General features: G+C 52.4%; 47 protein-coding genes and 1 tRNA gene. 16 read left to right on the top strand and 32 right to left on the bottom strand.

Features of this window, described 5'->3' with window-relative positions:
* The first annotated feature begins 422 nt into the window (after positions 1 to 422).
* On the top strand, positions 423 to 1,262 hold the full coding sequence (locus SPK40_RS22150; protein WP_248143385.1) for an endonuclease/exonuclease/phosphatase family protein: 840 nt from the start codon (positions 423 to 425) through the stop codon (positions 1,260 to 1,262).
* On the opposite strand, the gene SPK40_RS22145 is transcribed toward SPK40_RS22150, so the two are convergent.
* The 3 genes from SPK40_RS22145 to gloB all read right to left on the bottom strand — a co-directional run bounded on the left by SPK40_RS22145 (position 1,246) and on the right by gloB (position 4,366).
* Positions 1,246 to 1,935, bottom strand: coding sequence for a YIP1 family protein (locus SPK40_RS22145; protein ID WP_248143387.1), 690 nt, complete (start codon positions 1,933 to 1,935; stop codon positions 1,246 to 1,248). The two genes, SPK40_RS22150 and SPK40_RS22145, sit on opposite strands and share 17 nt — an antisense overlap.
* Positions 1,932 to 3,536 carry a LysM peptidoglycan-binding domain-containing protein gene (locus SPK40_RS22140; protein ID WP_330961934.1) on the bottom strand — a complete coding sequence of 535 codons (1,605 nt, stop codon included), beginning with the start codon at positions 3,534 to 3,536 and terminating at the stop codon, positions 1,932 to 1,934. The genes SPK40_RS22145 and SPK40_RS22140 overlap by 4 nt, the downstream gene beginning before the upstream one ends.
* 71 nt (positions 3,537 to 3,607) lie before the next feature.
* The gene (gene gloB / locus SPK40_RS22135) at positions 3,608 to 4,366 is read right to left on the bottom strand and encodes a hydroxyacylglutathione hydrolase (protein ID WP_248143390.1); all 759 of its coding nucleotides are present in this window, start codon (positions 4,364 to 4,366) and stop codon (positions 3,608 to 3,610) included.
* A 39-nt stretch (positions 4,367 to 4,405) separates the two neighbouring features.
* Between gloB and SPK40_RS22130 the strand changes: the two genes are divergently transcribed.
* Positions 4,406 to 5,149 carry a methyltransferase domain-containing protein gene (locus SPK40_RS22130; protein ID WP_330961933.1) on the top strand — a complete coding sequence of 248 codons (744 nt, stop codon included), beginning with the start codon at positions 4,406 to 4,408 and terminating at the stop codon, positions 5,147 to 5,149.
* 11 nt (positions 5,150 to 5,160) lie between these two features.
* On the opposite strand, the gene rnhA is transcribed toward SPK40_RS22130, so the two are convergent.
* Positions 5,161 to 5,628 carry a ribonuclease HI gene (rnhA, locus tag SPK40_RS22125; RefSeq protein WP_248143392.1) on the bottom strand — a complete coding sequence of 156 codons (468 nt, stop codon included), beginning with the start codon at positions 5,626 to 5,628 and terminating at the stop codon, positions 5,161 to 5,163.
* Between the two features lie 53 nt (positions 5,629 to 5,681).
* Between rnhA and dnaQ the strand changes: the two genes are divergently transcribed.
* Entirely contained in the window at positions 5,682 to 6,413 is a 732-nt protein-coding gene (dnaQ, locus tag SPK40_RS22120; protein ID WP_330961932.1) for a DNA polymerase III subunit epsilon, read from the top strand.
* Between the two features lie 7 nt (positions 6,414 to 6,420).
* Positions 6,421 to 7,677, top strand: coding sequence for a TIGR03503 family protein (locus tag SPK40_RS22115; RefSeq protein WP_330961931.1), 1,257 nt, complete (start codon positions 6,421 to 6,423; stop codon positions 7,675 to 7,677).
* 100 nt (positions 7,678 to 7,777) lie between these two features.
* On the opposite strand, the gene fadE is transcribed toward SPK40_RS22115, so the two are convergent.
* On the bottom strand, positions 7,778 to 10,231 hold the full coding sequence (gene fadE / locus SPK40_RS22110; RefSeq protein ID WP_330961930.1) for an acyl-CoA dehydrogenase FadE: 2,454 nt from the start codon (positions 10,229 to 10,231) through the stop codon (positions 7,778 to 7,780).
* A 345-nt stretch (positions 10,232 to 10,576) separates the two neighbouring features.
* Between fadE and lpcA the strand changes: the two genes are divergently transcribed.
* Together lpcA and SPK40_RS22100 are read left to right on the top strand one after the other, a co-directional pair.
* On the top strand, positions 10,577 to 11,161 hold the full coding sequence (lpcA, locus tag SPK40_RS22105; protein ID WP_248143396.1) for a D-sedoheptulose 7-phosphate isomerase: 585 nt from the start codon (positions 10,577 to 10,579) through the stop codon (positions 11,159 to 11,161).
* A gap of 29 nt (positions 11,162 to 11,190) precedes the next feature.
* On the top strand, positions 11,191 to 12,009 hold the full coding sequence (locus SPK40_RS22100) for a class II glutamine amidotransferase (RefSeq protein WP_330961929.1): 819 nt from the start codon (positions 11,191 to 11,193) through the stop codon (positions 12,007 to 12,009).
* A 77-nt stretch (positions 12,010 to 12,086) separates the two neighbouring features.
* Here SPK40_RS22100 and purN read toward each other — a convergent pair whose 3' ends face one another.
* Together purN and purM are read right to left on the bottom strand one after the other, a co-directional pair.
* Complete coding sequence (gene purN, locus SPK40_RS22095) at positions 12,087 to 12,731, bottom strand: phosphoribosylglycinamide formyltransferase (RefSeq protein ID WP_248143399.1); 645 nt, start codon at positions 12,729 to 12,731, stop codon at positions 12,087 to 12,089.
* Positions 12,732 to 12,734: 3 nt separating this feature from the next.
* Positions 12,735 to 13,775, bottom strand: coding sequence for a phosphoribosylformylglycinamidine cyclo-ligase (gene purM, locus SPK40_RS22090; RefSeq protein WP_330961928.1), 1,041 nt, complete (start codon positions 13,773 to 13,775; stop codon positions 12,735 to 12,737).
* A gap of 194 nt (positions 13,776 to 13,969) precedes the next feature.
* Between purM and upp the strand changes: the two genes are divergently transcribed.
* Positions 13,970 to 14,596, top strand: coding sequence for a uracil phosphoribosyltransferase (gene upp / locus SPK40_RS22085; RefSeq protein WP_036753143.1), 627 nt, complete (start codon positions 13,970 to 13,972; stop codon positions 14,594 to 14,596).
* 62 nt (positions 14,597 to 14,658) lie between these two features.
* Here upp and SPK40_RS22080 read toward each other — a convergent pair whose 3' ends face one another.
* Positions 14,659 to 15,909, bottom strand: coding sequence for a uracil-xanthine permease family protein (locus tag SPK40_RS22080; protein WP_330961927.1), 1,251 nt, complete (start codon positions 15,907 to 15,909; stop codon positions 14,659 to 14,661).
* Between the two features lie 36 nt (positions 15,910 to 15,945).
* Here SPK40_RS22080 and SPK40_RS22075 point away from each other — a divergent pair, with 36 nt between their 5' ends.
* On the top strand, positions 15,946 to 16,185 hold the full coding sequence (locus tag SPK40_RS22075) for a hypothetical protein (RefSeq protein ID WP_330961926.1): 240 nt from the start codon (positions 15,946 to 15,948) through the stop codon (positions 16,183 to 16,185).
* Positions 16,186 to 16,306: 121 nt separating this feature from the next.
* The gene (locus SPK40_RS22070; protein WP_330961925.1) at positions 16,307 to 17,488 is read left to right on the top strand and encodes a DUF2066 domain-containing protein; all 1,182 of its coding nucleotides are present in this window, start codon (positions 16,307 to 16,309) and stop codon (positions 17,486 to 17,488) included.
* A gap of 74 nt (positions 17,489 to 17,562) precedes the next feature.
* Here the strand turns inward: SPK40_RS22070 and SPK40_RS22065 are convergent, their stop codons facing one another.
* The 4 genes from SPK40_RS22065 to SPK40_RS22050 all read right to left on the bottom strand — a co-directional run bounded on the left by SPK40_RS22065 (position 17,563) and on the right by SPK40_RS22050 (position 20,555).
* Positions 17,563 to 17,988 (bottom strand): DUF2069 domain-containing protein, encoded by a 426-nt coding sequence (locus tag SPK40_RS22065; RefSeq protein WP_248143408.1) that lies wholly within the window; start codon positions 17,986 to 17,988, stop codon positions 17,563 to 17,565.
* A gap of 39 nt (positions 17,989 to 18,027) precedes the next feature.
* On the bottom strand, positions 18,028 to 18,600 hold the full coding sequence (wrbA, locus tag SPK40_RS22060) for an NAD(P)H:quinone oxidoreductase (protein ID WP_330961924.1): 573 nt from the start codon (positions 18,598 to 18,600) through the stop codon (positions 18,028 to 18,030).
* Complete coding sequence (gene arsC / locus SPK40_RS22055; RefSeq protein WP_330961923.1) at positions 18,600 to 18,950, bottom strand: arsenate reductase (glutaredoxin); 351 nt, start codon at positions 18,948 to 18,950, stop codon at positions 18,600 to 18,602. Before arsC ends, wrbA begins: the two co-directional genes overlap by 1 nt.
* 144 nt (positions 18,951 to 19,094) lie before the next feature.
* Positions 19,095 to 20,555 carry a beta-barrel assembly-enhancing protease gene (locus SPK40_RS22050; protein ID WP_330961922.1) on the bottom strand — a complete coding sequence of 487 codons (1,461 nt, stop codon included), beginning with the start codon at positions 20,553 to 20,555 and terminating at the stop codon, positions 19,095 to 19,097.
* 174 nt (positions 20,556 to 20,729) lie between these two features.
* Between SPK40_RS22050 and SPK40_RS22045 the strand changes: the two genes are divergently transcribed.
* The 3 genes from SPK40_RS22045 to SPK40_RS22035 are packed head-to-tail and all read left to right on the top strand — an operon-like array spanning position 20,730 to position 22,941.
* A complete protein-coding gene (locus SPK40_RS22045; RefSeq protein ID WP_330961921.1) occupies positions 20,730 to 20,957 on the top strand; it encodes a sulfurtransferase TusA family protein in 228 nt (75 codons plus the stop codon).
* Between the two features lie 7 nt (positions 20,958 to 20,964).
* Positions 20,965 to 22,032, top strand: a complete 1,068-nt coding sequence (locus SPK40_RS22040; RefSeq protein WP_248143417.1) for an AI-2E family transporter — start codon at positions 20,965 to 20,967, stop codon at positions 22,030 to 22,032.
* 27 nt (positions 22,033 to 22,059) lie between these two features.
* Positions 22,060 to 22,941: a DMT family transporter gene (locus SPK40_RS22035; protein WP_330961920.1), complete on the top strand. Its 882-nt coding sequence runs from the start codon at positions 22,060 to 22,062 to the stop codon at positions 22,939 to 22,941.
* A gap of 37 nt (positions 22,942 to 22,978) precedes the next feature.
* Here the strand turns inward: SPK40_RS22035 and bcp are convergent, their stop codons facing one another.
* Positions 22,979 to 23,455 (bottom strand): thioredoxin-dependent thiol peroxidase, encoded by a 477-nt coding sequence (bcp, locus tag SPK40_RS22030; RefSeq protein ID WP_330961919.1) that lies wholly within the window; start codon positions 23,453 to 23,455, stop codon positions 22,979 to 22,981.
* A gap of 10 nt (positions 23,456 to 23,465) precedes the next feature.
* The gene (locus SPK40_RS22025; protein WP_248143423.1) at positions 23,466 to 24,014 is read right to left on the bottom strand and encodes a glycine cleavage system protein R; all 549 of its coding nucleotides are present in this window, start codon (positions 24,012 to 24,014) and stop codon (positions 23,466 to 23,468) included.
* Positions 24,015 to 24,303: 289 nt separating this feature from the next.
* On the opposite strand from SPK40_RS22025, the gene dapA reads away from it, so the two are divergent.
* Together dapA and bamC are read left to right on the top strand one after the other, a co-directional pair.
* On the top strand, positions 24,304 to 25,200 hold the full coding sequence (gene dapA, locus SPK40_RS22020) for a 4-hydroxy-tetrahydrodipicolinate synthase (protein ID WP_330961918.1): 897 nt from the start codon (positions 24,304 to 24,306) through the stop codon (positions 25,198 to 25,200).
* 17 nt (positions 25,201 to 25,217) lie between these two features.
* Complete coding sequence (bamC, locus tag SPK40_RS22015) at positions 25,218 to 26,249, top strand: outer membrane protein assembly factor BamC (protein WP_330961917.1); 1,032 nt, start codon at positions 25,218 to 25,220, stop codon at positions 26,247 to 26,249.
* A gap of 154 nt (positions 26,250 to 26,403) precedes the next feature.
* Here the strand turns inward: bamC and lipA are convergent, their stop codons facing one another.
* The 12 genes from lipA to leuS all read right to left on the bottom strand — a co-directional run bounded on the left by lipA (position 26,404) and on the right by leuS (position 39,083).
* Entirely contained in the window at positions 26,404 to 27,375 is a 972-nt protein-coding gene (lipA, locus tag SPK40_RS22010) for a lipoyl synthase (RefSeq protein ID WP_248143427.1), read from the bottom strand.
* Positions 27,376 to 27,377: 2 nt separating this feature from the next.
* A complete protein-coding gene (gene lipB / locus SPK40_RS22005; protein ID WP_248143832.1) occupies positions 27,378 to 28,022 on the bottom strand; it encodes a lipoyl(octanoyl) transferase LipB in 645 nt (214 codons plus the stop codon).
* Between the two features lie 116 nt (positions 28,023 to 28,138).
* Complete coding sequence (gene ybeD / locus SPK40_RS22000) at positions 28,139 to 28,414, bottom strand: DUF493 family protein YbeD (RefSeq protein WP_248143428.1); 276 nt, start codon at positions 28,412 to 28,414, stop codon at positions 28,139 to 28,141.
* A gap of 168 nt (positions 28,415 to 28,582) precedes the next feature.
* Entirely contained in the window at positions 28,583 to 29,758 is a 1,176-nt protein-coding gene (locus SPK40_RS21995) for a serine hydrolase (protein ID WP_248143429.1), read from the bottom strand.
* A gap of 150 nt (positions 29,759 to 29,908) precedes the next feature.
* Positions 29,909 to 30,721: a septal ring lytic transglycosylase RlpA family protein gene (locus tag SPK40_RS21990; protein WP_248143430.1), complete on the bottom strand. Its 813-nt coding sequence runs from the start codon at positions 30,719 to 30,721 to the stop codon at positions 29,909 to 29,911.
* Positions 30,721 to 31,842, bottom strand: a complete 1,122-nt coding sequence (gene mrdB / locus SPK40_RS21985) for a peptidoglycan glycosyltransferase MrdB (RefSeq protein WP_248143431.1) — start codon at positions 31,840 to 31,842, stop codon at positions 30,721 to 30,723. The genes SPK40_RS21990 and mrdB overlap by 1 nt, the downstream gene beginning before the upstream one ends.
* Complete coding sequence (gene mrdA / locus SPK40_RS21980) at positions 31,839 to 33,785, bottom strand: penicillin-binding protein 2 (RefSeq protein ID WP_248143432.1); 1,947 nt, start codon at positions 33,783 to 33,785, stop codon at positions 31,839 to 31,841. Before mrdA ends, mrdB begins: the two co-directional genes overlap by 4 nt.
* Positions 33,786 to 33,791: 6 nt before the next feature.
* Positions 33,792 to 34,262, bottom strand: a complete 471-nt coding sequence (rlmH, locus tag SPK40_RS21975) for a 23S rRNA (pseudouridine(1915)-N(3))-methyltransferase RlmH (protein WP_330961916.1) — start codon at positions 34,260 to 34,262, stop codon at positions 33,792 to 33,794.
* Between the two features lie 7 nt (positions 34,263 to 34,269).
* Positions 34,270 to 34,602 carry a ribosome silencing factor gene (gene rsfS / locus SPK40_RS21970; RefSeq protein ID WP_442957598.1) on the bottom strand — a complete coding sequence of 111 codons (333 nt, stop codon included), beginning with the start codon at positions 34,600 to 34,602 and terminating at the stop codon, positions 34,270 to 34,272.
* A gap of 170 nt (positions 34,603 to 34,772) precedes the next feature.
* Positions 34,773 to 35,798: a DNA polymerase III subunit delta gene (holA, locus tag SPK40_RS21965; protein WP_330961915.1), complete on the bottom strand. Its 1,026-nt coding sequence runs from the start codon at positions 35,796 to 35,798 to the stop codon at positions 34,773 to 34,775.
* Positions 35,795 to 36,424 carry an LPS-assembly lipoprotein LptE gene (locus SPK40_RS21960; RefSeq protein ID WP_371929370.1) on the bottom strand — a complete coding sequence of 210 codons (630 nt, stop codon included), beginning with the start codon at positions 36,422 to 36,424 and terminating at the stop codon, positions 35,795 to 35,797. Before SPK40_RS21960 ends, holA begins: the two co-directional genes overlap by 4 nt.
* Before the next feature lie 82 nt (positions 36,425 to 36,506).
* A complete protein-coding gene (gene leuS / locus SPK40_RS21955; protein ID WP_330961914.1) occupies positions 36,507 to 39,083 on the bottom strand; it encodes a leucine--tRNA ligase in 2,577 nt (858 codons plus the stop codon).
* 172 nt (positions 39,084 to 39,255) lie between these two features.
* Here leuS and SPK40_RS21950 point away from each other — a divergent pair, with 172 nt between their 5' ends.
* Complete coding sequence (locus tag SPK40_RS21950; protein ID WP_248143438.1) at positions 39,256 to 39,738, top strand: zinc ribbon-containing protein; 483 nt, start codon at positions 39,256 to 39,258, stop codon at positions 39,736 to 39,738.
* Between the two features lie 147 nt (positions 39,739 to 39,885).
* Here SPK40_RS21950 and lnt read toward each other — a convergent pair whose 3' ends face one another.
* From lnt to miaB, 5 genes are all read right to left on the bottom strand, one after another.
* The gene (gene lnt, locus SPK40_RS21945) at positions 39,886 to 41,445 is read right to left on the bottom strand and encodes an apolipoprotein N-acyltransferase (RefSeq protein ID WP_330961913.1); all 1,560 of its coding nucleotides are present in this window, start codon (positions 41,443 to 41,445) and stop codon (positions 39,886 to 39,888) included.
* The gene (corC, locus tag SPK40_RS21940; protein ID WP_248143440.1) at positions 41,445 to 42,317 is read right to left on the bottom strand and encodes a CNNM family magnesium/cobalt transport protein CorC; all 873 of its coding nucleotides are present in this window, start codon (positions 42,315 to 42,317) and stop codon (positions 41,445 to 41,447) included. The genes lnt and corC overlap by 1 nt, the downstream gene beginning before the upstream one ends.
* 93 nt (positions 42,318 to 42,410) lie before the next feature.
* Positions 42,411 to 42,875 (bottom strand): rRNA maturation RNase YbeY, encoded by a 465-nt coding sequence (gene ybeY, locus SPK40_RS21935; RefSeq protein ID WP_248143442.1) that lies wholly within the window; start codon positions 42,873 to 42,875, stop codon positions 42,411 to 42,413.
* Between the two features lie 8 nt (positions 42,876 to 42,883).
* On the bottom strand, positions 42,884 to 43,948 hold the full coding sequence (locus tag SPK40_RS21930; RefSeq protein WP_248143834.1) for a PhoH family protein: 1,065 nt from the start codon (positions 43,946 to 43,948) through the stop codon (positions 42,884 to 42,886).
* 75 nt (positions 43,949 to 44,023) lie between these two features.
* Positions 44,024 to 45,448 carry a tRNA (N6-isopentenyl adenosine(37)-C2)-methylthiotransferase MiaB gene (gene miaB / locus SPK40_RS21925; protein ID WP_330961912.1) on the bottom strand — a complete coding sequence of 475 codons (1,425 nt, stop codon included), beginning with the start codon at positions 45,446 to 45,448 and terminating at the stop codon, positions 44,024 to 44,026.
* Between the two features lie 326 nt (positions 45,449 to 45,774).
* Between miaB and SPK40_RS21920 the strand changes: the two genes are divergently transcribed.
* Positions 45,775 to 46,935: a 2-octaprenyl-3-methyl-6-methoxy-1,4-benzoquinol hydroxylase gene (locus tag SPK40_RS21920; RefSeq protein WP_330961911.1), complete on the top strand. Its 1,161-nt coding sequence runs from the start codon at positions 45,775 to 45,777 to the stop codon at positions 46,933 to 46,935.
* Positions 46,936 to 47,110: 175 nt separating this feature from the next.
* Here SPK40_RS21920 and SPK40_RS21915 read toward each other — a convergent pair.
* A tRNA-Leu gene (locus SPK40_RS21915) sits at positions 47,111 to 47,197 on the bottom strand.
* Between the last annotated feature and the right edge of the window lie 118 nt (positions 47,198 to 47,315).

Raw genomic sequence — 47,315 nt, 5'->3', positions numbered from 1 at the left:
GAGCAGCGGATTCCAAATCCGCGTGTTGGGAGTTCGAATCTCTCCACCCCTGCCACCTTCGAAAGCCTCAGCAGTTATGCTGAGGCTTTTTTGTATTTGCTGTTTGGCTGGCTAGCAAAGAAACACGCCACAGATCCGCGCTTCGTAAATTGTGCTGCTGCTGATGACTGAGTTCTGAAAGGTAGGCGCTCATCGTGAATTCAAATTTTCAGCCTTCTTTGCTCCAAGATCTTCGGAGGAAACAGAGCCTCAGGGAGTTAATCCGTACATCTCATGGTGATAAGATGCGCAGATGATTGTGCAGGAGAAAACGCAGCGCTGACTTAATGAGCCATTCTTGTGAAAAGAATCTTTTTCAGGTGAAACAGAGGCTGCGACGGAATCCTGTAAGCTGGATCTAGGAATAGAGAAAGGAAGAGTGAATGCTCAGACGCTTGATATTGTTGATGGGAATTGCAGCTATTTTGTCCGGAGGCGGAGCCTACTTTTCATTTCATGTGCCGCCGCAGCCGGAGTTAACTGTTGGTTCTGACATTGACCGTGCAGAGGTTCGCTGTTACGAAGCTGAGCCTGAAGCGTTCATCGATCGACAGGGTCAGTTGCAAGTGACTGTCTGGAATATTTATAAAGAGCAGCGGGAGAACTGGCGAACGGCATTAGATGCTTTCAGTGAGGGAAGTGATATTGTGCTCTTACAGGAGTCGAGTCTGACAGCTGATTTTCAGCAATACCTCAGAGAGGCTCAGTGGCAGGTCGTCATGGCGAACGCCTTCTCATTCTTGGATACACAAGCTGGCGTAATGAATTTATCACGGAACCCGGCAAAAACGACGTGTGCTTATTTGGCGATGGAGCCCTGGCTGCGTTTGCCAAAATCGGCTTTACTGGCAACCTTTCCTCTTTCTGACGGGACAACTTTGACGGTCGTGAACCTGCATGGAATTAACTTTGCCTGGGGAATTGAGGAATATGAGGCGCAATTTGAAGCCTTAGCGGATGAACTGGAAAAAGCGAAGGGGCCAGTGCTGTTGGCTGGAGATTTCAATACCTGGCGACAGGAAAGAATGGATGTGCTCGCCCGGTTTGTTGAACTGCTGGGATTGCACGAAGTAACGTTAGAGCAGGATCTGAGGGTCAGAGTGTTAGGATGGCCGTTGGATCACTTATTTTATCGCGGTATGCGGCTGGAAAAAGCAGAGGCGCCTGTCACGGACGCCTCAGATCATCATCCAATTATTGCCCGCTTCAGGTTGTCAGAATAAGCAGTGGCCAGACAACCAGCACTAACAGCCAGGGCAGTGCAGCGATGACAATAGCCTTGGCGCGATCAATCCCGCACCACAAGCTGACCACAATATAGGTCAGGGCAATATACCAGGGAGCCAGCAGTGGAATACTGGATGCTAATGCAGCCCAGGGGTTATCCATGGGCAATTTCAGGAATGCATTCAGGCTGTTCAGGTCGGCCGTGTTCGGTAAAGCCTGGGTCGGGTTGAACAGGATGTTCAGATAGCTCGCGAGATCGCCAATCAGTCCGGGAAGCATGATAAAACAGCTTGCCGCCAGCCATTTCCCAAAGCTCTGAGGGGCGCCGCTGTTTTTGGTCGCTAGGTTCAGCCATAATGCCAGCAGGAGCAGGTTGGCAGTGCGGCCGAAAATGTCACTGAAAATCTCACCGGCCAGTAAGACTTCTTTCGTTAACCATTGCAACTGACTCTCGTCAGCCAGCACTGAAAGCTGGCTGCGAAGGGTTTCCTGCAACCATGCCATATCAACCTGGTTAAAATAGCTGCCCCAGAGGCCGAAAGGCGCCATGATGAGCAGTAAGTAGGGCATCAGCGCCCATTTGGGGCGCTGATGAACGGCTGTGAAACAATCTACCGGTGAACGGAAGACATCCAGCATGGCAATGAATGGGTTTGCTGAGGGTGTCATACACTTACCTTGGTCACGTCAACAAACAGTTTGAGTTTCTGACCCGGCTGCAGATACTTTTTGTCACCGAGCTGGTTCCATTTGATCACATCGGCCAGTTTCACTTTGAACTTATCTGCAATGACGCTGAGGTTATCGCCTGAACGGACTTCGTAATACACAGTCCGGATGACGCCCCCATTTTTACTGGTTTTCCAGATATTCAGCTTCTGACCAATTTGTAGCGTAGACTTTTTGCTCAGCCCATTCCACTTCATGATCTCTTTAATACTGACTTTTTGTTTCTTCGCGATGGTCCACAGATTATCACCGGATTCAACTTTGTAAATTGTGCGATAGCCGCCCCCATGACTGACCTGAGAGCGAACTTCGCTGGTCAGGCTCGGGAATGCATTTTCGCCGTTCATCGCCACTGGGATCAGGATATATTTACCGGCACGAATACTTGAACCATCGATTTTGTTTGCCCGTTGAATCAGATCAACTGAAGTATGGTGGGTTTTCGCCAGCACACTCAGGCTGTCTCCTGATTTGATCTGATAACGGATCACTTTCATGCCCTGACGGCCGCTTTTTTCAAAAGCCTGATTGAATGTATCGACTTTATCCGCTGGTAGCAGCAGGTGGGTCTGATCATCAGGTGACGTTGCCCACTGGTTATAGGCCGGGTTCAGCGCTTTCAGCTCAGACAGAGAAATCTTTGCGTATTTCGCTGCCATTGCCAGATCCATCTGGGTCTTGGGATCGACAGTTTCAACGGCAGGTTCATTGGCAATGAAAGGAACGTCGACACCATATTTTTCCTGGTTCTTAATGATGTCAGCTACTGCCAGTAATTTCGGCACATAGCCACTGGTTTCCTGAGGTAAATCCAGTGCCCAGAAGTCAGTCGGCTTTCCGGCTTTTTTATTTTCACGAATCGCCCGGAAAACACGCCCCTCACCAGAGTTATAAGCAGCTAGTGCATGAAGCCAGTTTCCGTCGAAACGGCGATTGAGGTATGCCAGCAAATCTAATGCGGCCTCGGTAGACTGCACGACATCACGACGGCCGTCATACCACCAGTTTTGCTTCAGGCCAAACTGTCGGCCCGTTCCCGGGATAATTTGCCACAGTCCGGCCGCGCGGCCATGGGAGTATGCGAACTGGTCGAAAGAGCTTTCTACAATTGGCAGCAGGGCCAGCTCAAGGGGCATATCACGCTTTTCGACAGCTTCAGTGATGTAGTAAAGGAAAGGCTCAGCACGTGAAGAAACAATGGAGAAATGACCTGGATGTTTCAGGTACCAGTTTCGATAATAATTCACCTGCTTATTATCTGGCACATCAATACGCAACTGCATTGCAACACGCTGCCAGACGTCATCCTGTTCCTGCGGGGTGACCACGGGCACAGGTTCTTCTGCTGCGACTTGGGGTTGTGTCGATGTGACAAGCGGAGAGGCACCATCGGTGTCATTCTGTGTGATAGTCGAATGACTGTCATCTTGCGCAGTGGCTGCACTTTCTTGATTGGTTGCCACAGATTCTTGTTGTGAATTTTCTGTGATCTGACAACCCGCCAACAGCAGCGCACTTGCTAAAAAAAATCGGGATTTCATGTAACCTGCCTTTAGCCAAAATCGCAGGTGATAATACTTGGCGGAAGGTACAGGTTACAAGTGACAGCCCTTCAAAAATTGTCCTTCCATCGGCGCAGAGCGGCGAAGGTCTCGAGGTCGCTGTCATTAACCGCCTTATCTGCAACTGCTTTTTTGATACTCGGCTGGTCACAGCGCAGGAACGGATTCACTCGTTTTTCCAGCCCCATGCTGGATGGAATGGTACTGATTCCGCGCGCACGGCGCAAACTGACGTCTTCCCGGTAACGCTGCAGGTGCGGGTTGTCCTGCTCGGCAACTAAGGCAAAGGCCAGATTGCTGCTGGTGTATTCATGTGCACAAAAAACTTCAGTTTCATCGGGCAGGGCTGCTAATTTTTGTAACGAATTGTACATTTGAGCGGGCGTTCCCTCAAAAAGGCGACCACACCCGGCGGAAAATAAAGTATCGCCGCAGAAAAGCTTTTCATCACCCACATATGCAATATGGCCGGCTGTATGGCCCGGGACACTTAACACCATAAAGCGCTCTCCGAATATGTCGATCTGGTCGCCATCTTCAACAGATTGCGTTAAGCCGGGGATCGCTTCGCTGCCAGGGCCTACAATATTGCAAGAAGGGAAAGCGCGTTTGAGCTCGCTGATTCCGCCGACATGATCATGATGATGGTGGGTGATCAGAATGGCCTCCAGAGTCAGTGACTCTTCGTGAAGTCGGGCCAGGACTGGCGTGGCATCCCCGGGGTCAACGACAACACAGCGGTTATCCGGCCCTTGGATCAGCCAGATGTAATTGTCGTGAAATGCAGGTATGCTCTTCATCGTTAACATAAAATTGTCTCCAGTCCTTGATGTGGTGAATCATCATTTATGAAGCCAGCCCGCACGATAAAATACATCGACACACCCTATTCCTGGTATCAGCTGGTACAGGGAGAATGGGCGGCACAACTGCTGCAGGCCCAGCTGGACGAGTGGTGGCCGAGACTGTTTGGCTACCATTTGCTGAAACTGGGCGGCCTGAGCTGCGAACTCGTCAGTGGCCATTGTAACATCCGGCATCAGGTTTGTATTGATCGCGATAATCCGCTTCGGAATCTGGAGGCGGATCCGATGGCATTGCCGTTTCTGGAAAAATCTTTTGATGCCTGTGTCTTAGCGCATCAGCTGGATTTTTGCCGGGATCCGCACAACCTGCTGCGGGAAGTCGACCGGGTGCTGGTCGATGACGGTTACCTGTTGATCAGCGGTTATAATCCGCTCAGTCTGCATGGTTTACGGGGTCTGTTTCCCTGGAACCGGAAGCGGGCGCCATGGTCTGGCCGGATGTTCATGCCGATGCGGGTGAAAGACTGGCTGGGCGTACTGAACTATGAAGTGGTCTTTCATGAAAATCTGGCGATACTGCCGCCGACCCAGTCTCCGGCATTTTCCGCCTGGGCGGAAAGCATGCTTTCCGGCACCTTATCCGGCATCGGCGGAATGTACTTGATTGTGGCCAGAAAACGTACTTTCCCGCTCAAGCCTATTAAACCGAGCTGGAAAATGAGACGGCAGCTGACACCAATCAGTGTGAACTGCCGTACCCGGGCCAGTGAAAAGCAGTCAGGTTAAACTGAAACGAATTATCCGGCTTCCTGATAACCATGGTCATCTTTGACCGGGGATTCTGCAGCTTGTCGTGCCAGCTCGTCACAACGTTCATTCTCAGGGTGACCAGCATGGCCTTTTACCCAATGCCAGCGGACCTGATGGCGCTGCGTTTCTTTATCCAGCTGCTGCCAGAGATCCGCATTTTTGACCGGCTTTTTGTCGGCAGTTTTCCAGCCGCGTTTTTTCCAGTTATGAATCCACTGGGTGATGCCCTGACGGACGTACTGACTGTCCGTTGTCAAATCAACGCTGCATGACTCTTTCAGACTCGCCAGTCCGACAATCGCTGCCAGCAGCTCCATCCGGTTGTTGGTTGTCATGAAAAAGCCGTCGCTCAGCTCTTTGACATGGCCTTTATACCGCAAAATTGTGCCATAACCACCCGGGCCCGGGTTGCCGAGGCAAGAACCGTCGGTGAAAATTTCTACCTGCTTGGTCATCTTTGGTAGTATTCGTCTTAAGATAAAAAACTTAGTCTGACATAACCAATACTATGAATGCCACCAATGAACGCATAATTGTATTCGATACCGAAACAACCGGTATGAATATGACCGGCCCTCACTACGAAGGGCATCGCATTGTGGAAATCGGTGCGGTGGAAATTATCAATCGTAAATTCACCGGCCGGACCTTCCATGTGTATATCAAACCCGATCGGCCGATTGATGCCGAAGCGGTTGCGGTCCACGGGATTACGGATGAATTCCTGCGTGATAAGCCAACTTACGCGGAAATTCATCACGAGTTCATGGACTTTATTCGCGGGGCGGAGCTGGTTGCTCATAACGCGCCCTTCGATATCGGGTTTATGGACTATGAATTCCGCAAGCTTGACCCGTCGATAGGGAAGACCACGGATTACTGTTCCGTGACCGATACCCTGGAAATGGCGAAAAAGATTTTCCCGGGGAAACGGAACAACCTGGACGTGCTCTGTTCGCGTTACGGGATTGATAACTCGCACCGGACGCTCCACGGGGCCTTGCTCGATGCCGAAATTCTGGCCGATGTTTATCTGATGATGACCGGCGGCCAGACGTCGCTGGCCCTGCATGCAACCGGAGAAGATAGTGACAGTGGTGCAGAAAGTGGCATACGACGTCTGACCAGCGGACGGAAAACATTAAAGGTTATCCGGGCTTCTGCCGATGAACTAGAAGCGCACGAAGCGCGTTTAGATATCATTGAGAAAAAAGGCGACGTCACACTCTGGCGTCAATAGGAGAACTATGCGAAGGCTAGCGTTACTGTCTACATTGATTCCGGCGCTGCTTGGCACGCAAAGTGTTCAGGCTGCGTCTTGGCTGGATAACCGCTTCAGGGTTGATCCAACCGTCAAACAGGTGGCCTTCGTGGTGGAACGGGAAACCAAGAACCAGAATGTGGTTCTGGTGAGGCCTGACGGGGTGAAATATTACCCATGGCGGCATCCGGACAATGTGGCCTGGCACGAAGAGTCAGGTATGGACATTATTACCATTGAAAATCCGATGCCCGGCCCCTGGCAGGCTGTCGGCAGGGTCAGTCAGCACAATCAGGTTAAAGTTCTTTCAAACCTGAAACTGGATGTGGCCGCTTTGCCTGAGCGGCTTTATCAGAACGAAAGCTACAAATTCACAGCGCGGCTGACCCAGGATGGTGAGCTGCTGAAGGAACGTGATTTTCTTGACCGGGTCAAAATGTCGGTTAATTTCTACGAATATGTGGATCAGCCGGAAACGCTGGCTGAGGACTCGCTGCCGACGCCTCTGTCGCTGGGGGAGTTTGCGGATGACGGACTGGGGCTGGATGAAGCACCGGGTGACGGGGTCTTTACCGTAGCGCTCCCGGTTGATATTCAGCCCGGCCGATATCGGGTGAAAATCACTTCTGGCAATGGCATTTTCCTGCGCACTTACGAGCAGGAGGTTCTGGTGTATCCGCCGCCGTTGTTATCTGCGTTTATTCAGGCCAGAACCGCGGAAGAATCTCATCAGCTGGTGGTGACCTCTGATGAAGGTATGATCGTACCGGGCTCGCTGTCGGCGCATGTTGAGCAGGAAGCCCCGGATGGCAGTGTGACGGTCAGTCAGGAGCAGGCAGAGCCGGAAGCGACAAGCCTGGAAATAACAGTGCCAAATCTGCAAAAGCCCGGGAGCTATGCCTGGTCGGGCTGGTTGTATGCCACCGATACATTCCAGCAGCGTCCGCTGGTCTTTCCGTTACAGAAGAGCCATTTTGCGATTACATCCGTCCTGCAGCTGGATAAAAATCTCGAAGAGTTTAAGGCTCGTCAGGAAGAGAAAGCGCGGCTAGAGGCAGAAAAGCGCCGGCTGGAAGAACAGAGAGCGGCCAGAAGCCAGGTGTGGAAGCTGATTCTGGGCGGAAATGGTGTGATTGTACTGATTGCTGCGGTCTGGCTTCTGCTCAGAAGAAGAAGGAACAAGCCTGCTGTGTCTGAATCTGATTCAACGAAGCTGGAAATTCCGCCGGACATGAAAGTGTAAGCGGGAACATTAAAGGCTTTTGGGTCACAGTAAATAAAAAGGGAAGCATTACGCTTCCCTTTTTTGTTGATATCGTTGTTTTCATTGTGGTGTCAGCAAATTACGCTGCGTCCTCAATGTCTTTTTGCATGTCGGATACATCGGCGATTAGACGCTGGGGGTCAAAGTCATCAACGTTGATAGTACGCAGGCGGCCTGCCTCAGCGCGGCGCAGCAGTGCGGCTTCATCTTCATTAATGGCTTTCAGTTCCAGCCCGGTTTCAGCAACCAGGTCCAGTTGCATGAACGGCAGTTTCTTGCCTGCTGCCTGACAGACACGGTCATACAGGGGTTCTGCAGCCAGAATGTCTTTCAGTGCAGCTTCCATCATACCCACCGGATTGCTCTCAATCGCTTCCAGGAACTGACCACGACCCAGACGGTCACGGGTTTCACATGGCGTTTGCAGCATCATGGCCAGCTTGTGATCCAGTTTGTCGCTTGGCTGAACGCGGGACAGGCCAAGTGGCAGGATCATGACACGTAACAGACCTGCAACGATACGGCTCGGGAAGTTACGCAGGAACTGGTCGATTGCCTGCTCAGACTGATACAGCGCGTCCTGTAAACCCCAGTGAACCAGCGGCAGATCTTCCTGCTTGCAGCCATCATCGGCATAGCGCTTCAGGGTAGCTGACGCCAGATACAGTTGGCTCAGGATGTCACCCAGACGAGCGGACAGGCGCTCTCTGCGTTTGAGTGAGCCGCCCAGCACAGCCATCGACATGTCAGACAGCAGGGCCATGTTGGCACTGTAGCGGTTCAGTTGCTGGTAGTAGCGTTTGGTTGCATCTTTGCGTGGTGCAGATGAGCCGCGACCGTCGGTCAGACCCAGCCAGAAAGAACGGACCAGATTACTGATGACAAAGCCCACGTGGCCAAATAACGCACCGTCGAAGTCGGTCAGTGCCTGACGCTGATCTTCGTTGTATGCAGCGTTCATTTCAGCCAGGACGTACGGATGGCAGCGGATCGCACCCTGACCATAGATGATCATAGAACGGGTCAGAATGTTGGCACCCTCAACCGTGATAGCAATCGGCGCGCCCTGATAACCACGAGCCAGGAAGTTGTTCGGACCCAGACAGATCCCTTTACCGCCAATGATATCCATAGCATCGATGATGCCGCGCTGGCTGCGATGGGTACAGTGATACTTCACAATCGCGGAGATCACAGATGGTTTCTCACCCAGGTCAATCCCGGAGACGGTCAGCGCACTGGCTGCATCCAGAACATAGGCGTTACCCGCAATGCGAGCCAGTGGCTCTTCAATCCCTTCCATCTTGCCGATTGGCAGTTTGAACTGACGGCGGATACGAGCGTAAGCACCTGTTGCCAGGGCGGTGGTTTTCAGGCCGCCTGTGGTGTTTGACGGCAACGTAATGCCGCGGCCAACCGACAGACATTCAACCAGCATACGCCAGCCCTGACCGGCCATGTCCTGACCACCAATGATGAAGCTCAGTGGCACGAAAATCTTGTCACCTTGTGTCGGACCATTCTGGAACGGTACGTTCAGCGGGAAGTGGCGACGGCCGATTTTCACGCCTTCCAGATCGGTTGGAATTAGTGCACAGGTGATGCCCAGCTCTTCTTCGTCACCCAGCAGATGCTCAGGGTCGTACAGTTTAAAGGCCAGACCCAGCACGGTGGCGACAGGAGCAAGCGTGATATAACGCTTGTTCCAGGTCAGTTCCATTCCCAGAACTTCTTCGCCCTGCCACTGGCCTTTTTTCACAATACCAAAGTCAGGAATTGAGCCTGCGTCAGAGCCGGCTTCCGGACTGGTCAGTGCAAAACAAGGAATTTCCTTACCGGCAGCCAGACGTGGCAGGTAATGGTTTTTCTGATCTTCAGTACCATAGTGTTGCAGCAGTTCGCCCGGACCTAAAGAGTTCGGTACACCTACGGTAGAAGACAGCACCATTGAGACACTGGACAGTTTTTGCAGGACCAGTGACTGGGCATACGCTGAAAACTCCAGACCACCATATTCTTTCTTGATAATCATGGCGAAGAATTTGTTGTCTTTCAGGTATTGCCAGATCTCAGGTGGCAGGTCAGCCAGATCATGGGTGATTTCGAAGTCGTCGACCATGCGGCAGACTTCGTTGACCGGACCGTCCAGAAACGCTTTTTCTTCAGCACTCAGGCGAGGAGCCGGAATGTCATGTAGTTTGTTCCAGTCTGGCGCACCACGGAACAGATCGGCTTCCCACCAGACTGTACCGGCATCAATCGCTTCTTTTTCAGTGCACGACATTTCAGGCATCACACCTTTGAAGGCTTTGAGTGCTGGTTTACTCAGCAGTTTCTGACGAAGCGCCTGCAGGTTCAGCGGTAAGGCAATGATCAGGAAAGCCAGCCAGCTGTATTCGCCTGTGATATCCAGCAGTGTGCCGGCTGCCAGAGCGGCCGCAAAAACCAGGGTAAAGGTTCGCAGACCGGCCCGGTGATAAGCGAGCAGTCCGGTTATCCCCAGTAACCCCAGCAAGTACACGAGTGTAGCCATTCTATCTTCTCCTTAATCAGGAATATTCTCTTAGGGTATTTAATGTTTTATTGAATGAATAGGTAAGAGGTCATACCACTTGGTTTAAGTGTAAGATGAAGTTTGCCGAAATGTAAAAACTTTTTTTGTGATTTGAGGAGTAAGTTCGCATTGCGGTTTGATGAATAAGGCGACAAAAGGGATGAAAAAAAGGCGGGAAAACGGTTTCCTTACTGGCTTAGCAACTGATATTGGGCGTAAATCACTGGTTTTGCCGTACAGCGAGTCGACACTTCCTAGGGTTTGTAGGTAAACTGCCAGCCAGGGCATATCCTTGCATCATCAATCATTCACAGAGAAAAGCCTATGTACCAAGATCTCATTCGTTCCGAGCTGACTGAAGCGGCTGATGTACTGAATCGATTTATCAGCGATGAAAAGAATCTGGCAGATATTGAAGCGGCAGCCAAGCTGCTGGCCGAATCATTCAAGCAGGGTGGTAAAGTACTGTCATGCGGGAATGGAGGTTCACACTGTGATGCCATGCATTTTGCTGAAGAGCTGACTGGCCGTTATCGCGATAACCGTCCGGGCTATCCTGGGATTGCGATTTCAGATCCGAGTCATCTGTCTTGTGTCAGTAATGATTTTGGTTATGAATATGTCTTTTCACGTTATCTGGAAGCGGTCGGCGCAAAAGGCGACGTGTTGTTCGGTCTGTCGACCTCGGGGAATTCCGGCAATATTCTCAAAGCGATTGAAGCGGCTAAAGCGAAAGGCATGAAAGTGATTGCGCTGACGGGGAAAGACGGCGGCAAAATGGCCGGACTGGCCGATGTGGAAATTCGTGTGCCGCATTTCGGCTATGCTGATCGTATTCAGGAAGTACACATCAAGATCATTCACATTCTGATTATGCTGGTTGAAAAGGAAATGGCGGGTGCTGAGTAAATCAGCGTTGTACTGAGGAAGACGGTAACATGTGTGAATTGCTTGGCATGAGTGCCAACGTGCCAACGGACATTTGCTTCAGCTTTACTGGCCTGATGCAGCGGGGTGGCCGGACCGGTCCGCATGCAGACGGCTGGGGGATCACTTTCTATGAAGGAAAGGGATTTCGTACTTTCAAAGATCCGAAGCCCAGCTGTCATTCGAAGATTGCAGAGCTGGTTCAACAGTATCCGATTAAAAGCTGCGCGGTGATCAGCCATATCCGCCAAGCCAACCGGGGCGGGGTGTGTCTGGAAAATACACATCCGTTTACCCGTGAGTTGTGGGGGCGTTACTGGACTTTTGCCCATAATGGCCAGTTGTCTGGGTATGAATCGCTGGAAACCGGTCGTTATCAGCCTGTGGGGGATACCGACAGTGAAATCGCTTTTTGCTGGTTGTTGAACCAGATTGATTCACACTTTCCTCAGCCGCCGGAAGACTGGAGCCAGATATTTCAGTTGATTGCTGAGCGTTGTGACGACCTGCGAAAGCTCGGTGTATACAACATGCTGTTGAGCGACGGAGAGTTCGTCCTCACTTACTGTTCCAACAACCTTCACTGGATCACCCGAAGGGCGCCTTTCGGGAAAGCATCGCTGATTGATGAAGATGTGACGATAGATTTTCAGCAGGAAACCACACCCAATGATGTGGTGACGGTCATTGCGACCCAGCCGCTGACCAATGATGAGCGTTGGCACAAAATGGAAACCGGTGAATTCGCCGTTTTCCATTATGGGGAGCTGATCTTCAATCGGAAACTGGCCGTGCCGGAAGCGCCACCGCCATCCCCCGGCCAGAGTTAATCTGTTTTGAAACCATAAAAAAAGCGGCTGTGAAAGCCGCTTTTTTGTATCTCTTGTAACTACATCTTATGGGGCAATTATTCGTCAGCAGCGTAACCATGCTGTGCCAGACGAGCGCCATCCAGATAAGCTGCGTCATCCTGCATGACCGCCCGGCCTTCCAGGAACCACTGACAGACCAGCGGATAAATGCGGTGTTCCTGCTGCTGTACTCGGGCCATCACTTCGTCGGCAGTATCGCCCTCGAAGATTGGGACTTTGGCTTGCAGGATGACAGGTCCGCCGTCCAGTTCTTCAGTAACGAAATGGACACTGGTACCGTGCTCGGTATCACCGGCATCCAGCGCTCGCTGGTGGGTATGCAGGCCGGTATATTTCGGCAGCAGAGACGGGTGGATGTTCAGCATCCGGCCTTCATAGTGACGGACGAATTCGCTGCTCAGGATCCGCATATAACCGGCCAAAACGACCAGATCCGGCTGATATCCGTCGATGATTTCAGCCAGTGCCCGATCGAAAGTGTCACGATCAGCATAATCTTTCGCGGCCAGATGGGCTGTTGCAATGCCGGCATTACGGGCTCGTTCCAGACCATAAGCATCGGCTTTGTTCGAAACCACGGCAGCTATGCGGCCGTGTGTGATGACATCACTTTCACAGGCATCAATGATAGCCTGCAAGTTCGAGCCGCTGCCGGAAATAAGGACAACAATGTTTTTCATTGTTTAGTTGATCTCCACCTGGGCTTCACCCTCGGCAGCCTGTGCAATGGTACCCAGCAGCCAGGCGTTTTCGCCCTCAGCGTTGAGCAGTTCGACCGCTTGTGCTGCCTGAGCCTGAGGCAGAGCAATGACCAGACCAACGCCGCAGTTGAATGTGCGGTACATTTCATGGGTTTCTACGTTACCAGCCTGCTGCAGCCAGTTGAACACTGCCGGCCATTCCCAGCTTTTACCGTCGATGACCGCTTTGGTGCCTTCTGGCAGGACGCGTGGAATGTTTTCCCAGAAACCGCCGCCGGTAATGTGCGAAATTGCGTGCAGTTCGCAGCTTTCCATCAGTTTCAGAACTGATTTGACATAAATACGGGTGGGCTCCAGCAGGTGTTCTGCCAGAGATTTCCCTTCGAGGTCTTTGCTCAGATCGGCCTGAGAGACTTCGATGATTTTACGGATCAGTGAATAACCGTTGGAGTGAGGGCCGCTGGAAGCAACAGCAATCAGGGCATCACCTGCCTGAACTTTAGTGCCGTCGATAATTTCAGACTTTTCAACTACGCCCACACAGAATCCTGCGACATCGTAATCTTCGCCGTGGTACATGCCCGGCATTTCAGCAGTCTCGCCGCCAATCAGAGCACAACCGGCCTGTACGCAACCTTCACCAATTCCGCTGACAACACTGGCCGCGGTATCGACATCCAATTTGCCGGTGGCGTAGTAGTCGAGGAAAAACAGCGGTTCACCACCCTGTACAATCAGGTCATTGACACACATCGCGACCAGATCGATTCCAATGGTGTCATGTTTCTTCAGATCCATCGCCAGACGCAGCTTTGTACCGACACCGTCAGTCCCGGAGACCAGCACTGGCTCTTTGTATTTGGTCGGCAGTGAGCACAAGGCACCAAAACCACCCAGACCGCCCATCACTTCAGGACGTGTCGTGCGTTTGACCACCCCTTTGATTCGATCAACCAGGGCATTCCCTGCATCAATATCGACACCTGCATCTTTGTAACTTAGAGAAGAATGATTACCGCTCACAACAGATCCTCACCGGTTAAATCGTAAAATCCGCAGTATGATAACAGTAGTCAGGACGGAAAGGAAAACGTTTGCGTCAAATATTCCTGGTGACGGAAACCTGACCAGACAAGTCGCTATTTCCTACCTGTATGAGGATGGTCTAGTGTATAATGGATCGATTTTTTTGAAACTTTGTTGTGTAGGAGTCCAAGATGAAAGTCGTTGAGGTAAAACACCCGCTGGTGAAGCATAAAATTGGTCTGATGCGTGAAGGTGACATCAGCACCAAGCGTTTCCGCGAGCTGGCGACGGAAGTGGGTAGCCTGCTGACTTATGAAGCGACGTCTGACTTCGAAACAGAAACCATCACGATTGAAGGCTGGAACGGCCCGGTTCAGGTAGAACAGATCAAAGGGAAGAAAGTGACTGTTGTACCGATTCTGCGTGCAGGTCTGGGCATGATGGATGGTGTGCTGGAGCACATGCCAAGCGCCCGTATCAGTACGGTCGGTATCTATCGTGATGAAGAAACACTGGAGCCTGTCCCTTATTTCCATAAGCTGGCTTCCAACATTGATGAGCGTATGGCGCTGGTGGTTGACCCGATGCTGGCAACCGGTGGTTCTATGATTGCGACGATCGATCTGCTGAAAGAGCACGGTTGCAGCTCCATTAAGGTGCTGGTTCTGGTCGCTGCTCCTGAAGGTATCGCTGCACTGGAGAAAGCACATCCGGATGTTGAGCTGTACACCGCAGCAATTGACGAGAAGCTGAATGACAAGGGCTACATCGTTCCGGGTCTGGGTGATGCAGGTGACAAGATCTTCGGCACCAAATAATTCATCTGATGAATAAAAAAACCGGCATTGCGCCGGTTTTTTTGTTTCCGAAGCAAGAAAGTTTATGCGTCAGATGATTCTATTTGGGCGTTGTCGACAACCTTACTTTCACCCAGATCTTTTGGCAGGACCAGGTTCAGGACAATCGCAACGATACCGCACAGGCTGATGCCCTGCAGACTGAACTCGCCAATCCCGAAGGCCATGCCGCCAATCCCGAACACCAGCGTGACAGCAACAATGACCAGGTTACGGGATTTATGCAGGTCAACCTGATTTTTGATTAGGGTATTCAGGCCGACAGTCGCAATTGAGCCGAACAGCAGGATCATGATCCCGCCCATGACTGGGACAGGGATGGTTTGCAGTGTGGCACCCAGTTTACCGACAAAGGCCAGTATAATTGCGGTAACTGCACTCCAGGTCATGATGGCCGGATTGAAGGCTTTCGTCAGCATGACCGCACCAGTTACTTCAGAATATGTCGTATTCGGTGGCGCACCGACCAGAGAGGCCGCAATGGTTGCTACGCCGTCGCCGGCCATGGTGCGATGCAGGCCCGGTTTTTTCAGGTAGTCTTTACCGGTGACATTGGAAATCGCCAGCATGTCGCCGACGTGCTCAACGGCCGGCGCAATCGCAACCGGAATCATGAACAGCACGGCATTGATGTTGAATTCAGGCATGGTGAAGTTCGGCATGGCGAACCAGCTGGCTTCCTGTACTGGCGTGAAATCGACGACACCAAAGAACAAACTGGTTCCGTAACCAGCCAGGATGCCCGCGATGATAGGGACCAGTCTGAAAATCCCTTTTGCGAACACGCTGACCAGAATGGTGACCAGCAGAGAGATGCAGGCAATCCACAGCGCGGCATCACCGTTGACGATCTGGATTGAACCGTCACCGCTTTTTCCCAGGGCCATATTCACTGCGGCTGGCGCCAGGCCAAGACCAATCACCATGATGACCGGACCAACCACGACTGGAGGCAATAACTTATGGATGATGCCAACACCGCGAACTTTGATGATTGTGGCCATCAGCAGGTAAACCACACCGGCCATCATCAGACCACCGAGCGTTGCGGGAATACCCCAGGCTTGCACACCGTAAAGAATGGGAGCGATAAAAGCAAAAGAGGAGGCAAGGAAGATAGGAACGCTGCGTTTCGTGATGACTTGAAAAAGAAGAGTACCAATACCGGCACCAAAGAGGGCAACATTGGGGTCCAGACCGGTTAACAGCGGGACCAGAACCAGAGCGCCAAATGCTACAAACAGCATTTGTACCCCTTGTAATATCTGCATCATTGTCACAATTCTCCCTTGGTATAAAAAAATCGCGCAATGCTAGCACAAGAGCAAACGTTTCCCCAGTGTTCCGGCACATTAATTTATGATCTTGTCATTGATGGCGCAGGGCGTGTGAATTCACCCGAACAAGCTGCGATTTTCTGCTGTGTTTCAGGAGATAAAATTGCGGTTTGGCTTGAAGCGGCTGCTGGCAGACATGGCGTTTTTTGTTCAGAACGCCAACGTCTGCCCGTTTTTGGTATTTTTTTATGGCAAATAACGTTATTTGTCTGAGCCTGAGGTATAGTTAGGCCTGTCAGCGAGTCTGGCCATGGAATGGCAGGCTGCGATGGATAAAAACGAATTACGGGATGTCTGACATCCTTGGCTAACACTGAAATTCTACGAGTGATTTATGTGGCGTTTTGCTTTTTTCTTTGGAGCGCTGATGGCGTTGCCGCTTCAGGCTGCAACGGTTGAAACTTTATATCAGGCGCAGGTTTCCCTGCCGGATACAGACAGCCAGACGGCTCAGACTGCAAGAGCAACAGCTTTGCAGCAGGTGCTGGTGAAGGTCTCAGGCCAGAGCAATATTGCCGACAATGAAGTGATTCTGAAAGCACTGGAAAATAACAGCGCTTACGTCAGTCAATTGGGCCGCGGCAGCGTGAATGGCCAGCCGATGCTGGATGTCAGCTTCGACCGCGAGAAAATCCGTACACTGCTGACTCAGGCGAATGCGACCTTCTGGTCAGAACAGCGTCCGACCATTCTGGTCTGGCTGATTGAGGACAAGAGCCGTGATCGCACAATTGTGTTCGATCAGTCCGGGAATGCACTGCAAAGTCCCCTGAATCAGGCGGCTGCACTGCGGGGCTTGCCACTATTGCTGCCGATTGGAGATTTTGAAGATGTGACGGCAATCAGTGTACCGGATCTCTGGGGCGGATTTGCACAGCCAATTGCGAAGGCGAGTTCCCGTTACCAGCCTGATGCTGTGATGGTTGTTCGCGTGAAGGGCAGTGGTGAGAAAACACAGCTCAACTGGCAGCTGTTCCCGGATTCTCCGGCAGCGATGCTGGACGGGAAAGCAGAGCCGGTTGAGGGGCGTACCAGCGGCCCGGCGGCAATCCAGGAGATGATGAATACGGTGGCCGATAATCTGGCTGCGCGGTATGCCATTCAGCTGGGTGGGGCAACTGAGGGCGGATTTGCGATTGAAGTGGCAAATATCCGTCATGTCGAAGATTTCTTCCAGCTGGAATCGTTGCTGAAAGCGATGAGTTCAGTGGCTGAAGTGAACGCGACCCATCTGCAGGGCGACCGGGTTCGTTTTTCAATCCGGTTGCTGAGTAACGAGCAGGCGTTTGCCCGTGAGCTGAGTATGGAACCTCGTCTTCAGTCGCAGCCGGTGACTTCTTTGGTGCGTGAGCTGCCAGCAGAGGGTTCATCAGCCGGTGCAGCACCCGAAGGTATCATTGTTCCGACATCCCGTGAGGGTTCGGCCTCTGAGCCGCTGCCTCAGCTCGATGTGTCTGCCACCCGCAGTTCAGTAGCATCCGGAATCAGCCAGTATTACTGGAATCCCAATGCCTGAACGCAGACAGCAGTTAAATGATTGAAAAAAGAACCCCGGCCAGACAGCCGGGGTTCTTTTTTACTTAACGACAATTATTTATCGCCGTGAGCTTCGCGCTCTTCACGTTCGACCTGAGACAGTTTCTTCAGCTTGTTGCCGAGTTCCCGTCCGCGTGCCCGGGCAAACAGAATGTTGCCGAAGAAAGCAGCAATGGTCAGTCCCAGTTCGACCAGAGCCAGCCAGCGCTCACCGCCATCGACCCACAACAAAGTCAGGGCATGAAGGAAGTAAAACATCAGGATGAAGTTGGCCCAGGCGTGCGTGTAAGGTTTCCCCTCCAGAATTCCTTTCATCGGCAACAGCAAGGGCAGTATCCACATCCCGGCAACAACATAGTTGTTCAGGTGCGGGTGCGGGGAAATCACGCTTTGCCAGAGTGCAACCCATAGCAGCAGTGACAGGTTCGCGGTCAGCGCAAAGTAGCGCAGATTCTGGGTCGAGGGGCTCATTGGTTTCATGATCAAATCCTTTCGCTGCGATTTCACGCAGGACGTCACTTATTGCAACTTAAGGGCTGTCTGTGCCAGCCTTTTTCCTAATGCCTGTGCCAGAGCGGCTTCATCTTCAGTCAGACCGCCCTGCTGATTCAGGTGAGATGCCCCGTAAGGGGTACCTCCGGATTGTGTCGTATGCAGGAGCGGCTCAGAGTAGGGCAGACCCAGCACCAGCATGCCATGATGCAGCAGTGGCAGTAACATTGACTGTAACGTTGTTTCCTGCCCGCCATGCATGGAAGATGACGCTGTAAACACACAGGCTGGTTTGCCAATCAGGCTGCCGGACAGCCATTGTGCACTGGTGCTGTCGATAAAGTGCTTCAGTGGTGCAGCCATGTTGCCAAAGCACACCGGACTCCCTAAAGCCAGCCCCTGACAGGTATCGAGATCGGCCTGAGTGACAAAAGGGTCACCGTCAGAGACAGCTTCCTGCTCACCGCTTGCCCGGATATCCGGCACGGTGCGCAGGATGGCTTCACAGCCAGCGACTTGTCCGATCCCCCGGGCGATCTGGCGTGCCAGCTGCCGGGTGCTGCCGTGCCTGCTGTAGTACAGCACCAGAACAGGCAGCATTACAGAATATCCAGCACTTGTTCCGGCGGACGGCCCAGCGCGGCTTTGTCACCATTGACGACAATCGGGCGTTCAATCAGTTTCGGGTTGGCTGCCATAGCGTCCAGCAGAGCCTGCTCCGACACGGACGCATCGCCAAGGTTCAGGGACTGATAAATATCTTCTTTTGTCCGCATCATCTGACGGGCAGAGTCAAAGCCAAGTTTACGTTGCAGTTCTGCGAGTTGGGTTGCAGACGGGGTTTCTTCCAGATACTTGATGATTTCCGGTTCAATCCCTTTACTTTCCAGCAGGTTCAGCGTTTCACGGCTCTTGGAGCAGCGTGGATTGTGATAAATCGTGATAGACATAGTTTCTCCTGAGAGCATCAGAATGGTCATGCCCGCCGGATTCGGCGGGCTAAATGACTGATATTGTAGTGGACTGTCCGGCAACAGGAAAAGAGAATCCCCTGAGTCTGTTAGCCGGATCTGCTTTGTGAGGGTCGGACGGGGCTACAAATCGGCAAATCGGGCCCGCGCCAGGCGTAACTGGTCGATACGGGCATCGTATCGGGCCTGATCCAGTGAGCCGACTTCCACGATCTGGCTGGCCTGAATGTAGTTCTGGATTGCTTTTTCCCAGTCGCCGCGGAGGGCCATCACTTCGGCCCGCGCAGCCAGCTCACCATCCCGGCGGCCGGTTCCGGCATAGGCTTCGGCCAGCATGTTCCAGCCGTTGATATCATCAGGGTTGTCGTAGGTAAATCGGCTGAGTAATGTCAGACAATCTTTTGCCCGCCCGGCTTTCAGAAGCGTATGCGCCAGATTCAGCCTCAGCACTGCATTGGCTGGGTTGGATTTCAGTGCCTGTTGCAGTCGGTTGATGGCATTGTCGTAGCGTTTCAGGAACAGATCCAGGTCGGTTGCTGAATCGATGAAGAAACGGTTGCCGGGTTCTGCTTTGAGCAAAGGCATCAGCAATGCTTCTGCTTCTTTGTATTTGCCGCTGTCCATCAGTACCAGCGCTTTTCCGTAGTCGACGGCCATTTTTTCGGCCCCATGGGCTTTTTTGTTTTTGCGTTCAAACCAGTCCAGCGCATTCCGGCTGTCGAGGTTGGCATAGCGTGCAATCACTCTGGCCTGTGCCAGCAGATAGTTTTCGGAAATCTGAACCCGGTGCGGCGGATATTGCGCAGCACGGTTGCGGGTATCTGCGATACGGGATTCCGGCAGCGGGTGAGTCAGCAGCATGGCAGGCGGGGTGCTGGCATAGCGGTACTGATCGGCCAGACGACCAAAAAAGGTTGGCATAGCCTGAACGTCGAAACCCGATTTTGCCAGAGTCGCGATACCAATCCGGTCAGCTTCCATTTCATTGCTGCGGGTATAGTTGATCTGCCCCTGCACCGAAGCCGCTGTGGTGGCCTGGATGGCTGCAATACCGGCCTCCGGTGAGGCAATGGCTAACATCAGGGAGCCAATCAGTGCGGCCATCGTCGCCGGTGATTTCTTCGCCTGATCTTCCATGCTCCGTGCCAGATGGCGCTGGGTGATGTGAGCGATTTCGTGTGCCATGACTGAGGCCAGTTCACTCTCACTCTGGGCATGAAGGAAAAGACCGGAGTGCAGCGCGACGTGACCGCCAAAAAAAGCAAAGGCGTTCACTTCGCGATTCTGGATCAGGAAAAACTCAAAGGGGGTGCGTACATCCTGTGCATTGGCAACCAGCTTATGCCCCAGATCCTGCACGTATTCAGAGAGCAGCGGGTCATTGATAATCGGCTTGCTGGCCCGCAGCATGCGCATGTAGGCATCGCCGTATTCCAGCTCTTTTTCGATGGTCAGTGTTGAGGCCGCAGTGGTTCCGATCTCAGGAAGATCTTCCGGAGACGCTTCTGCCTGAGTTATTGTCGGGGCTGAACTCAGCAGTGCACAGAGCAGCAGGCAAACTGGCTTTTTGGTCAATCGAAGCATAGAAATGATGGTCGCCTTCATTACAGGTTGTTGTTATTTCGATTACGAAGCCGATAGCAGTCAAATAATCGATGTATTAACTGATATGACAACAAAATATCCAGGCTGTTTCTTTCTTGTCGCCATCATGTTATTTACAATAACCTGTTGGATAATAACCGCCAGTGCACAAGAATGGAAATACCCAAGCTGGATTTAACTGATGCCCGCTGTCCGCTGGCGTTACTGATTGCGAAACGGGCCTGCCATGGACTGGGTGTCGGATACTCCCTGGACATTCATGTTTGTGACACGGGCGCCCGGCAGGATATACCCCGCTATCTGCGGCATCAGGGCTTTGACGTCCGGGTGCAGTCAGATGACCCACAATTACTTGTGATTACCGTTACTAAAAGGTTGTGACGCTTTTATGCTGGAAATGATAAGTCGCTGGTATCAGCGCAGGTTTTCTGACCCTCACGCGGTCAGTCTGGTGGCGATTCTCTTGGTGGGCTTCATCACCATTTATTTTTTCGGCAACCTGATCGCGCCTTTGCTGGTCGCTATCGTACTGGCTTATTTACTTGAGTGGCCGGTCATGTATCTGACCCGGCTCCGGGTTCCCCGTACCTTAGCGGTTACGCTGGTCCTGTTGCTGTTTACTAGTCTGATGGTAATGGCGGTCTTTGGCCTGATCCCGATGATCTGGCATCAGATCAGCAATCTGCTTTCAGATGTTCCCAGCATGTTTAATGATCTGCAGCGTTATGTCTCCAGCCTGCCAGAACGATATCCTGAACTGGTTCAGCCGGAGCAGATCACCACAGTGATGAACAGTATGCGAACCAAAGTGCTGGGGATGGGGGAAACCGCTCTGAAAGGTTCGGTGGCCTCGCTGCTGAGCCTGGCGACGCTGGCAGTCTATTTGATTCTGGTGCCGCTGCTGGTCTTCTTCCTGCTGAAAGATAAAGATGAAATGCTCAGTACACTAGGCCGGCTGTTACCGAGAAACCGTCGTCTCGCCAGTAAAGTCGGCGAGGAGATGAACGAGCAAATCTCAAACTATATTCGCGGTAAAGTCACGGAAATCATTATCGTCGGTGTTGCCAGCTATATTACGTTTGCTCTGCTTGACCTGCGTTACTCTCTGCTGCTGGCGGTATTGGTGGGGCTTTCCGTTCTGATCCCTTATATCGGTGCTGCGGCCGTGACGGTGCCTGTTGCCATGGTTGGTTTGTTTCAGTGGGGGCTGACACCGGATTTCTGGTGGCTGCTGGTGGCGTACGGCATTATTCAGGCACTGGACGGGAATGTCCTGGTTCCGGTGCTGTTTTCAGAAGCGGTGAACCTCCATCCGGTCGCGATTATTGTATCGGTACTGGTTTTTGGTGGCTTATGGGGTTTCTGGGGTGTCTTTTTCGCGATCCCATTGGCTACACTGGTAAAAGCGGTCTGGCATGCTCTGCCAGCCACTGACCATGCTGAAGATACGCCATAACTGACGATTAAATCACGGGAGGGGAGCATGCCGATACCGTTCAGAGTATTGATGTTCACCTCCCTGGCCATGCTTGCTTTTGCGGCCAACTCTCTTCTCAACAGAATTGCTCTGTCTGAAACTGACATCGATCCCGCGAGTTTTACCCTGATCCGGTTAGCATCGGGTGCGGTTTTGCTGTGGTTGCTTCATGCGCTGAAAACACCGGCACATACACTCAGCGCCAGACCGGCAGGCAGCTGGATCTCTGCTTTTTCTCTGTTTATCTACGCAGCCGGTTTCTCTTTTGCCTATCTGAGCCTGACGGCGGCAACCGGTGCATTGCTGTTATTTGCCGCAGTTCAGATCACCATGATGGCCGTCGCGTTATGGCGCGGAGAAAGAATGACAATCTGGCAATTGGCGGGCTTTGTGCTGGCACTGGCTGGTCTGGTCGTCCTTTTGCTCCCCGGCGTATCTGCGCCTTCCTGGCAGGGGGCAATCCTCATGCTGACGGCCGGAGGCGCATGGGGAATCTATACCCTCAGAGGAAAAGGGGCGAAAGACCCCCTGCAAATTACGGCTGGAAATTTTCTGCGGGCGGTGCCGATGGCTGTAGTTTGTTGTCTGATTGCCGGGGGGACGCATCTTGATCGGCTTGGCGTGATATATGCCATCCTGTCTGGTGGAATTGCATCCGGTGTCGGATATGCCGTCTGGTACAGTGTTCTGCCTCTGCTGACAGCAATGAGTGCGGCAACCGTTCAGCTCAGTGTGCCTGTGCTGGCTGCAATGGGCGGGGTTATTTTTCTGTCGGAGTCAGTGAGCGCCCGGCTGTTGATTGCCTCAGCAGCAATATTAGGCGGTATTGCGGTGGTGTTGTGGTTTAAGCCTGTCCCGCAACCCGAACAAAACCGGGGCAGGCAATGAAAAAGACCGCATCATGCGGCCTTGTGACAGACAGAAATCAAATGGAATTGTTTTCTTTCAGGTAGTTCAGCACGACTTCGTGGTGATCTTTGGTCTTAAACTTATTGAAGACATGTTCAATCACACCGTCTTCGTTGATCAGGAAGCTGATGCGATGGAGGCCATCGTAGATTTTCCCCATGAATTTCTTCTCGCCCCAGACACCGAATTGCTCAGCAACAGCATGGTCTTCGTCTGACAGCAGGGTAAAATTCAGCTTGTCGCGCTCGATAAATTTCGGCAGACGTTTCACCGGATCAATGCTGATTCCCAGAACCACCACATTATGCGCATCAAGCTCGGTTTTGCTGTCGCGTAATCCGCAAGCCTGGACGGTGCAGCCCGGTGTCATGGCTTTGGGATAGAAATAAGCGAGAACCTTTTTCCCTTTGAAATCGTTCAGGCTGACAGGTGCACCATTCTGATCCAGAAGCGTGAATTCAGGTGCGGGAGTTCCTGCAGTCAGGGTTTGCATGTGTTGTTCCTTATTTTTCTTTCGGATTATGGCCGGTAAATGTCACTGTGCCCGTGACTTGTACGGTCTGGCACAAATCTTCAAATTCTTCCTGTAAAGACATCAGGTTGCAACCTTCCGGCAGGTTGGTACTCAGTTGCAGGGTCAGCTGGTCTTCCCCGCTGTTGTCATCTTCTTCCTGAGAATGGGCACTGAGCGCCGAGATGTCTATCTGGCGTGTGGCACAGAAATGGGTGAACTTCTCAATGAGTCCCGGGGCATCGTTTCCCTCGACATGGAATTCAGCCGTATAAGGGTAAAAACGGTGTTCGTGCCGGGTTGTCCGCTTCATCATGGTCAGCAAATCGAGTTGCTGGGCCCGCATTGGGAGCGTTGCCTCGACCCGCGAAATAGACGCGGCCGTACCCGACAAAAGCAGGATAAAAGTGAATTCGCTGCCGAAAATCGCCAGCCTGCTGTCTTCAATATTGCAACCGCTCAGGGAGATATGCCGGGTGATTTCATCGGTAATGCCCGGCCGGTCAGTGCCAATCGCGGTAATAACGAGGTAGTGTTCCATACAGTTTCACATTGATGACATTCATGCTTGCATGGTAGCACAGCAAACTTATCTCCTGCCATGAAGTTACAGGGACAAATGATGATATGGTGAGGAAAGATATATTTTGTTGCGTAATGCGCTGCAACTGGCGTAACTCACTGGTTTAATCGACTTTTGACAGGGGATCACAGGCTGGGCAATGAAGGATACATTCTGGCCATCTATGACAGCTATTTTACATTCTGCTCGCTTGTGTTTACTGTCACTGAAAAGTACCATGAGAAATCAATAAAAAAGGGAGATCGACATGTTTACTGGTAGCATGGTAGCGCTAGTTACGCCCTTGGATGAAGTCGGTGAAGTAGATTACGCCAGCCTGAAATCCTTGGTTGAATATCATATTGCAGCAGGCACAGATGCTCTGGTTGCTGTAGGAACCACAGGCGAGTCCGCCACGCTGACTGTGGAAGAGCACGTGAAAGTGGTGCTGAAGACAGTCGATTTTGCTCAGGGCCGTATCCCTGTCATTGCCGGTACAGGCGCCAATGCCACCCATGAAGCCATCACTTTCAGTAAACTTTTCTCCGGTACGGGTGTTGCCGCTTGCCTGACAGTGACTCCTTACTATAACAAACCGACGCAGGAAGGCTTGTATCAGCACTTCAAGGCGATTTCTGAAGCCACAGACCTGCCGCAAATTCTGTACAACGTACCGGGTCGTACTTCTGTCGATATGCTGCCGGAAACTGTGGCACGCCTGTCTAAGCTGGATAACATCATCGGAATTAAAGATGCGACCGGCGATTTGTCCCGTGTAGCAAAAACTCGGGAACTTTGCGGCGAAGATTTCCTCCAATTCAGCGGTGATGATGCAACAGGTCTGGAATTTGTTGCGCTTGGCGGACATGGCGTCATTTCAGTGACGGCAAATATTGCTGCTCAGGATATGGCAACGATGTTCCGACTGGCACTGAATGGCGAGATTGAAGCTGCGAAAGCCATTGACGCGAAATTAATGCCATTGCACAAGAACCTGTTTGTTGAGTCCAATCCCATTCCGGTGAAATGGGCAGCACACAAAATGGGGCTGATCCAGCACGGTACATTACGTCTGCCGTTGACGCCGCTGAGCAAAGAGGCTGAACCTGTTGTGTTGCAAGCGTTGAAAGATGCGAAACTGCTGCCTTCACTGGCCACCGCATAGGAACGTAAGAGCTCTACATGAATGTGAATTACAGGCTGGCAGTTACGGCTGTCATGGTCGCTACACTGGCTGGCTGTTCGGGTGGTGCTGAGCGCCGCCGTCAGGCAAATCAGGACTTTAATTATCTGGAAACTGCACCGCTCAGCAGCTGGAACAGCCCGAGCAGCGGTGCGGCGACGGTGTCTGGCGAGTATGCCATTCCGGCTGCCGGCTATTCTGGCGCCATTGGTAAAGCGGTCGATATTCGTCCACCGCAACAGGTACTCGCGCTCATTCCGGGCGCCAGAACTGTCCATAATTCCGATGGTACGGTGAGCCTGCAACTGGTTAAAGCTGAAGAATTGAATGAACTCTGGACCCTGACCAAACGTCTCGGGAAAGAGCGGAATATTCCATTTGATGTTGATACCGCGCAGACCCTGGAAACCAGTTGGGTTCAGTGGAACAACGAGGATGAAGACACTGAAATCAGCAGCCGATACCGGATTACCCGTTCCAGCGAGAATGGCCAGAACCTGTATACCATTAAACTGCTGGACTGGCGTGAAGCGGGTGTCGACAAGACGGTGAGTCTCGGGAATCAGGAACGTTACAGTATTCTGATGACGAATCTGGTCATGGCGAAATACGACGCATATGAGCGTGAAAAAGCCCGTGTGCGGGCGCAGGAACTGGTCAAGCAGATCCCAATCAGTATGGGTCGTGATCGCAGCGGTTTGCCTGTGATTATTGCGCGTGCGCCTTACAATGTTTTCTGGGAACGCTTGCCAAGCCTCCTGCAGGCGCTGGGTTTCACCGTTGATGGCAGAAACCGTTCTCAGGGTACAGTTGATGTTTCTTTCCGTTCACCGGGTGATGATTTCTGGACCGAACTCGGTATTCAGCCGCTTCAGCTGTCGAATCGTGATTATGATTTGCAGCTGGGTGATCTGGGGAACCGGACCTCAATTACCGTCACAGATGAAGATGGTAAGCCGATCACTGAGGAAGCGCTGGAAAGTTTAGCGCCGGTACTGGCAGCTGTGATTGATAAAGAGAATCAGCGCTGACAGAGCAGGAAACAGTACAGTTACAGAACTGAGTTCAAAAATAAAAACGCTTCGGTATGTCACAGACTCCGAAGCGTTTTTTATGGGATCCAACTGGGGACGAAGCACGGGAATCAGAGGCGTCATGTCACCATACGATTCCCGACTTGTGTGATTATTTCACTTCTTCGCCTTTTGCCTGCAGGTCGGCATGGTAAGACGAGCGGACAAATGGACCACAGGCCGCATGGGTAAAGCCCAGCTCCAGTGCGATTTCTTTGAGCTCATCAAACTCTGATGGCGGCACATAACGTTCAACAGGCAAGTGGTGGCGGCTTGGTGCAAGGTACTGACCTAAGGTCAGCATCGTTACGCCGTGTGCACGCAGATCCTTGAGGACTTCAATGATTTCTTCTTTGGTTTCACCCAGACCCATCATCAGGCCGGATTTTGTCGGAACGTTCGGATGCATTTCACCGAATTTCTTCAGCAGATCCAGCGACCACTGGTAGTTCGCACCCGGACGGGCCTTGCGGTATAAGCGTGGCGCAGTTTCCAGGTTATGGTTGAAGACATCCGGCGGATTATCACGCAGGATTTCCAGCGCACGATCCATCCGGCCACGGAAATCAGGGACCAGGGTTTCGATCTTGATTTCAGGGCTCTTCACGCGAATTTCACGGATACAGTCAGCAAAGTGCTGTGCACCGCCGTCACGCAGATCATCGCGGTCAACGGATGTGACAACCACGTAGCGCAGCTTCATATCAGCGATGGTCTGAGCCAAATGAACCGGCTCTTCGGCACTTGGCGGCAGCGGACGGCCATGGGCAACGTCACAGAACGGGCATCGACGGGTACAGATGGCACCCAGAATCATGAAGGTGGCCGTACCGTGACTAAAGCACTCTGCCAGGTTCGGACAGGATGCCTCTTCACAGACCGAGTGCAGGTTGTTCTTACGCATCGCGTCCTTGATGTCCCGGATACGTTGGGTATCCGCCGGCAGTTTGATTTTCATCCACTCCGGTTTACGCAGCATTTCACGGGGTTTTTCTTCCGCTTCCATGTTACGTACAGGGATCAGGGCCATTTTGTCGGCGTCACGATATTTGACACCTGGTTCTATTACGATCGGTTTGCTCATGATTAATTGCTTTCCGTTATCCACTCTATGCTCTGGTAATCGAGCAAATTCACTAACTCATCGACAAGTATAGGTTGCACATCAGCCAGTTCTGTAGGGCCATTGAACATAGCCAGCTGAGTCATTTCCATACCCGCATAGCCACAGGGATTGATACGCATGAAAGGCGATAAATCCATGTTGACGTTGAGGGCCAGGCCATGAAAAGAACAGCCGCGACGGATACGTAGACCGAGTGAGCAGATTTTTTTGCCGTCGACATAGACACCAGGGGCGTCCGGACGGGCATTAGAGGTTACCCCGAAACGGGATAGCGTGTTGATTACTGTGTTTTCAATGTGCGTGACCAGCTCACGGACGCCCAGTTTGAGGCGGCGCAGATCGAGCAGAAGATACATCATTTGCTGCCCCGGGCCATGATAGGTCACTTGTCCACCGCGATCACTCTGAAAAATAGGGATATCACCAGGATTCAGCACGTGCTCGGCTTTGCCGGCCTGGCCCTGAGTAAAAACGGGAAGGTGCTCAACCAGCCAGATCTCATCGACGGTGTCGTCATCGCGATCGGCGGTAAAATCATGCATGGCCTCATAAGTGACAGAATAGTCTTTCAGGCCCAGGTTGCGGACAATGAGATTTCTTTGCACATTCACACCCATGTTGTCTGTCGGGATCTGCTGCGATTCAGAAGATACCAATAATGGTGCATTATAAAACTTGGCGGCTGAAATTTCAGCCGCCAATTGCTCGGTAGGACCAGGTCTCAGAGGACGACACGGACAATCTCGATCTCGCCCAGTTCCTTATAAAGCGTTTCAACCTGCTCAATGTGAGTCGCTGTGATTGTAATTGAAACGGCACTGTAAGTGCCTTTGCCGCTTGGTTTCACCAACGGCGTGTAGTCACCCGGCGCATGGCGTTGAATCACTTCTACCACCAGGTCCGGCAGTTCAGGCTTATTAAAGCCCATTACCTTGTAGGTAAACTGACAAGGGAACTCGAGTAAATCTTTAAGTTTTGGCTGTTCTTGCTGTTGCATGCTGAACTCCCGGAAATGTATGCGGTGTATCACAATTAAGGGCAGCATATTAATGGCTCGCCGTCCATAACACAAGTCATGCAAAGGGAACGGAACAGTACAAACGATGCCATCATCGGGTTAAAAAGAAAAAGGACAGCGAGGCTGTCCTTTTTCATGCGGAAGCGATTAGCTCAGCCAGCCCTTAAACAACAAGACGATATAATCAATCAGACGGCTGAAAATGCCTCCCTGATTGACATCGTTCAGGGCCAGCAGCGGGTATTCAGCAACATCGTCATCGCCCAGGCGGTAGTACAGTTTACCGACAACATCGCCTTTGTGGATTGGCGCTTTCAACTCTTTTTCCAGCACAAAGTTGGCTTTCAGATCTTTGACCGAACCACGCGGCAGCGTGACGAAAGTATCCTGACTGACACCCAGTGAGACTTCATCCGTGTCACCCATCCAGACTTTTTCAGTCACGAAGGTCTCGTTGGCTTTATGCGGAGAAACGGTTTCGAAAAAGCGGAAACCGTAGTTCAGCAGCTTTTTACTTTCAGCTTTACGGGCGTTGGCATTTTTGGTGCCCATCACAACAGCGATCAGACGCATCTGACCTTCGGTTGCGGTACTGACCAGGCTGTATCCGGCGTTATCCGTATGGCCGGTTTTCAGACCGTCCACATTGAGGCTCTTGTCCCACAGCAGGCTGTTTCGGTTGAACTGCTCAATGCCGTTATAGCGGAAAGATTTTTCCTTATAGATTGCGAACTCGTCCGGCACGTCACGGATCAGGCCCTGTGCCAGCAGCGCCATGTCATAAGGGGTGGTGAACAGATTGGCATTATCCAGGCCGTGTACGTTGGCAAAATGGGTGGAATCCATCCCCAGTGTTTTTGCCCAGCCGTTCATCAAATCGACAAAAGAGTCTTCAGAGCCGGCGACATGTTCGGCCATGGCAACACAAGCATCATTGCCTGACTGAATGATGATACCGCGGTTGAGGTCAGACACTTTGACTTCACTGCCAACCTCAATAAACATTTTGGATGAGCCAGGGAAGTTTTTCGCCCAGGCATTTTTACTGACCACAACAGTATCATCCATAGAGATGTTACCGCGTTTGATTTCCTGACCGATGACATAACTGGTCATCATTTTGGTCAGGCTCGCAGGCGGCAGCTTCTGGTATTCATTTTGTCCGGCCAGAATTTTGCCTGAATGGTAATCCATCAGGACATAACCTTTAGCGGCTATCTGCGGGGCTTCTGGAACAACGGCTGGTGCCGCTGTCGCGGAAAGGCTTGTCATCAAAACGGCAGAGGCTGTGACAGAGCGAAAAAATGCAGCAGATTTATTCATGATAGTTGTTACTTGGATTGCGGATAACAAAATTGGAACCACTATATCAGATTGAGTCCTGATAAACAGTTCTCAACCCGACGATATCAGGGCCCACACAAGAATCTTATGAAATTTTTACATACTTTTGTCAGACTTCAGGTTGGCAAATTAGTTCAACTCGCGCAACTCGGATACCACAAAAGCTTCCGGGAACTGTGATGCTCTGGCTTGATCACGTAAATGTTCAGCCTCCTGTGAGTCCAGATAGGGCCCCAGGCGCAGCCGGTATACCGCTGCGGATTTCGCTTTTTTCAGTTCCACCTGAGTATTGAATTCAGTTTTGAGCTTCTGAGCTGCAGCCTGTGCTTTGCTCAGATCGCTGAATGCCGCGAGCTGAACGAAAAACCATCTCGGGTTGGCACTTTGCCACTCTGCCTTGTCTGGCTTGGGCATCTGAATCAGTTCAATGCTGACCGGTGCAGTGCCATGACCAATCACGTCCAGTTTGGTCGCGGCAGCCATACTGAGGTCGATAATTCGTCCTTCGTGGAATGGACCGCGGTCGTTCACCCGGACGATGGCGGTTTTGCCGTTATTTCTGTTGGTGACTCTGACATAGCTCGGCAACGGCAGGGTTTTATGGGCCGCCGTCATGGAATACATATCGTAAATTTCGCCGTTCGAGGTTTGATGGCCGTGAAATTTTTTGCCGTACCAGGAGGCCAGTCCCTCCTGCGTGAAAGGCTGATCAGACGGCAAAATCGTGTAATGCTGACCATTGAGATTGTAATTCACATTACCGGCCAGACTTTTAGCTTCATATCTTGGCTGGGCATCTTCAATATGATCCAGTGTCGGAGAGCTGTCCGGTGCACGGTCTTCTTTGATTTGATACCGATCTGAAGTCGATGTGGTGCTACACCCGGCCAGCAGCAGGGTGAAGCACAGAGAGAAAATGAACGATTGAGAAGCAATGCGCATCAGTTCGCCTTAGACAGCATTTTTCTGTGAGTGTGGATAGACATCAGGATACCAAAGCCCGCCATCAGGGTGACCATTGAGGTGCCGCCGTAACTGACCAGGGGCAGGGGAACACCAACAACGGGCAGCAAGCCACTGACCATCCCGATATTGACGAAAACATAAACGAAGAAACTCAGGACAATACTGCCTGCCATCATGCGGCCAAAGGCCGTTTGTGCCCGGCTCGCCAGCAGAAGTCCGCGGCCGATGATGAAAATATAGAGAGCCAGCAGGCCGACCACGCCAGCCAGTCCCCATTCTTCAGCGATCACGGCAAAGATAAAGTCGGTATGACGCTCCGGCAGAAATTCCAGCTGTGACTGAGTGCCGTGCAGCCAGCCCTTGCCGGTAATACCACCGGAACCAATGGCAATTTTCGACTGGATGATGTGGTAGCCGGCACCTAGCGGATCTGATTCAGGATTGAACAGCGTCAGGACCCGGGTTCGCTGATAATCATGCATCAGGAAAAACCAGAGCAGCGGGATGAAGGCAGCCACGAGCAACCCGGCAAAAATGATAATGCGCCAGCTGATCCCGGACAGAAACAGGACGAAGACCCCGGAGGCCGCGATCAGGATTGAGGTTCCCAGATCGGGCTGCTTGGCAATCAGAATCGTGGGCACGAAAATCATGAGTGTGGCGATTACGATATTCTTCAGGCTGGGGGGCAGCGGATGATTCCCGATAAACCGGGCCACCATCAGCGGTACCGCCAGTTTAATCAGCTCTGAGGGCTGGAAACGCACCACACCGAGATCCAGCCAGCGTTGCGCGCCTTTGGAAATTTCCCCGAACAGCAGGACGCCAAGCAGTAAGAGCAGGCCGACACCGAACAGGTAAGGTGCCCAGGCTTCGTAGTGTCGGGGCGCGATTTGAGCCAGGATAAACATAATGGCCAGTGACAACAGCATCCGGACCGCCTGACGCTCCATCATAGCCAGATTCTGGCCGCTGGCGCTGTACATGACCACCAGAGCAAAACCCATCACGGTCAGGATCCCCAGTAACAGTGGCACATCGATATGCAGCCGGTCACTCAGGGTTGTTTTACTGCCTGCGGCAGCCATGATACTCATCGGGTTACCTCGGCAAGTGTTGATTTGTTGGTGTCATGTTCATCACTGTGATCCAGTAACATGTGATCGAAGATCTGCCGTGCGACCGGGCCACCGTTACTGGAACCGCCACCGGCGTTTTCCAGTACCATTGCAACCACAACCTGTGGATCATCAAAAGGTGCGAAAGCGGTAAACAGCGCGTGATCCCGCAGATGTTCTTCCAGCTCTTCGGCGTTATATTCTTCATCTTCAGCCAGACCAAAGACCTGTGCGGAGCCTGACTTACCGCCAGCTTTATATTGCGCGCCATAGAAAGCACGCCGTGCCGTTCCCCGGTTGCCGAAAAGCACCCGGTACATGCCGTCTTTTGCTACTCTCCAGTACTTTGGCTCTACGCCGGTCACCGGCGGGAAGATCTCATACTTGGCCGGTGTTTCGCCTTCAGGCCCGATGATATCTTTCAGCAGATGGGGGGCCCGGACTACGCCATTGTTCACCAGAACCGTGGTGGCTTTCGCGATCTGCAACGGGGTAGCCGTCCAGTAGCCCTGACCGATACCGACAGGAATGGTGTCGCCCTGATACCAGGGCTGACGGAAACGCGCCTGTTTCCACTCCCGGGTGGGCATGTTGGCTTTACTTTCCTCGAAAATATCAATACCGGTATATTCCCCGTAACCAAATTTGCTCATCCAGGAAGACAGACGGTCAATCCCCATGTCGTAGGCAATCTGGTAGAAAAAGGTATCAACAGATTCTTCAATGGCTTTGTGAATGGTCACCTTTCCGTGTCCCCAACGCAGCCAGTCGCGGAATGGCCGGCTCTTGGAGTTCGGAATTTTCCAGAACCCGGGATCATTACGTGTGGTACTGGTAGTAATCACCCCTTCAGACAAGGCTGCGACGGCAATTGCAGGTTTTACGGTTGAAGCTGGCGGATAAATACCAAGGGTGACACGGTTCACCAGCGGTCTGTCCCTGTCATCCAGCAAGTCCCGGTACGCTTTGCCGGAAATACCATGGACAAAGAGGTTAGGGTCATAACTCGGGCTGGAAACCATCGCCAGAACGGAGGAATCTTTCGGATCCAGGACAACGACAGAACCGCGTTTGGGCTTGATAAATTCTTCGCCGGTTTCCGGATCGACTTTTTTCTCGGTCAGCAATTGCTTCACATAAAGCTGCAGCTCGATATCCAGATTCAGGCGGATATCTTTACCGGGGACGGGCGGGACATATTTCAGAGTCCGGATGATACGGCCCCGGCTGTTCACTTCCACTTCCTGATAACCGGATGTGCCGTGCAGCATCTCTTCATAGTATTTTTCAATACCGAGTTTGCCGATATCCCGGGTTGCCTTGTAGTTGTTCAGGTGGCCCTGGCGATCCAGCATCTCTAAATCACGGTCATTGATTTTAGCAACGTAGCCGAGGACGTGGGTGAGGGCGTCACCATAAGGGTAATAACGCTTCAGATAGGCTTTCACCTCAACACCGGGGAAACGGTGCTGATTCACAGAAAACAGCGCGACTTCTTTTTCAGTCAGCTGATTGCGCAGCGGAACAGAGTTGAAACGGCGCGTACGGCGGCGTTCTTTTTCAAAACGTTCGATTTCTTCATCCGTGATGCCCAGCAAGGCTCTGAGCCGTTCCAGGGTATCATCCAGCATCGGAACTTTTTCTGTCACGACTTCCAGAGAGTAAACCGGCCGGTTTTCAGCTAACAGAACGCCGTTACGGTCGTAGATCATCCCGCGGTTCGGGGCGACCGGCACAACCTTGATGCGGTTATCGTTGGAGCGAGTCTTGTAGTCCTCAAACTCGCTGACCTGAATGTGATAAAGGTTACCGACCAGGACACCAATCAGGACCAGAATACCGGCGAAGGAAAAAATAGCTCGCCGGAAAAACAGCGATGATTCTGCCTGATGGTCACGGATCTGAAGTCGCTTCTTGCGCATGCCGTTTTATTCCCTGTGGTATGGATGATTAGCCGTGATACTCCATGCCCGGTACAAGCTTTCCGCCATGACGATACGCACCAGAGGATGTGGCAGGGTTAACGGAGAGAGTGACCAGCTTTGCTCGGCCGCAGCTTTACAGGCTGGCGCCAGACCTTCAGGCCCGCCAATCAGGATAGAGACATCGCGCCCGTCCAGCTTCCAGCTTTCCAGCTGTCCGGCCAGTTGCTCGGTATCCCAGCGTTTACCGGGAATATCCAGCGTGACGATGCGGTTCCCTTTGGCTACTGCGGCCAGCATGGCTTCGCCTTCTTTTTGAAGAATACGGGCAATATCAGCATTTTTGCCCCGTTTTCCGGCTGAAATCTCAATCAGTTCCAGCGGCATGTCTTTTGGAAATCGGCGGCGATATTCTTCAAAACCGGTTTCTACCCACTTCGGCATTTTGGTGCCGACGGCGATCAGTTGTAACTTCATCCGTCAATCAGCCCCAGAGCTTTTCCAATTGATAAAGCTGTCGGGCATCTTCCTGCATGATATGCAGCATCACGCTTCCCATATCAACGACAATCCATTCGCCGTCTTCTTCACCACTGATGCCAAACGGGGGAAAATCGATCAGCTTGGAGGCTTTGTTGACATTGTCAGCAATTGAAGCGACGTGTCGGTTCGAGGTACCGGTGCAAACGACCATGAGATCTGTAATGCTGGATTTGCCGCGGACATCCAGAGTGACGATGTCCTGCGCTTTCATGTCATCAATTTTATCAATGATAAAGTCGTGTAGTTCTTGTACCTGCAAAAGGGGCTCCCTCATTTCAGTTTGCATTCCGGGTGAACAGGCTCTGTTTGTTAGAGTCGGATGAGCCGATCGGGTTCACATTTTAACGCCGGAGTATAGCATGCTCAATCGGTGCTGCTGCTTGCGTGACCAGCAGAGGTCGGTTTTTTTGAGCAGCAGCCAGATTTAACAATATTTTGCCTTCGTCAAAGCAAAGGCAAGTTCTTGTTCATCCCGCACATCAGTGCACACAGGGTACTTAAACCGGGCCAGACATGGCTGTTGAAGTCTGTTTTCACCTGGCGTTCCAGCTGGGTGAGCTGGTGCAGTGCCTGTAATAACATCGGTAACGTCAGGCGGTGGAGGGCGCCGACATAAAGCTCGCGCCGGTTTTGCCAGACCCGGAAGTTTTCAAAGATCCGGTTCAGCGGAACCCCTTGCCGCCCCATTTCCTGCATCCGGTACAGCTGAGTCAGTTCCCGCTGCAGCGTCCGCAGAATGATGATGGCTTCGACACCTTCAGCTTCGAGCTGGCGGAGGATCCGCTGGCTGCGTTTGGCCTGCCCGGCCAGCAGAGCGTCCAGTAACTGAAACGGCGTGTAGTGGTTGTGCCGGCTCAGGGCATCCTGAATACGAGGAACCGTCAGTGTGTTGTCCGGATAGATCAGGGTCAGTTTGTACAGGCTTTGCGTCAGTGCTAACAGGTTCCCTTCATGCCATTGGGCGAGCAGCTGGATCGACTCGGCGTCTGCATTCAGTCCAAGCTGCTGGCATCGCTGCTGAATAAACCGGGGTAACTGTCGGGCATCCGGCGTATTACAGGGGACGTAAATTCCCTGCGCAGTCAGCGCTTTGAACCAGGCAGTGGATTCCTGTTTTTTGTTCAGACGGGGGCCAAATACCAGTAACAGAATATCCGGGTGCAGTGCATCAATTACTGTTTGCAGTGATTTTGCCTGATTGGCATTGAGGCCATTTTCCGGCAGCGTCAGCTCAATGATCTGACGTGAAGAGAACAGACTCAGTGCCTGGCAGTCATCCAGAACTTCATGCCAGTCGAGCTGATTATCAATGGTGTAGCTGTGCCGTTCCAGAAAGCCTTCCGCTTTGGCTTGTTGTCTGAGGCGGTCTGAGGTTTCCTGCAATAAGAGCGGCTCGTTGCCAGACAGCAGGTAAGCGGCTGATAATCCTTGCTTCAGCCGCTCACTCAGTTGTTCCGGGTAGATCCTCATTGTGCAACAGTGCCTTTGGTCTCAAAAAGCTGCTCTGCGGCCTGTTTGTCGGCATCTGTTTCCGTTTCAATCGTGGACACGCCCTGTTCGTTTTCAGTCTCGGTGTCCAGCTGATTGAGATCGGCGGTCAGACGGGCAAGTTGGCGCATGATCTGGCGGGCGGCTTGCTGGCGCATTTCATCCAGCAGCATGTCGCGTTCTACGGACTTTGCCAGTGCGGTCAGCGGGTTGTCCAGAAAGCTGCGGTTCACCCTGGTGGTAAAACGCTTTGCGCCTTTTTCCGGTATAACCACCTGATAGTTCACGGTATAGGTCAGTTCGTATTCGGCAGCCCGGCTGTTCTGATAGAGCGACAGGGTACGTTCGCCCTGGGATTCGCTGAGCAGATGCAGGTTTGGAACCTGCGCCGATGGCGGCACTGCTTCAATACCGTGTAATTTGAATTGGGATTTCACCATACGGGTCAATGGCCCGTATTGATCAAAACTGGTCAGAGACAGGCGGGCAATGTCGTCGGGCAGCATGTAGTTCCCACGCAGGTGGAATCCGCAGGCTGTTGTCGTCAGTGCGAGAACCATGACAATGACCAGACGAAAGCGGGACAGTAGAGATGAAGCTGTGCTCACCGTGTCTACTCCTTGTTCAGCAAATACAGAGGTAAAAAGAGAAAACGCCTTCCCGGGGGAAGGCGTTGTTCGTTAACCTGAATTAGTTGGCAACGATGTTCAGCAACTTGCCCGGCACGTAAATCACCTTACGAATTGTTTTATCGTCGGTGAATTTCGAGACGTTCTCGTCAGACAAGGCCATAGCCTCAACCTGATCTTTGTCAGCATCGGCAGCAACCGTCAGTTTGGCACGCAGCTTGCCGTTGACCTGAACAATGATCAGTTTCTCATCTTCGACCATGGCTTTCTCGTCAGCGACGGGCCACTGAGCCTGATCAACATCAGTTTCACCCAGCGCTTTCCACAGCTCAAAGCTGATGTGCGGGGTGATTGGGTACAGCATACGAACCACTGCTTTCAGTGCTTCGTCCAGCAGGGCACGGTCTTGCGCAGACGCTTGCGGCGCCTTACCCAGCTTGTTCATCAGCTCCATAATCGCAGCAATTGCCGTATTGAAGGTCTGACGACGGCCAATGTCATCGCTCACTTTGGCAATGGTCTTATGAACGTCACGACGCAGGGCTTTCTGATCAGCATTCAGTGCCTGGGCATCCAGAACTTCGATCGCACCTTTGGCCGTATGTTCATAAACCAGTTTCCAGACACGTTTCAGGAAGCGGTTTGCACCTTCAACGCCGGATTCCTGCCATTCCAGTGTCATATCTGCCGGAGAAGCAAACATCATGAACAGACGCACGGTGTCTGCACCGTACTTATTAACCATTTCTTGCGGGTCGATACCATTGTTTTTCGACTTGGACATCTTGGTCATGCCGGAATGCACCAGCTCGTTACCATCCACATCGGTCGCTTTGGTGATACGGCCTTTCTCGTCGCGATCCAGCGTCACTTCGGTTGGGGATACCCAAACTTTGGCGCCTTTGTCATTGGTATAGTAGAAGGCATCAGCCAGTACCATGCCCTGACACAGCAGTTGCTTGAACGGCTCGTCGCTGGTCACCATACCGCTGTCGCGCAGCAATTTGTGGAAGAAACGGGAATACAGCAGGTGCATACAGGCGTGTTCAATACCACCGATGTACTGGTCGACCGGCAACCAGTAGTTGGCGGCATCGGAGTCCAGCATTTCATCCGCTTGTGGCGAACAGTAACGCGCGTAGTACCAGGACGACTCCATAAAGGTGTCGAAGGTATCGGTTTCACGCAGTGCAGGTGCACCGTTGAAGGTGGTTTCTGCCCAGCTCTTGTCTGCTTTGATCGGGCTGGTCACGCCGTCCATCACGACATCTTCCGGCAGGATCACCGGCAGCTGATCGGCTGGGACCGGATGCACTTCACCATCTTCAGTAGTCACCATCGGGATTGGTGCACCCCAGTAGCGCTGACGGGATACGCCCCAGTCACGCAGACGGAAGTTCACGGTTTTCTTGCCTTTGCCTTCCGCTTCCAGTTTGGCGGCGATGGCATCGAATGCTGCCTGGAAGTCCAGACCATCGAACTCACCCGAGTCGAACAGGACACCTTTCTCGGTGTATGCAGCTTCACTGATATCCAGCTCGCTGCCGTCAGCAGGCTTGATCACAGGAACAATGTCCAAGCCATACTTGGTCGCGAACTCGAAGTCACGCTGATCGTGGGCAGGAACAGCCATCACGGCACCTGTGCCGTAATCCATCAGAACAAAGTTAGCCACGTAAACCGGGACGCGGCGGCCGTTCAGCGGATGAATGGCATACAGGCCGGTCGCCATGCCTTTTTTCTCCATGGTTGCCAGTTCAGCTTCAGCAACCTTGGTGTTTTTGCATTCGTCGATGAATGCGGCCAGCTCAGGTTTGTTTTGTGCCGCCAGCTCTGCCAGCGGGTGACCCGCAGCGATACCGACGTAAGTGACGCCCATCAGGGTATCCGGACGGGTGGTGTACACTTCCAGTGGTGCGTTCTGGCCTTCAACCTCAAAAGACAGCTCAACCCCTTCGGAGCGGCCGATCCAGTTGCGCTGCATGGTTTTCACCATCTCAGGCCAGCCTTCCAGGTTCTCCAGATCGTCCAGCAGCTCCTGCGCGTAGGCGGTGATCTTGATGAACCACTGAGGGATCTCTTTTTGCTCTACAGGCGTATCACAACGCCAGCAGCAGCCGTCTTCAACCTGTTCGTTTGCCAGAACGGTCTGGTCGTTCGGACACCAGTTGACCGAGGACGTTTTCTTATAAACCAGGCCTTTGTTGTACAGCTTGGTGAAGAATTCCTGTTCCCAGCGGTAGTATTCCGGCGTACAGGTGGCAAATTCACGGTTCCAGTCGTAACCGAAGCCCAGCAGTTTCAGCTGGTTCTTCATGTAGTCGATGTTTTCGTATGTCCATGGCGCCGGAGCCGTGTTGTTTTTCACTGCGGCGTTTTCAGCAGGCAGGCCGAAAGCATCCCAGCCGATTGGCTGCATGACATTTTTGCCCTGCAGGCGCTGATAACGGGAGATGACATCACCGATGGTGTAGTTACGAACGTGACCCATGTGAAGTCGTCCGCTTGGATAAGGGAACATAGAGAGACAGTAGAACTTCTCTTTATTCGGGTCTTCACTTACAACAAAGGTCTTATTGTTGTCCCAATGTTCTTGAACTTGCTGTTCAATGTCCTGAGGACGGTATTGTTCTTGCATCGATGACATCCGGGATTTTTGTGAGTTGAATACAAACACAGTCAAAATAATCGACATAGAATAACTAAAGGTAAAGGGAGCAACAATAGCTGAGGCCGAATCGGTGTGCTTATTCTTGTGATATTTCAGACAAGGCAGACCCGAGTTGGCGGATTAGCCTGGGAGAACTGAGATGGTGAAACAAAAAGCTGCGTATGAATCGATGCTGGAAGACATTACGGAAACGCTGAAACACAGTCCGGAAGAGTTAAAACACTGGATCGATACCAGCGAGAAATACCGGGAAGCTGCCAGTGATATGACGAAAGATGAACTGGCATTGATCCGGGAGTACTTCAAACGGGATCTGAAGGAATTCGGCCAGAATGTGCAGGAAAGTCCGGAACCGTTTTCAGAAAGCCCGTTCTATAAGCTGGTATCCGAAACGATCTGGAGCGGTCTGGCAGAAGTGACTGACAAGACTCAGCTGGAATGGGTTGAAGTGATGGATGATCTCAAGCACCGGGGCGTGTATAAGGCCGGTGAAGTAGTCGGGCTGGGGAATCTGGTCTGTGAGAAGTGCGGTCACCATGAGCAGTATACCCATGTCCGTATTATTGAGCCCTGCGTGCAATGCGGAGGCACCCAGTTCACCCGTCAGCCACTGGCACCTTAGTCTTTGGCACTGCAGGTACAGATTCCAGGTGCAGGTGGCTCTCTCCCGGTCATCAATAACTGATCTTCAAACACCGAACATCTGACATTGGGTGAAAAACAAAAGAGGGCCAGAGCCCTCTTTGTGATTTCGCGGTGAGGATGGGGATCAGTGTACCCCTTCCTGCGGATTGGTATCTCTGAAATCTCCCCGACGCCGTTTCACGAGCAGCCAGGACAAGGTGACGGACCATAACAGATAGAGATAGAGCGGCCAGCTGCCCAGCGAGGTAAAAGGCGTCATTCCTTTGGTCGGAGTAACGGTGGCACGCAGGACGCCGGTTTCAAACTGCGGCAGCTCTGCAATAATCTTGCCCTGATAGTCGACCACGGCTGTGACACCGGTATTGGTGGCTCTCAGCAAAGGCTTTCCGGTTTCCAGTGCGCGCATCTGGGCGATTTCCATGTGCTGGTGCGGGCCGATAGAACGACCAAACCAGGCATCATTGGATAACGTCAGCAGCATGTCTGTACCTGAACCGACGTTCTGGCGCACCTGCTCGCTGAACGCAATCTCATAGCAGAGCGCTGGCGCCAGTGCATAGCCGTTGGCCTCCAGATTCTGCTGGATAAAGCTACCCCGGCTGAACGAGGACATCGGCAGGTTGAAAAACGGTGCCAACGGGCGCAGCAAGTCCCCGAAGGGCACAAACTCGCCAAACGGCAGCAAATGATGTTTGCTGTACCGGCTCGCCGTATCGTAGTGGTATGCGCCATCGCGATTGACGCCCAGCGTCAGGATATTGTTGTAATACTCACCTTCCCCAGTTCTGTCCAGCACTCCGGTGATCACCGCACTCTGATTCATCCGGGCCGCTTCATCGAGACGACTCAGGAAAGTGCCGACCTGCTGCTCCAGCGCCGGTATAGCGGCTTCCGGCCAGACAATAATATCGGCATCCCAGTTTTCACGGGTCAGATCCAGATATTTCATCAGCGTGGGCCAGCGTTGATCCGGCTGCCATTTCAGGGCCTGCGGAATGTTGCCCTGCACCAGAGCGACTTTCACCGGCTTATACGGATCAGGCTGAACCCAGTCAATCCCTTTGGCCTGATAAGCCAGCAACAGGAGCAGCGCGGGTATCATCAGTGGTTTCCAGTTGCGGTAGTAACCGGCCGCAACCAGAGCACCGCAGCCGAGAACCAGCGCAAGTGTCAGACCTTCAACACCCAGTATTGGCGCAAAACTGGCAAATGGTCCGTGAATCTGGCCGTAACCCAGCCATAACCATGGAAAGCCTGTGAACAGCCAGCCACGTAACCAGTCAAGTACTAACCAGAGCACCGGGCCGATGAGCATCAGCTGGTGGAAAGGGCGGCCCTGGCCGAACCGGGCAAGGAGTGCACCAAACAGTGCAGGGTAGATCGCCAGATAGCCGATCAGCAGGACCATCAGGAAGAGTCCGGCGGCAATGGGCATCCCGCCAAAGTCGGCAATGCTGACGTGAACCCACCAGACACCACTGCCAAACAGGCCCAAACCCCATGCCAAACCCGTCTGGAAAGCGGTTTTCGGGCGTTGGTTTTGCAGCAGGGTAAAGAAAATAATGAGGGAGAGCGGAGCAAGGAACCAGAACTTATAAGGGGCGAAAGACAGGGTCGCCAGCGCACCGGCCGGGACGGCCAAAAGCAGCCGTCCCCAAAGGTTTAGATTGTCGATTCGTCTCATCAGGGCGTCATCGTTGGTTGATGTGCCTCCTGCGGCACCGTCACTTGTAACTGAATGATCCGGCGGCTGTCCGCGGCGGTAACTTTGAACGAATAACCTTCCAGTTCAACTACTTCACCCCGGCTTGGCAGGTGACCAAAACTGGTCATGACCAGACCACCGATGGTATCGATGTCGTTGACGCTGAAGTTGGTCTGGAACAGTTTGTTGAAGTCATCAATCGTCGTCAGTGCCTTCACATTCCAGGTGTGCTTACTCAGCTGACGGATTTCCTGCTCTTCTTCGTCATCGAATTCGTCTTCGATTTCACCGACGATTTGTTCCAGAATATCCTCAATGGTGATCAAACCGGAAACACCACCAAATTCATCGACCACAATGGCCATGTGGTAGCGTTCTTCCCGAAATTCTTTCAGCAGGCGATCAACCCGCTTGCTTTCCGGCACAACAACAGCCGGGCGCAGGATAACGTCGAGGTCAAACGGCTCACTGTCCGGACGCAGATACTGCAACAGGTCTTTGGCCAGCAGAATACCTTCAACGTGGTCTTTGTCATCGCTGATAACCGGATAGCGTGAGTGCTGGGCATCAACAATGATATCAATCAGGTCTTCAACCTTCTGAGAACGTTCAATGGTGACCATTTGCGAGCGGGGGATCATGATGTCGCGAACTCGCATTTCGGAGATCTGCATCACGCCTTCCAGCATGTCGCGGGTATCGTGATCGATCAGGGCATTCTCTTCGGAATCACGGATCACGCTGACCAGCTCTTCCTTATTTTGAGGCTCTCCCTGAAAGAGCTGTCCAATACGTTCAAAGAAGGTCTTTCGACTCGGACCGTCAGAATTTTGGGGGTTATCGTCGTTCATTGCTTTCTATTCAAATAGGTGGCCTGAGCCACGGAAAGCCGGTTCCTGAAAAGCAACCGACTGTATTTCTGGCGATGACGGCCAGGGCTGATGTTAGTATTGGTCAGCCTCGTAAGGATTGGCAAACCCTAAACCTTGCATAATTTCGGTTTCCAGAGCTTCCATTTCTTCGGCTTCGTCATCTTCAATATGGTCATAACCTAGCAGATGAAGCGAGCCGTGTACAACCATATGTGCCCAGTGCGCGAGCAGGGGTTTATTCTGCTCCTCAGCTTCTTTTTCAACGACCTGGCGACAGATAATCAGATCGCCCAGCAGTTCCAGCTCAACACCCGGCGGGGCTTCGAATGGAAATGACAGCACATTGGTCGGCTTGTCTTTCCCCCGGTAGTCCCGGTTCAGGGTCTGACTTTCAGCTTCATCGACCAGCCGGACCGTGACTTCAGCATCCGCCTGAAATGGCGTTACGGCGGCTTCCAGCCAGCGCTGGAAGTCGGCTACCGCTGGCATGCCACTTTCATCAGCAGTGGCAAGCTGTAAATCCAGATAAACTGACATCTGTGTGATTATTCCGTTTCAGAGCTGACTTGACGCGCTTCCTGTTGTTCACGGCGACGCTGTTCAGCCAGTTTACGTTGTTTCTGATCTTCGGTTTCCCAGACTTCGTACGCTTGAACAATTCGGGCGACAACCGGGTGGCGAACCACGTCGGTGGCCTGGAAGAAGTTAAAGCTGATCTCATCAACATCGGCCAGAACTTCAATGGCATGACGAAGACCGGAGCGGGCACCGCGCGGCAGGTCAATCTGAGTGACGTCGCCGGTGATGACTGCACGGGAGTTAAAACCAATCCGGGTCAGGAACATTTTCATCTGTTCGACCGTGGTATTCTGGCTTTCATCCAGGATGATAAAGGCATCGTTCAGTGTGCGGCCGCGCATATAGGCCAGCGGGGCAACTTCAATGACATTGCGTTCGATCAGCTTTTCGACGCGCTCGAAACCCAGCATTTCAAACAGGGCATCGTAGAGCGGGCGCAGATAAGGGTCGACTTTCTGGCTCAGATCCCCCGGCAGGAACCCCAGTTTTTCGCCGGCTTCAACCGCAGGGCGGGTCAGCAGGATCCGACGGATTTCCTGACGTTCCAGTGCATCAACGGCAGCTGCAACAGCCAGATAGGTTTTCCCCGTACCAGCCGGTCCCACACCAAAGGTAATATCATGGCCGACCATGTTGGCAATGTACTGGGCCTGATTTGGGGTACGCGGTTTAATCACCCCTTTTTTGGTCTTGATGTGAATTTCTTTGCCGTAAGGGATGCTTGAACTGACATCCTGTTCCAGAACGCCGGATTCTTTAATGGCCAGATGAATTTGTTCCGGTTCAATATCCGGGATCACATTGCGCACCGGGGCGGTGTCAACATACAGATCTTTCAGGATATTCGCTGTCGCTTCGGCCGTATGTGGCTGACCGACGATACTGAAACTGTGGCTGCGGTGATTGATTTCAACGCCGAGGCGGCGTTCCAGTTGCTTGATGTTGTCGTCGAATGGACCGCAAAGGCTGGCCAGGCGGTGGTTATCGGCGGGTTCGAGATTCAGTTCAACAGTAATAATTTTGCTCAAGATTTGCCTCTCAATAGGCCGCCCACTGTGACGGGCGGCCGGTATAACTGGGCATGGGCAGATATTTCTGTCCTCTTATTAAGGAGTATAAACGCCTACACCCAATTCATCTTCTTTACGGGTTTTCTCCATGACCTCACTCGGAGACATGGCAATACGCAGGTTCATGTCAGCCTCAGTGCGGACCAGTTCACCACGCAGGGAATTGTTGAATACGTCCGTGATTTTGACATCGACAAACTGACCGATCAAATCCACAGAGCCTTCAAAGTTCACGACCCGGTTGTTTTCGGTACGGCCGCGCAGTTCCATAATGTTTTTCTTTGATGGACCTTCAACCAGAATGCGCTGCTCTGTATCCAGCATCTGACGTGAGTAACGCATGGCCTGGGTATTGATCTGCTGCTGCAGTTCATACAGGCGCTGTTTCTTCACATCTTCAGGCAGATCACACGGGTAATCTGCAGCCGGGGTTCCCGGACGAGGGGAATAAATGAAGCTGAAGCTCATGTCGAAATCAATTTCGCGGATCAGCTTCATTGTGTCCTGGAAATCCTGATCGGATTCGCCCGGGAACGCCACGATAAAGTCTGAACTGATGGTGATTTCAGGACGGGCCTGACGCAGCTTACGGATTTTTGATTTGTACTCAATGGCCGTATGCGGGCGCTTCATCATCGCCAGAATCCGGTCTGAGCCGCTCTGTACCGGCAGGTGCAGGAAGCTGACCACTTCCGGCGTGTCTTTGTAGACCTCAATGATGTCGTCCGTAAACTCAATCGGGTGGCTGGTGGTGTAACGAATCCGGTCAATGCCGTCGATAGCGGCAACCAGGCGCAACAATTCAGCAAAAGAAGCGATTTCACCATCATGAGTTGCACCACGGAAGGCGTTCACGTTCTGGCCCAGCAGGTTGACTTCACGAACGCCCTGCTCAGCCAGTTGTGCGATTTCGAACAATACATCGTCCAGCGGACGGCTGACTTCTTCACCACGAGTGTAAGGAACAACACAGAAAGTACAGTATTTTGAGCAGCCTTCCATGATGGAAACGAATGCTGTCGGACCTTCTGCCCGTGGTTCTGGCAGGCTGTCGAATTTCTCAATCTCAGGGAAAGAGATATCCATGACCGGCGCTTCAGAAGACTGCGACTGAGAAATCATTTCCGGCAGACGGTGCAGTGTCTGAGGGCCAAAAATGACGTCTACGTAAGGAGCACGTTCACGAATGGAATCCCCTTCCTGAGTCGCTACACAGCCACCGACACCAATCACCAGACCCGGTTTTTTGTCTTTCAGTGTTTTCCAGCGGCCAAGCTGATGGAAAACTTTTTCCTGAGCTTTTTCACGGATCGAGCAGGTGTTCAGCAGCAGTACATCTGCTTCTTCTGGTTCTTCTGTTAATTCATAACCGCCATTAGCGTTGAGAAGATCGGCCATTTTGGATGAATCGTATTCGTTCATCTGACAGCCCCAGGTTTTGATAAGCAGTTTCTTCGCCATGTCTAACTCTTCACTCGTAGTGTTAATTCGGTGCATTTTCTGCTGCTGATGCAGCGTCGGCCGGGAGTTGAAGGGCCTAAAATCCCTCTACTGTGGGCCAGCTTAAATTGCAAGCCGCGTATTGTACTGCTTTCGACACGGCCTGACCAGATCATCAATGCTGATTATAAAACCGGCAGGCGGTGTGTTTAGAAACGTAGACAGTCCGGCAGAGATCAAGCTTCAGGGACAAAGCGGATTGAATTGACTGCGGACTTCAGCTTGAAGGTGGTCAACTTGCGGAAAGCCGTTAGAATGTCGGCATTGCAATGAATTGAGATACCAGCATGGAACAGTTTGATGTAGTGATCGCCGGCGGCGGTATGGTTGGTGCAGCAGCGGCACTGGGAATGGCCCGTCAGGGGCGGAAAGTGGCGGTGATTGAGGGGGAGCGCCCCGCACCTTTCAATGAAAGCCAGGCGATGGATCTGCGGGTCTCTGCAATCTCGGCCCAGTCGGTGAAACTCCTGAAGCGACTGAATGCCTGGGACAGTATTTGCGCGATGCGGCTTTGCCCGTTCAGACGGCTGGAAACCTGGGAACATCCGGAGTGCCGGACCCGGTTCAATGCCGCGGATCTGGGACTGCCAGAGCTGGGTTTTATGGTCGAAAATCGTCTGATTCAGCTGGGGCTGTGGCAGGCTTTTGAAAGTCTGCCGAATCTGACACTAATTTGCCCGGCACGGCTTGCCCATTTTGACCGTCATGAAGCGGGTTATCAAGTGACGCTGGATAACGGTCAGGTACTGCAATCCCGTTGGCTGGTCGGTGCGGATGGTGCAAACTCCCGTGTGCGCCAGCAGGCCAACATTGGGATCACCGCCTGGGATTACCGCCAGCATTGTATGCTGATCAATGTGGAAACTGAGTTGCCGCAGCAGGATATCACCTGGCAGCAGTTCACGCCGCAAGGACCTCGTTCTTTCCTGCCATTGCCCGGCCATCAGGGATCGCTGGTCTGGTATGACAGCCCGGCCCGGATCAAACAGTTATCGGCGATGACATCGGTACAACTGGAAACAGAAATTCTCAGGACGTTTCCGGCTGAACTGGGGCTAATTAAAGTGCTGAACCGAGGCAGTTTTCCGCTGACCCGGCGGCATGCGCAGTCCTATTATTCGGATGGTATTGTCTTGCTCGGTGATGCCGCACATACCATTAATCCATTGGCAGGGCAGGGCGTGAACCTGGGGTTCAAAGATGTGGAGGTTTTGCTGGATGAAATGGCAAACGGCGGCCAGTACTGGTTTGAAACCCAGGTGCTTAAGCGTTACGAACAACGACGCCGTCCGGATAACCTGCTGATGCAAACGGGGATGGATGTGTTCTATAAAGCTTTCAGTAATGATCTGAAACCTGTTGTGATGCTGCGGAATCTGGGACTCAGGCTGGCCGAACACATGGGGCCACTGAAGCACCAAGTGCTGAAATATGCTTTAGGGTTGTAATTCAAGATTCAGGATAATGACAAATGCGAAAGCCACCTGTGTGTGGCTTTTTCTTGTTCTGTATTCTGGCAAAGGGGGGCAACAGAGACAAAAAAACCAGCTTTCGCTGGTTGATTGCATGGATATGACAGGGAAGCCTATCCGGATTTTAATAACTTTCTGTATGAGAGAAAGTTGGTGCGGAGGGAGAGACTTGAACTCTCACGTCCTTGCGGACACTAGCACCTGAAGCTAGCGCGTCTACCAATTCCGCCACCACCGCACGTGGTATTTACCTGCTTGAGCAGGAAAGATATCGAGATGGTAAAGCTCGGTACCTTGAATAATGGCAGGGCTACCTGGATTCGAACCAGGGGATGACGGGATCAAAACCCGTTGCC

This window comes from Photobacterium sp. 53610, from assembly GCF_036409375.1.
Lineage (GTDB): Bacteria > Pseudomonadota > Gammaproteobacteria > Enterobacterales > Vibrionaceae > Photobacterium.
Note: the sequence above shows the minus strand (reverse complement) of the source record. Positions and strands in the feature narration are given on the sequence as shown.

Excerpts from the sequence above, each read along its gene's own strand:
- leuS (WP_330961914.1), bottom strand. The coding sequence starts at position 39,083 with ATGCAAGAACAATACCGTCCTCAGGACATTGAACAGCAAGTTCAAGAA.
- rsfS (WP_442957598.1), bottom strand. The coding sequence starts at position 34,602 with ATGAGGGAGCCCCTTTTGCAGGTACAAGAACTACACGACTTTATCATT.
- ybeY (WP_248143442.1), bottom strand. The coding sequence starts at position 42,875 with ATGTCAGTTTATCTGGATTTACAGCTTGCCACTGCTGATGAAAGTGGC.
- bamC (WP_330961917.1), top strand. The coding sequence starts at position 25,218 with ATGAATGTGAATTACAGGCTGGCAGTTACGGCTGTCATGGTCGCTACA.
- mrdB (WP_248143431.1), bottom strand. The coding sequence starts at position 31,842 with ATGAGTATCATGGCTGCCGCAGGCAGTAAAACAACCCTGAGTGACCGG.
- wrbA (WP_330961924.1), bottom strand. The coding sequence starts at position 18,600 with ATGCTGCCTGTTCTGGTGCTGTACTACAGCAGGCACGGCAGCACCCGG.
- fadE (WP_330961930.1), bottom strand. The coding sequence starts at position 10,231 with ATGGCTACACTCGTGTACTTGCTGGGGTTACTGGGGATAACCGGACTG.
- dapA (WP_330961918.1), top strand. The coding sequence starts at position 24,304 with ATGTTTACTGGTAGCATGGTAGCGCTAGTTACGCCCTTGGATGAAGTC.
- rlmH (WP_330961916.1), bottom strand. The coding sequence starts at position 34,262 with ATGAAGTTACAACTGATCGCCGTCGGCACCAAAATGCCGAAGTGGGTA.
- SPK40_RS22070 (WP_330961925.1), top strand. The coding sequence starts at position 16,307 with ATGTGGCGTTTTGCTTTTTTCTTTGGAGCGCTGATGGCGTTGCCGCTT.
- purN (WP_248143399.1), bottom strand. The coding sequence starts at position 12,731 with ATGAAAAACATTGTTGTCCTTATTTCCGGCAGCGGCTCGAACTTGCAG.
- upp (WP_036753143.1), top strand. The coding sequence starts at position 13,970 with ATGAAAGTCGTTGAGGTAAAACACCCGCTGGTGAAGCATAAAATTGGT.
- gloB (WP_248143390.1), bottom strand. The coding sequence starts at position 4,366 with ATGTTAACGATGAAGAGCATACCTGCATTTCACGACAATTACATCTGG.
- SPK40_RS21990 (WP_248143430.1), bottom strand. The coding sequence starts at position 30,721 with ATGCGCATTGCTTCTCAATCGTTCATTTTCTCTCTGTGCTTCACCCTG.
- holA (WP_330961915.1), bottom strand. The coding sequence starts at position 35,798 with ATGAGGATCTACCCGGAACAACTGAGTGAGCGGCTGAAGCAAGGATTA.
- SPK40_RS22045 (WP_330961921.1), top strand. The coding sequence starts at position 20,730 with ATGGAAATACCCAAGCTGGATTTAACTGATGCCCGCTGTCCGCTGGCG.
- SPK40_RS22145 (WP_248143387.1), bottom strand. The coding sequence starts at position 1,935 with ATGACACCCTCAGCAAACCCATTCATTGCCATGCTGGATGTCTTCCGT.
- arsC (WP_330961923.1), bottom strand. The coding sequence starts at position 18,950 with ATGTCTATCACGATTTATCACAATCCACGCTGCTCCAAGAGCCGTGAA.
- SPK40_RS22075 (WP_330961926.1), top strand. The coding sequence starts at position 15,946 with ATGCTAGCACAAGAGCAAACGTTTCCCCAGTGTTCCGGCACATTAATT.
- SPK40_RS22150 (WP_248143385.1), top strand. The coding sequence starts at position 423 with ATGCTCAGACGCTTGATATTGTTGATGGGAATTGCAGCTATTTTGTCC.
- lpcA (WP_248143396.1), top strand. The coding sequence starts at position 10,577 with ATGTACCAAGATCTCATTCGTTCCGAGCTGACTGAAGCGGCTGATGTA.
- dnaQ (WP_330961932.1), top strand. The coding sequence starts at position 5,682 with ATGAATGCCACCAATGAACGCATAATTGTATTCGATACCGAAACAACC.
- SPK40_RS21950 (WP_248143438.1), top strand. The coding sequence starts at position 39,256 with ATGGTGAAACAAAAAGCTGCGTATGAATCGATGCTGGAAGACATTACG.
- corC (WP_248143440.1), bottom strand. The coding sequence starts at position 42,317 with ATGAACGACGATAACCCCCAAAATTCTGACGGTCCGAGTCGAAAGACC.
- SPK40_RS22080 (WP_330961927.1), bottom strand. The coding sequence starts at position 15,909 with ATGATGCAGATATTACAAGGGGTACAAATGCTGTTTGTAGCATTTGGC.
- SPK40_RS22040 (WP_248143417.1), top strand. The coding sequence starts at position 20,965 with ATGCTGGAAATGATAAGTCGCTGGTATCAGCGCAGGTTTTCTGACCCT.
- rnhA (WP_248143392.1), bottom strand. The coding sequence starts at position 5,628 with ATGACCAAGCAGGTAGAAATTTTCACCGACGGTTCTTGCCTCGGCAAC.
- miaB (WP_330961912.1), bottom strand. The coding sequence starts at position 45,448 with ATGGCGAAGAAACTGCTTATCAAAACCTGGGGCTGTCAGATGAACGAA.
- SPK40_RS22050 (WP_330961922.1), bottom strand. The coding sequence starts at position 20,555 with ATGCTTCGATTGACCAAAAAGCCAGTTTGCCTGCTGCTCTGTGCACTG.
- SPK40_RS22140 (WP_330961934.1), bottom strand. The coding sequence starts at position 3,536 with ATGAAATCCCGATTTTTTTTAGCAAGTGCGCTGCTGTTGGCGGGTTGT.
- SPK40_RS22115 (WP_330961931.1), top strand. The coding sequence starts at position 6,421 with ATGCGAAGGCTAGCGTTACTGTCTACATTGATTCCGGCGCTGCTTGGC.
- SPK40_RS22065 (WP_248143408.1), bottom strand. The coding sequence starts at position 17,988 with ATGAAACCAATGAGCCCCTCGACCCAGAATCTGCGCTACTTTGCGCTG.
- mrdA (WP_248143432.1), bottom strand. The coding sequence starts at position 33,785 with ATGCGCAAGAAGCGACTTCAGATCCGTGACCATCAGGCAGAATCATCG.
- SPK40_RS22100 (WP_330961929.1), top strand. The coding sequence starts at position 11,191 with ATGTGTGAATTGCTTGGCATGAGTGCCAACGTGCCAACGGACATTTGC.
- SPK40_RS21995 (WP_248143429.1), bottom strand. The coding sequence starts at position 29,758 with ATGAATAAATCTGCTGCATTTTTTCGCTCTGTCACAGCCTCTGCCGTT.
- SPK40_RS21920 (WP_330961911.1), top strand. The coding sequence starts at position 45,775 with ATGGAACAGTTTGATGTAGTGATCGCCGGCGGCGGTATGGTTGGTGCA.
- SPK40_RS22025 (WP_248143423.1), bottom strand. The coding sequence starts at position 24,014 with ATGGAACACTACCTCGTTATTACCGCGATTGGCACTGACCGGCCGGGC.
- lipA (WP_248143427.1), bottom strand. The coding sequence starts at position 27,375 with ATGAGCAAACCGATCGTAATAGAACCAGGTGTCAAATATCGTGACGCC.
- bcp (WP_330961919.1), bottom strand. The coding sequence starts at position 23,455 with ATGCAAACCCTGACTGCAGGAACTCCCGCACCTGAATTCACGCTTCTG.
- SPK40_RS22035 (WP_330961920.1), top strand. The coding sequence starts at position 22,060 with ATGCCGATACCGTTCAGAGTATTGATGTTCACCTCCCTGGCCATGCTT.
- ybeD (WP_248143428.1), bottom strand. The coding sequence starts at position 28,414 with ATGCAACAGCAAGAACAGCCAAAACTTAAAGATTTACTCGAGTTCCCT.
- lnt (WP_330961913.1), bottom strand. The coding sequence starts at position 41,445 with ATGAGACGAATCGACAATCTAAACCTTTGGGGACGGCTGCTTTTGGCC.
- SPK40_RS22130 (WP_330961933.1), top strand. The coding sequence starts at position 4,406 with ATGAAGCCAGCCCGCACGATAAAATACATCGACACACCCTATTCCTGG.